We start from the raw sequence: 57671 nt of genomic DNA on the forward strand, positions 1-57671 counted from the left end.
AGCGCGGTGACAATAAGGCCCACCGCCCCGACCGCCGTCATCTTGCTGGAGTTAGCAACAAACTGCTCAATGTAGTTCTGGATGACATCCCCGGTTGCCGGCATAAAGTTAGCAAAGACAAAATGCCGCAGCTGCAGGCTGACATCCGAAAACATCGGAAAGGCGGCGAAAAGCGCAAAGATGACCGCCACCAGCGGCACCAGAGAGAGCAACGACACGTAGGCAAGGTTGCCTGCCAGCGTGGTCATGTTGTCCTCATCGATGCGGTGCCAGAGGAGTTTTAGCCACGCACGCAGCGGCCTGGTATGGTGGCTGGCTTTTTGATGAACGTTTTTTAGCATAACTGCTTCGCAAAGTAGTCGGGGATCGTCTCTTTTCCGGTCACCAGAATTGACGTGATACCTGCCTGGTTAGCTCCCTCTATATTATCGACGTTATCGTCAAAAAAGACGGCATCGGCGGCAGAGAATCCTTCCGCCTGCAGAACGGCCTGATAGATGCGCGCCTCCGGCTTACGCATTCCCATCTCCTGAGAAAGATAGATCTTGTCCGCAGCCGCTTTCACTTCGGGATACTCTTCCGGCCAGAAGGTGGTGTGCAGACGATTGGTGTTGGAAAGCACCACCACCCGATGCCCCTGCTCGCGCAGTTTGTGCATGATGGCAATCACTTCAGGGCGGATACCGACAAAGACCGCCTGCCATCCATGGGAAAATTGCTCGTAACTGAGGGGGAGGGCCATCTCATGGCAGAGCTTTTCGGCAAAAACCTCATCCGAAATCTCGCCGCGCTCATGCTGATGAAAAGCCTCGCCCATCGTAAAACTTTGTTTAAGCGTCGCCAGCGGCACGCGACTGAAATTACTCCAGGCGCCCAGCACGCGATTGAAGTCGATATCGACAATTACGTTTCCTAAATCAAAGATATAGAGCATTTATCTCTCCTTGTTTGCCGTGAAAAGTAACTGTAGCGGGAAAGGAGATGTTTGGCTATGCGCCAGCTTCAGCTTACAGAAAGGAACGGCCCGACGATCACCGTCGGACCGGGAGAGGGTTAACCCGCCTGCTGTTCGTCGTTTGAATTGACTTCAATGACTTCAACTTTGCTTGATTTAAGGTGCGTTTGCAGCGCGGAGCCGGGTAGCTCGTCGGTAAAGAGCGCCGTCGTCTGCGCGACGTTACCAATTTCAACCGCAGCAGAGGCGTGATATTTCGTATGATCGGCCGCCAGTAAGATGTGCCGGGCGTGGGCCATCATGGTTTTCACCACGCTGGCTTCATTAACATCGAACTCCATCATCGCGCCGTCTTGCTCGATCGCGCCGACGCTGGTCACCAGATAATCTGCACGAAAGCCAGAGACGAACGCCGTGGCGGCAGGCCCGATAATGCCTCCATTGTGCGGGCGCAGCGTGCCGCCGGGGACCATCACCTCAAAGCGCGGGTTCTTATAAAGAATGTGCGCCACCCGCAGGCTGTTGGTGATGATGCGCAGATGATTATGGTTGAGCAGCGCCCGGGCAACGTGCTCTACCGTCGTGCCAATGGTAATAAAAATGGTCGAGCCATCGGGAATGTAGTCGGCAATGGCTTCGGCTATCGCCCGCTTCTCTTCGGTCATGGAGACTTCGCGCTGCTCGAAGGCGGTGTTAACTACGCTGGATGCCCTGCCCGCACCGCCATGATGACGCGTGATCAACCCCTGCTGACTCAGCTTGCGAATATCCCGGCGCACCGTTTGCGTGGAGACATCCAGCAGTTGCGCCAGTTCATCAATGTTCATATAGCCACGGTCGGCAATCAGCGTTAGCAGCTGATCGTGACGCGGGTTGCCGGTCAGTTCGGTAAGGCTCATGGGCTGTCCTCTGAAAACCATCACGCCCCGCATTTTATACAAAAAGTGACAAAAAAGAGCGGGTTTGATCACAGTCGGGTATACCAGCCCGCCCGCCAGGCTTCGTGCATTTCAGTGCCGCAACAGCGCTGGCGAAGCGTACCGCTTCCGACGGAGATTGCTTTTGCCCCAGGCTTACCGCCAGCGCACCGTGGAAAACATCCCCCGCCCCGGTGGTATCAACCACCTCTACCTCAAAGCCAGGCTGATGACATAGCGCGCCATTCTCCAGCCAGAAGCAACCGTCTCGCCCCTGGGTGACATACACATGTCCATTTGTGAGCGTTTGTGCTTTTTTCAGCGCCTCTTCGACTTCATCCCGCTGCGTTAAACGCCGCAGTCCCGGCGCAGAGAAGGCTGCGTGATCGCTTAAGGTAATCAGCTCCGCGATATCCTGCGGGGTGACATCCGCATCAAGCAGGGTCGGCACGCCCTGCTGGCGGGCAAGGGTAAACGCCTCTCTGGCCCCCTCATGCCAGCGCACGTCTGCTAATACGACATCCCACTGAGAGAAGTCGATTTCATGCAGCCAGTCTGCCGCGGCAGGGAGATCCGGGCTGGGATAGTTGGCAATAACGCGTTCCCCGCCTGCATCCACCAGCACGGCGGACTGGGACGAGCGGGCACCTTTCACGACGCGCGTATAGCGGGTATTCACCCCCAGGGATTCCAGCTCCGTGAGCAATCTTGTCCCGGTATCATCGTCCCCCACCCGGCCAATAAAATCCACTTCCGCGCCCAGTTTTGCCGCCGCCACCGCCGCGGTTGCTGCCGGGCCGCCGCCCACTTCCGTATAATTTTTTGCGACATATTTCCCACCTTCCTTCGGTAAATCATCGAGATACCAGATGCGATCCAGCACGGTGATGCCGACACAAACGATGCGAGTCATGGTGATTCCTTCTGCGTTTTCTGTTGCGCTCATTTTAATTTCACCAAATGTTTAAAAAGTGACCCATGTCTATTTTTTGACTATAAATTACAAATACGATCAAAAACAGACAACATAAACGCGCAGAAATTGACACGATATGACAGGAGAGAGGCATGTCAGCAATCGCATTTATCGGTTTAGGGCAGATGGGCGCGCCAATGGCGAAGAATCTGTTGAAGCAAGGCCACCAGCTTCAGGTCTTTGATGTGAACCCACAGGCGGTTCAGGCGCTGGTTGCAAGCGGTGCCCAGGCAGCGACTACGCCCGCGCAGGCTGCAACGGACGCCGAATTCGTTATCACCATGCTGCCCAACGGTGACCTGGTGCGCAGCGTACTGTTCGGCGAGCATGGCGTGTGCGAAGGATTATCCCGCGACGCGCTGGTGATCGATATGTCCACCATTCATCCCCTGCAAACCGACGCGCTGATCCGCGACATGGCCGAGCGCGGCTTCAGCCTGATGGATGTGCCCGTCGGGCGCACGTCAGACCATGCCATCGCCGGCATGCTGCTCCTGCTGGCAGGCGGTACGGCGCAGCAGGTTGAGCGCGCCACCCCCGTCTTAATGGCGATGGGCAATGAGCTGATTAACGCCGGCGGGCCGGGCATGGGCATCCGCGTGAAGCTCATCAATAACTACATGAGTATCGCCCTGAACGCCCTCTCCGCCGAGGCGGCCGTGCTGTGCGAAGCCCTCGGCCTCTCCTTTGACGTGGCGCTGAAGGTGATGAGCGGCACCCCTGCGGGCAAAGGCCATTTCACCACCTCCTGGCCGAACAAGGTGCTGAAAGGGGATCTTTCTCCCGCCTTTATGATCGACCTAGCACATAAAGATCTGGGGATCGCCCTGGACGTGGCCAACCAGCTCCACGTCCCGATGCCGCTGGGCGCGGCTTCCCGCGAAGTTTACAACCAGGCACGCGCCGCCGGACGCGGGCGCGAAGACTGGACAGCCATTCTCGAACAGGTTCGCGCATCCGCCGGGCTGAAAAAATCACACTGATACGAAAGGACTGAGGAATGACGATGTACACCCTGAAAGATATCACCCGACCTTCCGGCGGTTTTGCCATGCTGGCCGTCGATCAGCGCGAAGCGATGCGCCTGATGTTTGCCGCGTCAGGCGCGCCGGTGCCGGTAACTGACCAGCACCTCACGGATTTTAAGGTCAATGCCGCGAAAATTCTGTCGCCATACGCCTCTGCGATCCTCGTCGACCAGCAGTTCTGCTATCGCCAGATCGTGGAGCAGCAGGCGGTTGCGAAAAGCTGCGCGATGATTATGGCCGCTGACGAGTTTATTCCGGGGAACGGTATTCCTGTCGACAGCGTGGTGATCGACAAGAACGTCGACGCGCAGGCAGTCAAACGCGATGGCGGCAAGGCGCTGAAGCTGCTGGTGCTGTGGCGCAGCGATGAAGATCCGCAGCAGCGTCTGGAGATGGTGAAGGCGTTCAACACGCTGTGTCACGACAACGGTCTGTTGAGCATTATCGAGCCGGTAGTGCGTCCGCCGCGCCGCGGTGACGCGTTTAACCGCGAGCAGGCGATTATCGACGCGGCCAAAGAGCTGGGAGACAGCGGTGCCGATCTCTACAAAGTGGAGATGCCGCTGTTTGGCAAAGGCACGCAGCAGGCGCTGCTGGCGGCCTCGCAGAAGCTCAACGAACAGATCAACATGCCCTGGGTGATCCTCTCCTCCGGCGTGGACGACAAGCTCTTCCCGCGTGCCGTAAGCGTGGCGATGCAGGCGGGGGCATCGGGCTTTTTAGCCGGTCGCGCCGTCTGGTCATCGGTAATTGGCCTGCCGGACACCGAGCTGATGCTCCGCGATATTTCTGTACCGAAACTACAGCGTCTGGGCGAGATCGTCGACGAAATGATGGCCCGCCGTTAAGAGAGGATCCGAATATGAAATGGTTTAACACCCTGAGCCATAACCGCTGGCTCGAACAAGAGACCGACCGCATTCTCGACTTCGGCAAAAACGCCGCCGTTCCCACCGGCTTTGGCTGGCTGGGCAATAACGGCCAGGTTCGTAGCGATATGGGCACCCATCTGTGGATCACCGCCCGTATGCTGCACGTCTACGCGGTGGCGGCCAACATGGGACGCCCGGGTGCATACGCCCTGGTTGAGCACGGCATCAATGCCCTGAACGGTCCGCTGCGCGACAAACAGCACGGCGGCTGGTACGCCTGCGTTAACGATGAAGGGGTGATGGATGCCTCCAAGCAGGGCTATCAGCACTTCTTCGTGCTGCTCGGCGCAGCGAGTGCCGTTACCACCGGACACCCGCAGGCGCGCAAGCTGCTGGACGACGCCATTGAGGTAATTGAGCGCTACTTCTGGAGCGAACAGGAACAGATGTGCCTGGAATCCTGGGACGAAGCCTTCAGCAAAACGGAAGATTACCGTGGCGGCAACGCCAACATGCACGCCGTGGAAGCCTTCCTGATCGTCTATGACGTCACCCACGATCGCAAATGGCTCGACCGCGCCCTGCGCATCGCCTCGGTGATTATTCACGACGTGGCGCGCAAGGGTGAGTACCGCGTTAACGAGCATTTCGACACCAACTGGAACCCGATCCGCGACTACAACATCGATAATCCCGCCCACCGTTTCCGCGCCTACGGCGGTACGCCGGGACACTGGATTGAGTGGGGCCGTCTGATGCTGCATCTGCGCGCCGCGCTGGAAGCCCGCTTTGAAACCCCGCCAGCGTGGCTGCTGGAAGACGCAAAAGGACTGTTCCACGCCACCATCCGCGATGCCTGGGCGCCGGACGGGGCCGACGGCTTCGTCTACTCCGTCGGCTGGGACGGTAAGCCTATCGTGCGCGAACGCGTGCGCTGGCCGATCGTCGAGGCGATGGGCACGGCCTATGCCCTCTATACCGTGACCGGCGAGGCGCAGTACGAAGCCTGGTATCAGAAATGGTGGGATTACTGCATCAAATACCTGATGGATTACGAGAACGGCTCCTGGTGGCAGGAGCTGGATGCCAATAACGAAGTGACCACTAAGGTCTGGGACGGCAAGCAGGATATTTACCATCTGCTGCACTGCCTGGTGATCCCGCGCTTACCACTGGCGCCAGGGTTAGCCCCAGCCGTTGCCGCCGGCTTACTGGATAGCCAGGCCAAATAATAAAAACGGAGATCTTATGCGTACCCTACACAATATTGATTTGAAAACTCACGATCGCGGTTTCACCCTGCACTGGCAGGATCGCCTGATTTTATCCCATTCGCCCGAGGCCCCCTGCCTGTGGATCGGCGCAGGCGTTGCCGATATTGAGATGTTCCGCGGCAATTTCAGCATTCAGGATAAGCTCAACGAAAAGATTGCCCTGACCGACGCGACCGTCACGCAGCAAAAGGCGGGCTGGGCGATCCGCTTCACCCGTGGCGATGCGGTAAGCGCCACGCTGCTGGTAGATCTTGATACGGAAGGCCGCCTGACGTTAAAGCTCAAAAACGATGCCACCCGCCATAACCGCATCTGGCTGCGGCTGGCGGCACAGCCTGAAGATCATATCTACGGCTGCGGGGAGCAGTTCTCCTACTTCGACCTGCGCGGTAAGCCGTTCCCGCTGTGGACCAGCGAACAGGGGGTGGGCCGCAATAAGCAGACTTACGTGACCTGGCAGGCCGACTGCAAAGAGAACGCGGGCGGGGATTACTACTGGACCTTCTTCCCGCAACCCACCTTTGTGAGCACCCAGAAGTACTACTGCCACGTGAATAACAGCTGCTACATGAACTTCGACTTCAGTGCGCCGGACTTCCACGAGCTGGCGTTCTGGGAAGATAACGCCACGCTGCGCTTCGAATGTGCAGAAACCTATGTCGATCTGCTGGAAAAACTCACCGGCCTGCTGGGGCGTCAGCCGGAGCTGCCGGACTGGGTTTACGACGGGGTGTCGCTGGGTATTCAGGGCGGCACCGACGTATGCCAGCAGAAGCTCGACCTCATGCGCGAAGGCGGCGTGAAGGTGAACGGCATCTGGGCGCAGGACTGGTCCGGCATCCGCATGACCTCCTTTGGCAAACGCGTGATGTGGAACTGGAAGTGGAACAGCGAACTCTATCCGCAGCTTGATGAGCGTATTGCGCAGTGGAAACAGGAAGGGGTGCAGTTCCTCTCCTATATCAACCCCTACGTCGCCAGCGACAAAGATCTCTGTGAAGAGGCGGCAAAACACGGCTATCTGACCAAAGACGCCGACGGCAAGGATTACCACGTCGAGTTCGGCGAGTTCTACGCGGGCGTTATCGACCTGACCAACCCGGAAGCCTACGGCTGGTACAAAGAGGTGATCAAAAAGAACCTGATCGAGCTGGGTTGCGGCGGCTGGATGGCCGATTTTGGGGAATATCTGCCAACCGATACCTTCCTGCACAACGGCGTCAGCGCGGAGATCATGCATAACGCCTGGCCTGCCCTGTGGGCGAAATGTAACTACGAGGCGCTGGAAGAGACCGGCAAGCTCGGCGAGATCCTGTTCTTTATGCGCGCAGGTTACACCGGCAGCCAGAAACACTCGGTGATGATGTGGGCGGGAGATCAGAACGTCGACTGGAGCCTGGACGACGGTCTGGCGTCCGTCGTGCCTGCTGCGCTCTCGCTGGCGATGACCGGCCACGGCCTGCATCACAGCGACATCGGCGGCTATACCACCCTGTTCGAGATGAAACGCAGCAAAGAGCTGCTGCTGCGCTGGTGCGATTTCAGCGCCTTTACGCCGATGATGCGTACCCACGAAGGCAACCGCCCTGGTGACAACTGGCAGTTCGACGGCGACGCTGAAACCATCGCGCACTTCGCGCGCATGACCACCGTCTTCACCACCCTGAAACCGTACATCAAAGCTGCCGTCGCGCAGAATGCGAAAAGCGGCCTGCCGGTGATACGTCCGCTGTTCCTGCACTACGAGGACGACGCGCGCGCCTACACGCTGAAATACCAGTATCTGTTTGGCCGCGATCTGCTGGTGGCGCCCGTGTATGAAGAGGGACGCCATGACTGGTCGTTCTATCTGCCGCAGGACAGCTGGGTGAATGCGTGGACGGGTGAAACCTGCCAGGGCGGTGATGTGACCGTTGAGGCCCCGCTTGGCAAACCGCCGGTCTTCTATCGCCAGCAAAGCGAATGGGCAGATCTGTTTAGCACCTTACGTCATATCTGATAAGGCTCGCCCGCGGGGAGACCTGCGGGCAGACGGAGAACAATAATGAGTCAACATACTTCTGATCCGGCAACCCTGCGCCTGCCGTTTAAAGAAAAACTCGCCTACGGGATGGGCGATCTCGGCTCTAACATCCTGCTGGATATCGGCACGCTCTATCTGCTGAAGTTCTACACCGATGTGCTGGGCCTGCCGGGGACCTACGGCGGGATCATCTTCCTGATTGCCAAGTTCTTTACCGCCTTCACCGACATGGGGACCGGGATCATGCTCGACGCCCGGCGCAAGATCGGCCCGAAAGGAAAATTCCGCCCGTTCGTACTGTATGCCGCCTTCCCGGTGACGCTGCTGGCGATTGCCAACTTCGTCGGCACGCCGTTTGAAATCACCGGCAAAACGGTGATGGCAACGGTGCTGTTCATGCTGTACGGCCTGTTCTTCAGCATGATGAACTGCTCTTACGGCGCGATGGTGCCCGCCATTACCAAAAACCCGGACGAGCGCGCCTCGCTGGCCGCCTGGCGTCAGGGCGGTGCCACACTTGGCCTGCTGCTCTGTACCGTGGGCTTTGTCCCGGTAATGAACCTGATTGAGGGCAATGACCAGCTTGGCTATATCTTTGCCGCCACCCTTTTCTCGCTGTTCGGGCTGTTCTTTATGTGGTGGTGCTATAAGGGCGTGACCGAGCGTTACGTCGAGACGCAGCCTGCTAATCCGGCGCAAAAACCGGGACTGTTGCAGTCGTTTCGCGCCATCGCCGGGAACCGTCCGCTGTTTATTCTCTGCATCGCCAACCTGTGCACGCTGGGTGCCTTTAACGTCAAGCTCGCCATTCAGGTCTACTACACGCAGTACGTGCTGAACGACCCGATCCTGCTGTCGTACATGGGCTTCTTCAGTATGGGCTGTATTTTTATCGGCGTCTTTATGATGCCCGGCGCGGTGCGGCGCTTCGGCAAGAAAAAGGTCTATATCACCGGGCTGATGATTTGGGTGGCGGGCGATCTGCTCAACTACTTCTTCGGCGGCGGCTCCGTGAGCTTTGTGACGTTCTCCTGCCTGGCGTTCTTCGGCTCCGCGTTTGTGAACAGCCTGAACTGGGCGCTGGTGTCCGATACCGTGGAATACGGCGAGTGGCGCACCGGCGTGCGCTCCGAGGGAACGGTCTATACCGGCTTTACCTTCTTCCGTAAGGTTTCCCAGGCGCTGGCGGGCTTCTTCCCGGGGATCATGCTCACGCAGATCGGCTATGTGCCCAACGTGGTGCAATCCGCCGGAACCGTTGAAGGGCTGCGGCAGCTGATATTTATCTACCCCAGCCTGCTGGCGGTCATCACCATTGTGGCGATGGGTTGCTTCTACAACCTCAACGAGAAGATGTATGTGCGCATCGTGGAAGAGATCGAGCTGCGCAAACGTACGGCATAACTGACTTGAGCGAGCGCCCTGCGGGGCGCTATGAGGATCGACCATGACACACACTCCTGATCCGTTAACCCTGAAGTTGAGCCTGCGCGAGAAGTGCGCCTACGGGATGGGCGATTTTGGCTCTAACCTGATGCTGTGTATCGGCACGCTCTATCTGCTGAAGTTTTACACCGACGAACTGGGCATGCCCGCGTTCTATGGCGGCATTATTTTTTTGGTGGCGAAGTTCTTTACCGCCTTTACCGACATGCTGACCGGCGTGCTGCTGGACTCCCGGCGAAATATCGGCGCACGGGGAAAATTCCGGCCCTTTATTCTCTATGCTTCGGTACCGGTCGCGCTGGTTGCCGCGGCGCAGTTTATGGCTAACGACTTTAGCCTGACGGTAAAAACGGCTATCGCCACCGTGCTCTTTATGATGTTCGGCCTCTGCTATAGCCTGATGAACTGCGCCTACGGTGCGATGGTGCCTGCCATCACCAAAAACCCGAACGAGCGCGCGCAGCTTGCGGCGTGGCGCCAGGGCGGCGCAACGGTGGGATTGTTGCTCTGCACCGTCGGTTTTATGCCCATTCAGGCGCTGTTCGTCAGCCAGCCCTCCCTCGGCTATCTGGTTGCCGCTCTGGTGTTTGTCACCGGCGGGCTGCTCTGCATGTGGTGGTGCTACAGCGGCGTGAAAGAGCGTTATGTGGAGGTCACACCCGATCATCATAAACCCGGCATTCTGAAATCGTTCTGCGCAATTTTCCGCAACCCGCCGCTGCTGGTGCTCTGTATCGCCAACCTCTGTACCCTTGCCGCCTTTAACATCAAGCTGGCAATTCAGGTCTATTACACCCAGTACGTACTGAACGATCTGCACCTGCTGTCGTGGATGGGCTTTTTCAGCATGGGCTGCATTCTGGTCGGCGTGTTTCTGGTACCCGGCGCGGTTAAGCGTTTCGGCAAAAAACCGGTTTACCTGGGCGGGCTGACGCTATGGGCGGTAGGCGACGTGCTGAACTTCTTCTGGGGGAGCAACTCCCTGCTGTTTGTGCTCTTTTCCTGTATGGCCTTTTTCGGCACCGCTTTCGTCAACAGTCTGAACTGGGCCCTGGTGCCGGATACCGTTGATTATGGCGAGTGGAAAACCGGCATTCGCGCCGAAGGATCGGTTTATACCGGCTACACCTTCTCGCGCAAAATCTCCGCGGCCCTCGCCGGTTTCTTGCCTGGCATTATGCTGACCCAGATCGGTTACGTGCCCCATGCGGTGCAGAGCGCAAGCACGCTGCTGGGGCTGCGCCAGCTTATTTTTCTCTGGCCCTGCGGCCTGGCGATTATCGCCGCCATCACGATGGGACTCTTTTATAAACTCAACGAAGCGCGCTTCGCCTTTATTATTGAGGAGATTGCCAAACGAAAAAAACCATCAGCGAATACCCCTGAGATAACCACCAACGATAAAGCGTCAGCAGTCACTTTATAACAATAAATCTGGCCATGAATCCCTTCCCATTCCACGGGAGGGGCGGCCTTTCTTTATCTGATACATGGATAAGTTATGAAAAGAATCATTACTGTACTGATCGTGTCGTCTGTCTCCTGCCCGGTATTTGCCGGGGCGTATGTCGAAACACGAGAAGCATACAATACGGCCTCCGAGCTACATGAGGTGATCCTGCGAGCTGGCTATAACTTCGATATGGGCGCGGGGCTGATGTTCACCAACGCTTATAACGTGGGGAGATGGGATGAGCTTAAGCATAGCTATAACGAAATAGAGGGGTGGTATCCGCTCTTTAAACCAACCAACAAACTCACCTTCCAGCCGGGCGGTTTAATTAACGACAGCAGCGCAGGGTCGGGCGGCGCTGTTTATTTAGATACCAACTACAAATTTACGGACGGGTTCAACCTGACGTTCCGCTATCGCTATAACCACAACAATTACGATACGCCGGACTATAACGGGCAGATGGATAAGAACGACACGCACGAGTTTGCCAACTACTGGAATTTTAAAGTGACGGATGCGTTTTTCTACACCTTTGAGCCGCACTTTTTCCAGCGGGTAAATGATTACCACAGTAAGAATGGCAAAGATCACCACTGGGAAATAACGAACAAGTTCAGCTATAAGATCGACAAAAACTGGTTGCCGTACCTCGAACTCCAGTGGCTGGACAGATGGAATGATTACAACCGCGAGCAGTACCGAATCCGTCTGGGCGTACGGTACGCGTTCTAATAAAAAAGCCGCTGATCGCTCAGCGGCTTTTTACCCGCCGGGTGGCGCATGCGCTTACCCGGCCTACAGACTGACTGTATTAATCTTCTTTTGAACCGCGCATTGCACGTTTACGATCGTTTTCAGTCAGGTGACGTTTACGGATACGGATAGACTGTGGTGTTACTTCTACCAGTTCGTCGTCATCGATGAATTCCAGAGCCTGCTCCAGCGTCATCTTAACCGGTGGAACCAGAACCGTTGCTTCGTCAGTACCGGACGCACGCATGTTGGTCAGTTTCTTACCGGTCAGGCAGTTTACCGTCAGGTCGTTAGAACGGCTGTGAATACCGATGATCTGGCCTTCGTAAACTTCTGCACCGTGACCCAGGAACAGCTTACCGCGATCCTGCAGGCTGAACAGGGCGAACGCAACCGCTTTACCCTGACCGTTGGAGATCAGCACGCCGTTGTTACGCTGGCCCACTTCGCCCGGACGAACGTCGTCGTAGTGGCTGAAGGTGGAGTACAGCAGACCGGTACCAGAAGTCATGGTCATGAACTCTGAACGGAAGCCGATCAGACCACGGCTTGGGATCACGTAGTCGAGACGTACGCGGCCTTTGCCATCTGGATTCATGTTTTTCAGGTCGCCTTTACGCTCACCCAGAGCCTGCATTACAGAACCCTGATGCTGCTCTTCAACGTCCAGCGTCACGTTCTCGAATGGCTCTTGTTTACGGCCATCGATTTCACGGAAGATAACTTTCGGACGGGAAACCGCCATTTCGAAACCTTCACGACGCATGTTTTCGATCAGAACAGACAGGTGCAGCTCACCACGACCAGAAACGCGGAATGCATCAGCATCTTCGGTTTCTTCAACGCGCAGCGCAACGTTGTGCACCAGCTCTTTGTTCAGGCGGTCAAGGATCTGACGGGAGGTAACGAACTTACCTTCTTTACCACAGAACGGAGAGGTGTTGACGTTGAAGAACATGGTTACGGTCGGCTCATCAACAGACAGCGCTGGCAGCGCTTCCACATTCTGCGGGTCGCAGATGGTGTCAGAGATGTTCAGCTCGCCCAGACCGGTGATAGCGATGATGTCGCCAGCTTCCGCAATGTCGCTCTCGATACGCTCAAGGCCCAGGTGAGTCAGCACTTTACCGACTTTACCGTTACGGGTTTTACCTTCGCTATCGATGATAGTGACCTGCTGGTTTGGCTTCACTTTACCGCGCTTGATACGACCAATGCCGATTACACCAACGTAGTTGTTGTAGTCCAGCTGAGAGATCTGCATCTGCAGGGTACCGTCGAGATCGACGTTTGGTGCCGGAACATGGTCAACAATCGCCTGGTACAGCGGGGTCATGTCTTCAGCCATGTCTTCGTGGTCCAGACCAGCGATACCGTTCAGCGCAGACGCATAAACGATCGGGAAGTCCAGCTGTTCGTCGGTTGCATCCAGGTTAACGAACAGGTCGAAGACCTGATCAACAACCCAGTCAGGACGCGCGCCAGGACGGTCAACTTTGTTGATTACCACGATTGGCTTCAGGCCATGGGCGAATGCTTTTTTGGTTACGAAGCGCGTCTGCGGCATTGGGCCGTCAAATGCGTCAACCACCAGCAGCACGGAATCCACCATGGACATCACGCGCTCAACTTCACCACCGAAGTCGGCGTGCCCTGGGGTATCAACGATGTTGATACGGTAGTCATTCCATTTGATCGCGGTGTTTTTAGCGAGGATGGTAATCCCACGCTCTTTCTCCAAATCGTTGGAGTCCATCACGCGTTCTTGAGTTTCGGCACGCGCATCGAACGTACCGGATTGCTGCAGCAGCTTATCAACCAGGGTAGTTTTACCATGGTCAACGTGCGCGATGATGGCGATATTACGCAGATTTTCGATCACAACTTTGCCTCAGGCATTAGAAATAGCGCGTTATTGTACACGGATTAATCGCACTACAAAACAGGATCACAAACATCCCCCGCAAACAAGTATCGCAGAGATGCTTTGTGATCGCTTTCACGGAGCGGTAAAAGGGCACTTTAACGTAAATTGCACCAATATGGTGCTCAATGTTCACATTGAAGCACTATAATGGTGCAACAAAACCACCGTGGTGCAGCCCTTTTGCACTACGGTGCGCATGATAGCGCCTTTTTGGGGTGTTTTAAAAGTTGGCACAGATTTCGCTTTATAAAAAATACGGCAACAAAAGGCACCACCGCCTGCCTTATACAGAATTTGAAGACCTCGTTACCACGACGACAATGACCAATCTGGAGAGTTAAGTATGTCCGCTGAACACGTTTTGACGATGCTGAACGAACATGAAGTGAAGTTTGTTGATCTGCGCTTCACCGATACCAAAGGTAAAGAACAGCACGTCACTATTCCTGCTCATCAGGTGAATGCCGAATTCTTTGAAGAAGGCAAAATGTTTGACGGCTCCTCGATTGGTGGCTGGAAAGGTATCAACGAATCCGACATGGTTCTGATGCCTGACGCATCTACTGCCCTCATTGACCCGTTCTTCGAAGAGTCTACCTTGATCATCCGTTGCGATATCCTCGAGCCAGGCACCCTGCAGGGCTACGACCGCGACCCACGCTCTATCGCTAAACGCGCTGAAGAGTACCTGCGCTCCACCGGCATCGCAGACACCGTTCTGTTCGGGCCAGAGCCAGAGTTCTTCCTGTTCGACGACATCCGTTTTGGTGCGACCACTTCCGGTTCCCACGTTGCTATCGATGATATCGAAGGCGCATGGAACTCCTCCACCAAATACGAAGGCGGTAACAAAGGTCACCGTCCAGCCGTTAAAGGCGGTTACTTCCCGGTTCCACCGGTTGACTCTTCTCAGGACATCCGTTCTACCATGTGTTTGATCATGGAAGAGATGGGTCTGGTTGTTGAAGCCCATCACCATGAAGTTGCAACTGCTGGCCAGAACGAAATCGCCACCCGTTTCAACACCATGACCAAGAAAGCGGACGAAATTCAGATCTACAAATACGTTGTTCACAACGTTGCGCACCGCTTCGGTAAAACCGCGACCTTCATGCCAAAACCAATGTTTGGCGACAACGGTTCCGGTATGCACTGCCACATGTCCCTGTCCAAGAACGGAACTAACCTGTTCGCTGGCGACAAGTATGCGGGTCTGTCCGAGCAGGCACTGCACTACATCGGTGGTGTTATCAAACACGCTAAAGCGATCAACGCCCTGGCGAACCCAACCACTAACTCTTACAAGCGTCTGGTCCCAGGCTACGAAGCGCCAGTAATGCTGGCTTACTCTGCCCGTAACCGTTCTGCTTCTATTCGTATTCCGGTGGTAGCTTCTCCGAAAGCACGTCGTATCGAAGTGCGCTTCCCGGACCCGGCTGCTAACCCATACCTGTGCTTCGCAGCACTGCTGATGGCGGGTCTGGACGGTATCAAGAACAAGATCCACCCGGGCGAAGCGATGGACAAAAACCTGTACGACCTGCCGCCAGAAGAAGCGAAAGAGATCCCACAGGTTGCCGGTTCTCTGGAAGAAGCACTGAACGCACTGGACGCAGACCGCGAGTTCCTGACTGCGGGCGGCGTGTTCACTGACGAAGCGATCGATGCTTACATCGCACTGCGTATGGAAGAGAACGACCGCGTTCGCATGACTCCGCACCCGGTTGAATTCGAACTGTACTACAGCGTCTAATCTTCAATCCCTGTCGCGCGGCCTTTTCCGCGCGAGATTGATAGCCGTTTTTTTTGTTGCCGTGGAAACTTTTCAGCCCATCTTCGGATGGGCTTTTTTCACCGCCAACAAGCTGATCTGACGCGTTTTTCGCCGTAAAAACGCTATACTGCACTAAAATAGTGCAAACAACTCCAGGAGACTGCTGAATGGCAACTGGCACGCTGCCCGATGCTGGGCAGATCCTCAATTCTCTTATCAACAGCATTTTACTGGTCGATGACGATCTGGCGGTGCATTACGCCAATCCCGCGGCCCAGCAGTTACTGGCGCAAAGTTCACGCAAACTGTTTGGCGCGCCGCTGCCCGAGCTGTTGAGTTATTTTTCCCTGAATATCGGCCTGATGCAGGAGAGCCTGCAGGCGGGGCAAGGCTTTACCGATAACGAAGTGACGCTGGTGATCGACGGACGCTCGCATATTCTGTCGCTGACCGCACAGCGGCTGCCGGAAGGGCTCATTCTGCTGGAGATGGCGCCGATGGATAACCAGCGTCGCCTGAGTCAGGAGCAGCTCCAGCATGCTCAGCAGATTGCGGCCCGCGATCTGGTGCGCGGCCTCGCCCATGAGATCAAAAATCCGCTCGGCGGCCTGCGCGGTGCGGCACAGCTGCTCACTAAAGCCCTGCCCGACCCGGCGCTGGCGGAATACACCAACGTCATCATTGAACAGGCCGACCGCCTGCGGAACCTGGTGGATCGCCTGCTGGGACCGCAGCAACCCGGGATGCATGTCACCGAAAGCATTCATAAAGTGGCGGAGCGCGTCGTCAAGCTGGTGTCGATGGAGCTGCCGGATAACGTCAGGTTAATTCGGGATTACGATCCCAGCCTGCCGGAACTGCCGCACGATCCCGACCAGATTGAGCAGGTTTTACTGAATATCGTGCGCAACGCCCTGCAGGCATTAGGGGCGGAAGGCGGAGAGATTATTCTGCGTACCCGCACCGCCTTTCAGCTGACGCTGCACGGCACGCGCTACCGTCTGGCGGCCCGCATTGATGTGGAAGATAACGGCCCGGGCATTCCTTCCCATTTACAGGACACGCTGTTTTACCCGATGGTCAGCGGCCGTGAAGGCGGGACCGGGCTTGGCTTATCGATTGCCCGTAATTTGATAGATCAGCATTCCGGCAAAATTGAATTTACCAGTTGGCCGGGTCATACCGAGTTTTCGGTTTACCTGCCAATCAGGAAATAGAGGGTTAGGTTATGCAACGAGGGATAGTCTGGGTAGTTGATGACGATAGCTCCATCCGCTGGGTGCTTGAACGGGCGCTTACCGGAGCAGGTTTAAGCTGTACCGCTTTTGAGAGTGGGGCCGATGTGCTTGATGCACTCACCACCAAAACCCCGGATGTGCTGCTGTCCGATATCCGTATGCCGGGAATGGATGGGCTCGCGCTGTTAAAACAGATTAAGCAGCGTCATCCGATGCTTCCGGTCATCATAATGACCGCCCACTCCGATCTGGATGCTGCCGTCAGCGCCTACCAGCAGGGGGCGTTCGATTATCTGCCAAAACCGTTCGATATTGACGAAGCGGTGGCGCTGGTTGAACGCGCCATTAGCCACTATCAGGAACAGCAGCAGCCGCGCAATGCCCCGGTTTTCGGCCCTACCACCGATATCATTGGTGAAGCCCCGGCGATGCAGGATGTGTTTCGCATCATTGGTCGCCTTTCACGCTCCTCCATCAGCGTGCTGATTAACGGCGAGTCTGGCACCGGGAAAGAGCTGGTCGCGCATGCCCTGCATCGCCACAGCCCGCGCGTCAAAGCCCCGTTTATCGCCCTGAATATGGCGGCGATCCCTAAGGATTTGATTGAGTCCGAGCTGTTCGGCCATGAAAAAGGGGCCTTTACCGGCGCCAACACCATCCGTCAGGGCCGCTTTGAGCAGGCCGACGGCGGGACGCTGTTCCTGGATGAGATCGGCGATATGCCCCTCGACGTTCAGACACGTCTGCTGCGCGTGCTGGCGGACGGCCAGTTTTACCGCGTGGGCGGCTACGCCCCGGTCAAAGTGGATGTGCGTATTATCGCCGCCACTCACCAGAACCTGGAGCTGCGCGTCCAGGAGGGCAAATTCCGTGAAGACCTGTTCCACCGTCTGAACGTCATTCGCGTACACCTGCCGCCGCTGCGTGAGCGCCGGGAAGATATCCCGCGCCTGGCGCGTCATTTCCTGCAGGATGCCGCCCGCGAACTGGGCGTGGAAGCCAAGCTGCTGCACCCGGAAACCGAAGCGGCGTTGACGCGTCTGGCCTGGCCGGGCAACGTGCGCCAGCTGGAAAATACCTGCCGCTGGCTTACGGTCATGGCCGCCGGCCAGGAAGTGTTGATTCAGGATCTGCCGCCCGAGCTTTTCGAAACTCATGTTCCGGAAAGCAGCACCGGCCAGAGCCTGCCCGACAGCTGGGCGACACTGCTGGCGCAATGGGCCGATCGCGCCCTGCGCTCCGGTCATCAGGACCTGCTCTCCGAGGCGCAGCCCGAAATGGAGCGCACGCTGCTGACCACCGCGCTGCGCCATACCCAGGGCCACAAGCAGGAGGCGGCACGCCTGCTCGGCTGGGGGCGCAATACCCTGACGCGTAAGTTAAAAGAACTGGGGATGGAGTGATCGCCTTCCCCCTGTGTAAAGAGAGTTAATTAAGCGCAAAGTGGTGCTATTTTGCGCTTTACTGTACTGATGAGTTGAGTATGATCTTGCCCGGAAAAATGGGGGGGCATCATGCTGGAATCAATCGTGAATTTGTTGACTAGCGGAGCAGTCGAAAGCCATACGCCGCAAACGGCAGTTGCAGCTGTGCTGTGTGCGGCGCTGGTGGGGTTGTTTAGCTAGCACTTCGCTTACCCGGCCTACAAAGCGCGAAATGTAGGCCGGGTAAGGCGAAGCCGCCACCCGGCAATGCGGCTTAAATCACCCGCGAGAACTGCTGCATACGGGCTTTCTGCCGCAGATAGGCATCGAAGCACATACAGATATTACGAATCAACAGGCGCCCTTTCGGCGTAACCTCAATCGCACTCTCCGTCACCTCCACCAGCCCATCTTTCGCCAGCGGCGCCAGCAGCTTCATGTCTTCCACAAAGTAGTCTTTAAAAACGAGATCCCACTGCGCTTCCACCGCGCTGAAGTCGAGACGGAAGTTACAGATCAGCGCCTTGATCACGTCCCGGCGAATACAGTCGTCGCGGGTTAACGCGATGCCGCGCCACAGCGCATTGCCGGTCTCATCCACCTGCTGATAGTAGAGCTTCAGCTCTTTCTGGTTCTGCGCATAGCAGTCGCCAATCATGCTGATGGCCGATACGCCCATCCCCAGCAGATCCGTATCGCCCTGGGTGGTGTAGCCCTGGAAGTTACGATGCAGAACGCCCTCGCGCTGGGCAATCGCCAGCTCGTCATCCGGGCGGGCAAAGTGATCCATGCCGATGAACTGGTAGCCGGTCTGGGTCAACGACGTGATGGTTTCCTGCAGGATATCCAGTTTTTGCTGCGCGGAAGGCAGATCGGCATCTTTGATTTTGCGTTGGGCAGCAAACAGCGTCGGCAGATGCGCATAGTTGAAGACGCTCAGGCGGTCCGGGTTGAGTTCCGCCACGCGCTTTAACGTATAGGCGAAACTGTCTGGCGTCTGCTTCGGCAGGCCATAAATCAGATCGATGTTGGTGGAGGTGAAGCCAATCTCCCGGGCATGGTTTAACAGAGCAAAAATGAACTCTTCATCCTGTTCGCGATTCACCAGCCGCTGGACCTCTTTATTAAAGTCCTGCACGCCCATACTCAGGCGGTTAAACCCTTCGGCACGCAGATGATCGAGCACATCCAGCTCGATTTCCCGCGGGTCTACTTCGATAGAGATTTCAGCATCGCCATTGAAGCGGAAGTTATTCCGCAGCAGGGACATCAGACGGCTGATTTGCGCTTTATTCAGGTAGGTCGGTGTACCGCCGCCCCAGTGGAGCTGGCTGACGTGACGACCGGCAAACTGCGGCGCACGGTGCAGGATCTCCTGCTCAAGCGCATCCAGATACTGATCCGCTTTATGCTGCTGGCGGGTCACAATTTTGTTGCAGCCACAGAAATAGCAGAGCTTGTGGCAGAACGGGATATGAACATACAGAGAGAGCGGGCGGTCAGGGTAACGCGCCACCGCCTGCTGGAATTGGCTATCACCAAAAGCGTCGGAAAACTCCAGCGCAGTGGGATACGAGGTATAACGCGGCCCGGAATAGTTATATTTCTGGATCAGGGCCAGATCCCAGTCGATGGTTGCTACAGACATGCTCACTCCTTCCGTTGGTGTCGCGTTCGTATACGGCGGCCCGTTCTGCCCCCTGTGCGGGCCATGAATCGGGTGCGCAGCCACTTCTGTCGCCGCGACAACCGCCGTAGTTTAACGAATAACCACACCAGATAACATATAACCGGAAGGGTTATTAGCAGGACAATAGAACCTGCCGGGTGCAAATGTTAGTTTCCACCTTTCAACAGGCGCATCATATCTTCCTGTTTCTCTTCTTCTTCCTCTTCGTCTTCATCGTCGTAAGAGAGGCCAAGCTTCTGCATCAGTTCATCGATGCGATCCAGTTTGGCATCCACCCATGACTGCTCTTCGGCATTCAGGGTTTCACCCTCTTCAAGACGTTCCAGCAGCGCGTCCAGGCGCTCATCATTCTCCAGCAAATCCAGCTCAGCCTGCGGTGAAAGCATAGGTTTCTCGCTCTTCGGTTTGTGCTGCCTGGTGACCGGGGCATCGGTCACGCCTAATGGAACCGGTTTTTTACTGCCGATACGCGGGTCTTTCTGCTGCTTGTTATTCGCAGACGCGCCCGAAGTACCGCCACTCGCGCGGCTACCCGCAGCATGACCACGATGTTTTTTCTCGCGTTTGCGATCGCGCGCTTCCTGATTCAGTTCTTCGCGCGTTTTGCGGCGTGCTTTAGCAGGACGTTTAGCGCCTGCAGCGGAGGTCGGTTTTTTCATGGTGTTTTGTCTTTAAGTCGTTTTCTTGAGTATAGAATTGCGGCGAAATCTAGCAGAAAGCAAGCAAAGAAAAAAGGCGACAGAGCAATCTGTCGCCTTTTTTCCTGACTCACAACCCGTTACGGGTCTGACAATCCTTGTTTGCTTACGACTAACCCTGTCTATCCCTTAGCAGGTACCGTCCGTGATAGGTTCCATTTCCTTTTTTAACGCCTCCAAGGCGTTCGTCTTCCTGACTTTCCTGTGTCTTCGCCTCCTGGCGCTCCTGACCCTTGTCCTTAAGTCCGGTTCCTGTCGGCATCCTCGCCGTTGAACGCTACTTTACCGTTTCAGGCTGAACTCACAAGCCACAAACGGCCATTTTCCGCGACTTTCAGACTAAGACTAACCGTTAATAGTTTGATTTTAATCGTTTTGATTTTTTAAAGCGCTGCGATTTTTCTTAAATATCCCATAGTTAAAATGGCAGATCTCTCACAAAGCCCAGGGTTTTTACTTACAGCCGGGTTGCCGATGGGAAAAGCCTTTTCTCTCTGTTCAGGTATAATCCCCCCAACGTTACGAATTTCTGGAGACAACCACGTGACCAACCTGAATTATCACCAGACGCATTTTCTCCTCAGTGCGCCTGATATTCGCCATTTACCCGCCGATACGGGTCTTGAAGTGGCATTTGCTGGCCGGTCCAACGCGGGGAAATCCAGCGCTCTGAATACCCTGACCAATCAGAAAAGCCTGGCGCGTACCTCTAAAACGCCTGGCCGCACCCAGCTGATTAACCTGTTCGAAGTCGCACCGGGCAAGCGCCTGGTTGACCTGCCAGGCTATGGCTATGCAGAAGTTCCGGAAGAGATGAAACTCAAGTGGCAGCGCGCGCTGGGGGAATACCTGGAAAAACGCCTGTGTCTGAAGGGCCTGGTCGTCCTGATGGATATTCGCCATCCGCTTAAAGATCTCGATCAGCAGATGATCCACTGGGCCGTAGAGAGCGGGATCCAGGTATTGGTACTGCTCACCAAAGCCGACAAGCTGGCCAGCGGCGCGCGTAAAGCGCAGGTGAATATGGTGCGTGAAGCCGTGCTGGCGTTTAACGGCGACATCCAGGTAGAGGCGTTTTCTTCGCTGAAGAAGCAAGGCGTGGACAAACTGCGTGAGAAACTGGATATCTGGTACAGCGAGCTGGAACCCGCGTCAGAAGCGGATGAGTAATGATGAGCGCGGCGATGTCCGCGCTTTTTTTTGCGCTGAACTTTTCTTTGCCGCAATAAAAAACGCCCCAGTCATTACTGACTGGGGCGGCTAAAATATTCAGCCAAATCCGATTACGTGAAGTAAAAGGTCTGAAAGATAGAACATCTTACCTCTGTACCCTACGCGAATAACTCTACCCTTTTTTAGACTATAGACAAAGCACTTTTTGTAGTTTTTTTTCATTCTTTACATAGGGAATTCTAATGATCGTCACAAAACGTTCATGGATATGTTGCTTACTTACAGAAAGTGTTCATATCCCAGAAAGAGTTAGTGAGCCTGATCCCAGTTTTCTCCCTGACCGACTTCTACCAGCAACGGCACATCCAGTTTGACGCTGTTCTCCATCAGTTCATGGATCTTTTTCGAGACCGGTTCCAAATCGTCTTTATGCACCTCAAACACCAGTTCATCGTGCACCTGCATGATCATCCGCACCCGCGGCTGCTCTTTCTCCAGCCAGGCATCAACGGCGATCATCGCACGTTTAATGATATCTGCCGCCGTCCCCTGCATCGGGGCGTTGATTGCCGCACGTTCGGCACCGGCACGGCGGGCCGCATTGCTGGATTTGATGTCCGGCAGATAGAGGCGACGCCCTTCCAGGGTTTCGACATAGCCTTTTTCTTTCGCCTGGGCGCGCGTGTTCTCCATATATTGCAGCACGCCCGGGTAGCGCTCGAAATAGAGATCCATATACTTCTGCGACTCTTTGCGCGGAATATTGAGCTGGCGGGAGAGGCCAAAGGCGCTCATGCCGTAGATAAGGCCAAAGTTGATCGCCTTCGCGCTGCGGCGCTGTTCCCCGGTGACGCTCTCCAGCGGCATACCAAACACTTCGGCTGCCGTGGCCCGGTGAATATCCTGCCCTTCCGCAAAGGCGGTCAACAGCCCTTTATCCCGGGAGAGGTGCGCCATGATACGCAGCTCAATCTGTGAATAGTCAGCAGAGACAATGACGTAATCCTCTGGCGCAATAAACGCCTGACGGATACGGCGCCCTTCTTCATTACGCACCGGAATGTTTTGCAGGTTAGGATCGGTTGAGGAGAGTCGCCCGGTAGCCGCTACCGCCTGATGGTAAGAGGTGTGTACGCGGCCCGTTTTTGGGTTGATCATCAACGGCAGCTTATCGGTGTAGGTCGATTTCAGCTTTGCCAGCCCACGATACTGAAGGATCACTTTTGGCAGAGGATAGTCCAGCGCCAGCTCCTCAAGCACCTCTTCAGAGGTGGAAGGCGCCCCGCCCGGCGTTTTTTTCAGTGGCTTGATACCCTGCTTTTCAAACAGGATGGTCTGCAGCTGTTTAGTGGACGAGAGATTAAAGGGCTCGCCGGCGATCTCATGCGCTTTTTGTTCCAGCTCGTGCAGACGCAGGGCGATCTCTTCTGAGTGCTTGTGCAACACAGCCGGATCGATTTTCACGCCGTTGCGCTCGATGCGGGACAGAACCGGCACCAGCGGCATCTCAATATTCTGGAACACGTTCAGCGGCCCGGCGTGTTTTTGCAGCTTCGGCCACATCTTTAAATGCAGTTGCAGCGTGACGTCAGCATCTTCTGCCGCATAGTGTCCCGCTTCTTCCAGGGCGATCTGGTTAAAGGTCAGCTGATTCTTACCCTTACCGGCGATCTGCTCAAAGGTGACGGTTTTATGCTTCAGCCAGCGGTCGGAGAGCGAATCCATATCGTGACGACCGGCGACGCTGTCGAGGATATAGGACTCCAGCATGGTATCGAACGCAATGCCGCGCAGCTCAATACCATAGTTCTGCAGGATACCGCGATCGAACTTCAGGTTTTGCCCCACCTTGAGTGCTTTTTCATCTTCAAGGATCGGCTTAAGGAGTTCGAGCACGCGCTCACGGGCGATCTGTTCAGGCGCGTCCAGATAGTCGTGGGCAACCGGCACATAGGCGGCAACGCCCGGCTCTGTGGCAAAGGAGAGGCCCACCATATTGGCGGAGACATTATCGAGGCTGTCGGTTTCGGTATCGAAAGCGAATACCGGTGCCTGCTGTAGCTTTTCAATCCAGCGTTGCAGCTGCGCTTCATCCAGAATGGTTTCGTAATGCTCAGAAGAGAGCACGCTGGCTTCTTCTTCCGGCTCCTCTTCTGCATCGATCACCAGGGTTTCTTTTGGCTTAGCCGCCGGTTTAGCCCCTTTCGCCTGCAGCCATTTCCCCGCTTCGACATCGGTTATCCAGCGTTTGAACTCGTACTGCTTAAACAGGCCTAGCAGCTCTTCGATGGCTGGTTGCTGCACTTCCAGCTGTTCACAGGTCAGATCCAGTTCGACGTCTGTTTTGATGGTTGCCAGCTGATAGGAGAGGTAGGCCACCTCTTTGTTTTGCTCAAGCTTAGCGGCCATGGTTTTGGCACCGCGGAAGGTCAGCCCGGCGATTTTATCCTGCTCGCTATACAGCGTATCCAGCCCGCCCAGACCTTGCAGCAGCGCCTGGGCCGTCTTTTCGCCCACGCCCGGTACGCCAGGAATGTTATCGGAGGAGTCGCCCATCAGCGCGAGGAAGTCGATGATCAGTTCCGGCGGCACGCCATACTTAGCGACGACCTCTTCCGGCCCAAGAATGGTATTGGTCATGGTGTTAATCAGGGTGATCCCCGGCGTGACCAGCTGAGCCATATCTTTATCGCCGGTGCTGATCAGGACCGGGCGGCCCATTTTCTCAGCTTCACGCGCCAGCGTACCGATAACATCGTCCGCTTCTACGCCCGAGACGGCCATCAAAGGCAGCCCCATCGCTTTTACCATCTTATGCAGAGGCTCAATTTGCGCGCGCAGATCGTCCGGCATCGGCGGACGATGAGATTTGTAATGTTCGAACAGCTCATCCCGGAAAGTTTTGCCTTTCGCATCGAAGACCACGGCGGCATGGCTTGGCTGATACTGCATGATCAGGCTACGCAGCATGTTCAGCACACCATACATTGCGCCCGTAGGCTCTCCCGCACTGTTAGTCAGCGGAGGAAAGGCGTGATATGCCCGATAGAGGTAAGACGAGCCGTCGACGAGAATAAGCGGATTTTCGGGGATCTGAACCATAATGTCCGTGCCTTTAAGTAATTTATGAATAAAGGATGCCACAGAAGGATGAAAACATCAGTTTTTCACGGCCAATACAGCCAAAGATTTTGTGATCCTGAGGATCGCTCGCAAATTAAAACTGTGGATAAGTTTGTGAATATTTTCTGTAACTTGGATTAAATGTGCTTAATAAGGATCGATGAGATAATTATTAACATTAATAATCAATGAGTTGTGATTTGATCACGATCTCATATTTTCGATTGATGACAATTTACTCCATGTGGATATAAGCCACGCAGGATCGGCATAACAGGATTTTTCTCCACAGCGCATACAAATCAGCTTTCCCGCCAAGTTAAAGCGCCATCCTTTAACCGTTTTCTGGTAAAATCAGCGCCCTGCGTCTGTTTATCAGGCGCCATTCATAGCTAACCACCTGAAAAAATTCATCATGTCTAGACTCCTGGCTGCGATCACCCTCTTCTTAAGTATCGCATTAACTATTCTGGTCACCATCGCCTGTTCTGTGCCGATCATCATCGCCGGAATAATTAAACTGCTATTACCGATCCCCGTTGTCTGGCGTGCCGTATCTGCATTCTGTAACGTTATGATGTACTGCTGGTGTGAAGGTCTGGCGGTGCTTCTGCGTCTTAATCCACATCTGAAATGGGATGTTCAGGGTCTGGAAGGGCTTAACAAGAAAAACTGGTATTTGCTTATCTGCAACCACCATAGCTGGGCCGATATCGTGGTGTTATGCGTACTGTTCCGCAAACACATTCCGATGAATAAGTACTTCCTTAAACAGCAGCTCGCCTGGGTACCCTTTATTGGGCTCGCCTGTTGGGCGCTGGATATGCCGTTTATGAAGCGCTATTCCCGTAGTTATCTGATCCGCCACCCTGAACGCCGCGGCAAAGATGTCGAAACGACACGCCGCTCCTGCGAGAAGTTTCGCGCGCACCCCACCACCATCGTCAATTTTGTGGAAGGCTCTCGCTTTACCGAAGAGAAAAAGCAGCAAACCCGCTCACCGTACAGCAACCTGCTGCCGCCAAAAGCGGCGGGGATCGCCATGGCGCTTAACGTACTGGGCCAACAGTTCGATAAATTACTGGACGTGACGCTCTGTTATCCGGAGAACGACAAGACGCCGTTTTACGATATGCTCAGCGGCAAGTTAACCCGGATCGTGGTGCGAATTGATCTGGTGCCTGTGGCGGAAGAGTTACATGGGGACTATGTTAACGATAAGAACTTTAAGCGGCGTTTCCAGCTCTGGCTGAACACGCTGTGGACGGAAAAAGATGCGCTAATCGACAGGATTAAAGCCCAATACAACAACGCCGGTCATTGACCGGCGTTTTCTTTATTACTTCTTCTCAACCAGATACTTCACAGTGTCGGCATACTGCTGCACGAAGATGTCCATGCTGCTGGTATCCATACCCTGCATATTCAGCTGGTACTTACCGTTAACATACATGGCTGGAACGCCACGCAGTTGCAGATCGGCGGCCGCTTTTTCCTGCTGTGCCACGAGAGATTTCACGACAAAGCTGTTCCAGGCTGCATCGTATTCTTCGCCCTTAACGCCTGCATCGACGAATACCTTACGGATATCAGCAGTGGTCTGTACAGACTGGGTTTTCTGCACGGCTTCAAACATCGGTGCAGTGATTTTGTCTTCCACGCCCAGGGCCATAGCGACTGCCCACGCCTGCGTTAAGTCTTTGCCCAGCGGGCCAAGGAACTCAACGTGATACTTGGTCATTTTGGTGCCTTCAGGCAGCTTCTTCTTCACGTTTTCGGAAACATGCAGAACCTGCTCGAACTCATAGCAGTGCGGGCAATAGAATGAGAAGAACTCCAGTACCTGAGGTTCTCCGGCTACAGGTTTGTCGAGGGTAATATACTGTTTACCATCGGTGAACTGTGCAGCCGAAGCGCTAAATGCCAGAATCATACCTGCCAGCGCCAGCCATATTTTTTTCATGATCAACTCTCTCCTGGATGTGTTCGATTAATACATTGGCGTTAATTGCAAAGGGGGTTCCTGCAGAACCTTTACCTGTTCAATAAATGTGGATATCTGGTTACGCCAGTAATCTTCTCCGGTAAGCCACGGGAAGTTTCTGGGGAAAGCGGGGTCGTCCCAACGCCTGATTAACCATGCAAGATAATAAACAAAACGCATGGCGCGTAAAGGTTCGATTAATGCAATTTCGTCTGAATTAAAAGGGGTGAACTCTTCATAGGCTTCGATAATCGTCTCAAGCTGCATTCGCTGCTCAGCCTTATCGCCATTCAGCAGCATCCAGAGATCCTGAATCGCTGGCCCCATTCTCGCATCATCGAGATCGACAAATAATGGCCCGTCGCGCCAGAGGATATTTCCGGCATGGCAATCACCGTGCAGGCGCAGCGTTTTAACGTTGTTATCCCAGCGCGCTGTGACAGCGTTAATTAAATTATCCGTTGCGGCCAGAAATTCAGCTTTCAGCCCTGAGGGGATGAGCGTGGAGGTTTCAAATACCTGACGCGGTTCGAGCAGATATTCCGCAATGCCGATTGTGGGACGCGAAGAAAAGACGCTCTTCTTTCCCGTCTGATGAATGCGCCCTAAATAACGGGCAACCCATTCCATCTGATCGATATTATCGGCTTCAAATTGCCGGCCACCGAGGCTTGGGAAAACGGCAAAATAAAAACCCTGATGCGACAGCAGCGTCTGACCATTGAATTGCAGAGGTGCGGCAACGGGAACGTCATCGGCTACCAGGTCGAGGGCGAACTGATGCTCTTCCTCAATCTGATCGGCTGACCAGCGCTGCGGACGATAAAATTTCACGACGAAGCGCTGACGATCCTCATCCTGAAACTGGTAGACGCGGTTTTCATAGCTGTTTAATGGGGTCAGACCTGAGTCCACCCGGATGCCCTGCTCAAACAGAGCATCCATAATGGTATCCGGGTGTAAGGTCTGGAAAGTAAAGGCCTGGTCGTTCATCCGATCATCCGGAAATTATACGAATGATTGAGGATATCATTTAACGGCGATTTCGGTGGCGCCTCTTACAAGCTTTTACTCTTTAATTACGCCACGTGCGCGCAGCAGGGCTGTTTTGAAATCCTCTTCGTAATCTTTCTGAATACCGGGGATGACAGCATCTTTACCGGAATCGCGCATTTTCAGGTGATAGATCAGGATGTCATCGGAAAGGTCGGCCAGTTCGCCTTCATAACCTGACTCCTGCGCCAGTTTCTGTAAGAATTGCACGAGGTTAAGCTCTGGCTCTTTTTGCCAGGCTGGCTGGAGAAGTTCAATAACTTCATTCAGACGTTTACATTTCATGGTAATACTCCTTTCATTGAGAGTGACACGTTAGCAGGGTCAATCCCACAATAAAAGAGGCGATATTGTTGAGCCAGATAAGCACGATCACGGGTGTGGTGTTAGCCGGCGGCAAGGCATCCCGCATGGGGGGAGTCGATAAGGGCCTGCAGACGTTGAACGGCACACCGTTATGGCAGCACGTGGCACACACGCTGAGTAAACAAGTGAGTACGCTAGCCATCAGTGCTAACAAAAACCTCGCCGTTTACCGGGAAAGTGGACACCCCGTCTATCCCGACTCGCTGGCTGATTACCCGGGGCCGCTGGCGGGCATGCTTTCTGTTATGCAGCAGTGCGATGCCGAGTGGTTTCTGTTTTGCCCCTGCGATACACCGTTTATCCCCGATTGTCTGGCTGAGCGCTTTGTTAAATACAGGGAAACGTCAGCGGTTGTCTGGGCGCATGACGGCGAACGCGATCATCCAACCATTGCGCTAATGCACCGTCAGCTGATGCCGGAATTAAAGAACTACCTGGCGGCGGGAGAGCGTCGGGTGATGGTCTTTATGCGACAGGCCGGTGGACATTCTGTCGATTTTAGCGATATGAAACAGGCGTTTATTAACATCAATACTCTCGAACAGATAGACACTATGCAGAGGCACAAATGATACCTGTTTTAGCGATCGCCGCCTGGAGCGGTACGGGGAAAACCACCCTGTTAAAAGCCATTATCCCGGCGCTCTGCGCCAGAGGTGTACGCCCCGGGCTTATCAAACACACTCATCACAATATGGATGTCGATATTCCTGGTAAGGACAGCTATGAACTGCGCAGAGCTGGCGCGGCACAAACCATTGTTGCCAGCAGTAAACGTTGGGCCTTAATGACCGAGACACCGAACGAGAAGGACCTTGATCTGCCTTACCTTATCAGTCGGATGGATCATTCGACGCTGGATCTGGTCCTGGTAGAGGGTTTTAAGCATGAACCGGTGGCAAAGATCCTGCTGTTTCGCAGTGATACCGGACATGGGATTAATGAATTAACGCTTGATGAACATGTTATCGCGGTGGCCAGTGATATTTCACTGTCGCTTCAGGTACCGGTCCTGGATATCAATAATGCGGAGGAGATCGTCGGGTTCATTCAACAATGGATGAGGTCGTAGTAGGCCGGGTAAGGCGAAGCCGTCACCCGGCTTTTCTGACGCCCAACGCAAAAAGCCCATCCGTGAGGATGGGCTTTTCACTTGTTTGATGCCTGGCAGTTCCCTACTCTCGCATGGGGAGACCCCACACTACCATCGGCGCTACGGCGTTTCACTTCTGAGTTCGGCATGGGGTCAGGTGGGACCACCGCGCTACAGCCGCCAGGCAAATTCTGTAATCTGTATCAGCTGAAAATCTTCTCAAACCCACCGAAACAGCTTCGGCGTTGTAAGGTTAAGCCTCACGGTTCATTAGTACCGGTTAGCTCAACGCATCGCTGCGCTTACACACCCGGCCTATCAACGTCGTCGTCTTCAACGTTCCTTCAGGACCCTTAAAGGGTCAGGGAGAACTCATCTCGGGGCAAGTTTCGTGCTTAGATGCTTTCAGCACTTATCTCTTCCGCATTTAGCTACCGGGCAGTGCCATTGGCATGACAACCCGAACACCAGTGATGCGTCCACTCCGGTCCTCTCGTACTAGGAGCAGCCCCCCTCAATTCTCCAGCGCCCACGGCAGATAGGGACCGAACTGTCTCACGACGTTCTAAACCCAGCTCGCGTACCACTTTAAATGGCGAACAGCCATACCCTTGGGACCTACTTCAGCCCCAGGATGTGATGAGCCGACATCGAGGTGCCAAACACCGCCGTCGATATGAACTCTTGGGCGGTATCAGCCTGTTATCCCCGGAGTACCTTTTATCCGTTGAGCGATGGCCCTTCCATTCAGAACCACCGGATCACTATGACCTGCTTTCGCACCTGCTCGAGCCGTCACTCTCGCAGTCAAGCCAGCTTATGCCATTGCACTAACCTCCTGATGTCCGACCAGGATTAGCTGACCTTCGTGCTCCTCCGTTACTCTTTAGGAGGAGACCGCCCCAGTCAAACTACCCACCAGACACTGTCCGCAACCCGGGTAACGGGTCCACGTTAGAACACCAGCCATTAAAGGGTGGTATTTCAAGGACGGCTCCATGCAGACTGGCGTCCACACTTCAAAGCCTCCCACCTATCCTACACATCAAGGACCAGTGTTCAGTGTCAAGCTATAGTAAAGGTTCACGGGGTCTTTCCGTCTTGCCGCGGGTACACTGCATCTTCACAGCGATTTCAATTTCACTGAGTCTCGGGTGGAGACAGCCTGGCCATCATTACGCCATTCGTGCAGGTCGGAACTTACCCGACAAGGAATTTCGCTACCTTAGGACCGTTATAGTTACGGCCGCCGTTTACCGGGGCTTCGATCAAGAGCTTCGCCTTACAGCTAACCCCATCAATTAACCTTCCGGCACCGGGCAGGCGTCACACCGTATACGTCCACTTTCGTGTTTGCACAGTGCTGTGTTTTTAATAAACAGTTGCAGCCAGCTGGTATCTTCGACTGATTTCAGCTCCACCCGCAGGGGCTTCACCTACATATCAGCGTGCCTTCTCCCGAAGTTACGGCACCATTTTGCCTAGTTCCTTCACCCGAGTTCTCTCAAGCGCCTTGGTATTCTCTACCTGACCACCTGTGTCGGTTTGGGGTACGATTTGATGTTACCTGATGCTTAGAGGCTTTTCCTGGAAGCAGGGCATTTGTTGCTTCAGCACCGTAGTGCCTCGTCATCACACCTCAGCGTTAAAAGGTACCGGATTTACCTGGAACCTCCGCCTACATGCTTAAACCGGGACAACCGTCGCCCGGCCAACATAGCCTTCTCCGTCCCCCCTTCGCAGTAACACCGAGTACAGGAATATTAACCTGTTTCCCATCGACTACGCCTTTCGGCCTCGCCTTAGGGGTCGACTCACCCTGCCCCGATTAACGTTGGACAGGAACCCTTGGTCTTCCGGCGAGCGGGCTTTTCACCCGCTTTATCGTTACTTATGTCAGCATTCGCACTTCTGATACCTCCAGCATGCCTCACAGCACACCTTCGCAGGCTTACAGAACGCTCCCCTACCCAACAACACATAGTGTCGCTGCCGCAGCTTCGGTGCATGGTTTAGCCCCGTTACATCTTCCGCGCAGGCCGACTCGACCAGTGAGCTATTACGCTTTCTTTAAATGATGGCTGCTTCTAAGCCAACATCCTGGCTGTCTGTGCCTTCCCACATCGTTTCCCACTTAACCATGACTTTGGGACCTTAGCTGGCGGTCTGGGTTGTTTCCCTCTTCACGACGGACGTTAGCACCCGCCGTGTGTCTCCCGTGATAACATTCCTCGGTATTCGCAGTTTGCATCGGGTTGGTAAGCCGGGATGGCCCCCTAGCCGAAACAGTGCTCTACCCCCGAGGATGAATTCACGAGGCGCTACCTAAATAGCTTTCGGGGAGAACCAGCTATCTCCCGGTTTGATTGGCCTTTCACCCCCAGCCACAGGTCATCCGCTAATTTTTCAACATTAGTCGGTTCGGTCCTCCAGTTAGTGTTACCCAACCTTCAACCTGCCCATGGCTAGATCACCGGGTTTCGGGTCTATACCCTGCAACTTAACGCCCAGTTAAGACTCGGTTTCCCTCCGGCTCCCCTATACGGTTAACCTTGCTACAGAATATAAGTCGCTGACCCATTATACAAAAGGTACGCAGTCACACCCGAAGGTGCTCCCACTGCTTGTACGTACACGGTTTCAGGTTCTTTTTCACTCCCCTCGCCGGGGTTCTTTTCGCCTTTCCCTCACGGTACTGGTTCACTATCGGTCAGTCAGGAGTATTTAGCCTTGGAGGATGGTCCCCCCATATTCAGACAGGATACCACGTGTCCCGCCCTACTCTTCGAGTTCACAGCATGTGTGCTTTCGTGTACGGGAGTATCACCCTGTACCCTGCGACTTTCCAGACGCTTCCACTAACACACAAGCTGATTCAGACTCCGGGCTGCTCCCCGTTCGCTCGCCGCTACTGGGGGAATCTCGGTTGATTTCTTTTCCTCGGGGTACTTAGATGTTTCAGTTCCCCCGGTTCGCCTCGTTAGCCTATGTATTCAGCTAACGATAGTGTGACGAATCACACTGGGTTTCCCCATTCGGACATCGCCGGGTCAAGGGTTCATATCACCTCGCCGGCGCTTTTCGCAGATTAGCACGTCCTTCATCGCCTCTGACTGCCAGGGCATCCACCGTGTACGCTTAGTCGCTTAACCTCACAACCCGAAGCTGTTTCACTTCGCGTTGTGAAAATTTGAGAGACTCGAACACACCTTCATCTGTTCTTATTACGGAGAACAGACACAGCGTGTCGTTTCAATTTTCAGCTTGATCCAGATTTTTAAAGAGCAAAACTTCGCAGCGCACCTTCGCAGGTACACTCTGAAGTTTTCAGGTTGTGCAGTAAAGATGGTGGAGCTATGCGGGATCGAACCGCAGACCTCCTGCGTGCAAGGCAGGCGCTCTCCCAGCTGAGCTATAGCCCCATCGTGGCAAATCTCTTCAAATTTGCATCGCAAATTTGGTAGGCCTGAGTGGACTTGAACCACCGACCTCACCCTTATCAGGGGTGCGCTCTAACCACCTGAGCTACAAGCCTGCAGAGATTTTTTACTGCTAATTTTCATCAGACAATCTGTGTGAGCACTACAAAGGCAGGTTCTTTAAGGTAAGGAGGTGATCCAACCGCAGGTTCCCCTACGGTTACCTTGTTACGACTTCACCCCAGTCATGAATCACAAAGTGGTAAGCGCCCTCCCGAAGGTTAAGCTACCTACTTCTTTTGCAACCCACTCCCATGGTGTGACGGGCGGTGTGTACAAGGCCCGGGAACGTATTCACCGTAGCATTCTGATCTACGATTACTAGCGATTCCGACTTCATGGAGTCGAGTTGCAGACTCCAATCCGGACTACGACGCACTTTATGAGGTCCGCTTGCTCTCGCGAGGTCGCTTCTCTTTGTATGCGCCATTGTAGCACGTGTGTAGCCCTACTCGTAAGGGCCATGATGACTTGACGTCATCCCCACCTTCCTCCAGTTTATCACTGGCAGTCTCCTTTGAGTTCCCGGCCTAACCGCTGGCAACAAAGGATAAGGGTTGCGCTCGTTGCGGGACTTAACCCAACATTTCACAACACGAGCTGACGACAGCCATGCAGCACCTGTCTCAGAGTTCCCGAAGGCACCAAGGCATCTCTGCCAAGTTCTCTGGATGTCAAGAGTAGGTAAGGTTCTTCGCGTTGCATCGAATTAAACCACATGCTCCACCGCTTGTGCGGGCCCCCGTCAATTCATTTGAGTTTTAACCTTGCGGCCGTACTCCCCAGGCGGTCGACTTAACGCGTTAGCTCCGGAAGCCACGCCTCAAGGGCACAACCTCCAAGTCGACATCGTTTACGGCGTGGACTACCAGGGTATCTAATCCTGTTTGCTCCCCACGCTTTCGCACCTGAGCGTCAGTCTTTGTCCAGGGGGCCGCCTTCGCCACCGGTATTCCTCCAGATCTCTACGCATTTCACCGCTACACCTGGAATTCTACCCCCCTCTACAAGACTCAAGCCTGCCAGTTTCAAATGCAGTTCCCAGGTTGAGCCCGGGGATTTCACATCTGACTTAACAGACCGCCTGCGTGCGCTTTACGCCCAGTAATTCCGATTAACGCTTGCACCCTCCGTATTACCGCGGCTGCTGGCACGGAGTTAGCCGGTGCTTCTTCTGCGAGTAACGTCAATCACTGCGGTTATTAACCACAATGCCTTCCTCCTCGCTGAAAGTACTTTACAACCCGAAGGCCTTCTTCATACACGCGGCATGGCTGCATCAGGCTTGCGCCCATTGTGCAATATTCCCCACTGCTGCCTCCCGTAGGAGTCTGGACCGTGTCTCAGTTCCAGTGTGGCTGGTCATCCTCTCAGACCAGCTAGGGATCGTCGCCTAGGTGAGCCATTACCCCACCTACTAGCTAATCCCATCTGGGCACATCCGATGGCAAGAGGCCCGAAGGTCCCCCTCTTTGGTCTTGCGACGTTATGCGGTATTAGCTACCGTTTCCAGTAGTTATCCCCCTCCATCAGGCAGTTTCCCAGACATTACTCACCCGTCCGCCACTCGTCACCCGAGAGCAAGCTCTCTGTGCTACCGTTCGACTTGCATGTGTTAGGCCTGCCGCCAGCGTTCAATCTGAGCCATGATCAAACTCTTCAATTTAAGTTTGATGCTCGTGAATTAAACTTCGTAATGAATTACGTGTTCACTCAGAGACTTGGTATTCATTTATTGTCCGAAGACATTAAGAATCCATGTCACTTTGAGTGCCCACACAGATTGTCTGATAAATTGTTAAAGAGCAGTGCAACGCAGCTTTCGCTCACCGTTGCGAGGTCCCGTATATTACGTTTTCCTCATTCAGAGTCAAGCGATTATTTTCGCTTTTCTCTGCCGGGTATTCATCGCTGAACCCCGCTGACCCGGCGGCTTGCGTGCCGTTGTTCCGTGTCAGTGGAGGCGCATTATAGGGAGTTCTTCAGCGCTGACAAGCGTAAAATTAAAAAAAACTACCAACCGTGTTTTTTTTCGCCAAAAGCCTCATCTTTTAGCCAGAAACGGCGCTAATTGCTGTTTTCGCCACCACAAGCCGCCTGCAGGTGGCATACTTACTGGCATCAAGATTTAAGGAATATGCTTTATGCCTTTAAGCGCGCAACAGCTGGCGGCACAAAAAAACCTTTCCTATGTGCTGGCAGAAAAACTGGCACAGCGGATCCTGGCAGGTGTTTACACGCCTGGCAGCATCCTGCCGGGTGAACTGGAACTGGGGGAACAGTTTGGCGTGAGCCGAACGGCCGTTCGTGAAGCCGTGAAAACGTTAACCGCGAAAGGGATGGTGCTGCCCCGTCCGCGCATCGGTACGCGCGTGATGCCCCAGGGCAACTGGAACTTCCTCGATCAGGAGCTGCTCTCCTGGTGGATGACGGAAGATAACTTCCAGCAGGTTATTGATCACTTCCTTGTCATGCGCAGTAGCCTGGAGCCGCAAGCCTGCCTGCTGGCCGCAACGATCGGAACGGCAGAGCAAAAAGCGCGGTTAAATACTCTGATGGATGAGATGGTGCATCTGAAAAAGCACTTTAACCGGGAACGCTGGATAGATGTGGATATGGCCTGGCACGAGCATATCTATGAGATGAGCGGTAATCCGTTCCTGACCTCTTTTGCCTCGCTCTTTCACTCTGTCTATCACACCTACTTTACCTCTATTGCCCAGGATGAAGTGGTTAAGCTGGATTTACACCAGGCCATTGTCGATGCCATTCAGGACAGTGACGGGCCACGCGCCATGGCAGCCAGCCAGGCGCTGCTTGCCCCACCAGCACGGTAGCCATAACAACAGGAACTCGAATGACAGTAAAAAAAGCACGCAGTATGGCGGGCCTGCCGTGGATAGCGGCAATGGCCTTCTTTATGCAGGCCCTGGATGCGACCATCCTCAATACTGCCCTTCCCGCAATAGCCCAAAGCCTGAACCGTTCTCCGCTGGCCATGCAGTCGGCCATCATCAGTTATACCCTGACCGTTGCGATGCTGATCCCGGTGAGCGGCTGGCTGGCCGATCGCTTCGGCACCCGCCGTGTCTTTATGCTGGCGGTAACGTTATTTACGCTGGGCTCGCTGGCCTGCGCACTCTCCAGTTCTCTGGGAGAGCTGGTTGTTTTCCGGGTGATCCAGGGGATAGGCGGCGCGATGATGATGCCGGTTGCGCGCCTGGCACTGTTACGGGCCTATCCGCGCAGCGAACTGTTGCCGGTGCTGAACTTCGTTACCATGCCGGGCCTGGTCGGGCCGATCCTCGGCCCGGTGCTGGGTGGCGTGCTGGTCACCTGGGCCAGCTGGCACTGGATATTTCTCATTAATATCCCAATAGGGATCGCCGGGCTTTTCTATGCGCGCAAATTTATGCCGAATTTCACCACCCCACGGCGCAAATTCGATATGGGCGGGTTCTTCCTGTTTGGCCTGAGCCTGGTGCTCTTTTCCAGCGGCATGGAGCTGTTCGGTGAGAAATTGGTAGCAACCTGGCTGGCCGTCACCATCATTTTCAGCGGCATTCTTCTTTTTCTTCTTTATATACGTCATGCGCGTCGCCATCCTACGCCGCTTATTTCGCTGTCGCTGTTTAACACGCGCACCTTCTCGGTGGGTATTGCCGGCAACATCGCTTCACGGCTGGGCACCGGCTGTGTTCCCTTCCTGATGCCGCTGATGCTGCAGGTCGGGTTTGGTTACCCGGCACTGATTGCAGGCTGCATGATGGCGCCTACGGCGGTGGGCTCGATCCTTGCCAAATCCGGCGTGACGCAACTTCTGCGTCGGCTGGGCTACCGCAGGACGCTGGTTGGCGTGACGATATTTATCGGCGTGATGATTGCACAGTTCTCACTGCAGTCGGCGGCGTTGCCGGTATGGATGCTGATCCTGCCGCTGTTTGTGCTGGGGATGGCGATGTCCATCCAGTTCACGTCGATGAACACCATTACCCTTGCCGATCTCAATGACGAGAATGCCAGCGGCGGTAACAGCGTGCTGGCGGTGACGCAGCAGCTGTCGATCAGTCTGGGGGTGGCGGTAAGTGCGGCAGTACTGCGTTTTTATGAAGGGTTCGACAGCACAAATACTGTCGAACAGTTTCACTCCACCTTTATCACCATGGGCGTGCTGACGGTGATTTCGGCGCTGGTCTTTATGCTGCTAAAACCGAAGGATGGTCGTAACCTTATTAAAGATCGGCACAAACCTAAACAGACCCCCGTTCCATCAGAACAGGAGTAAGCTGCAGCCGCTGTTGTTGCAGGGCGGGCTGGGCGATACGGTGGATCAAGACATCAACCGCCAGCTCGCCCAGTTCATCTTTTGGCTGATGAATAGTAGTGAGCGGCGGCGTCATATACTGCGCCAGTTCGATATCGTCATATCCCACCACGGCGATATCGTCCGGGATACGCAGTCCCGCCTGATAAAGCGCCTTGTAAGCCCCTACCGCCATCGCATCATTACCAATAAAGACCGCCTGCGGGCGCTCCTTCTGGGCGAGTAAGGCCTGCATCGCCTCAAACCCGCCGCTAAATTCAAAGTCACCGGTGATTTGATAGCCCTCAGGCACCGGCAAACCAGCACGCGCCATCGCCACCAGGAATCCTTCCAGCCGCAGGCGGGCGGGGGTTTTATCCAGCGGACCGGTAATACAGGCGATGCGGGTGTGGCCTTTATCAATCAGATGCTGCGTCGCCATGTCCCCGCCCAGCAACGAGTTATCCTGGATCAGATCGCTGGTACCGTCGAACGGCGCCCAGTCCATCATCACCGTGGGAACGGAGGGGTAGCGCTGCATAATCTCCGGGGAGGGCTGGTGCGTTTCGGTGCACAGCAATAGCAATCCGTCGACGCGCTTTTGCATCAGCGTCTCCAGATTGCGGTTCATGCGCTGTTCATCGCCTTCGGTATTGCATAACACCAGGCTGTAGCCACGCTCAAAACAGCTGCGCTCAACGCCGCGCACCAGCTCAGAGTAAAAGGGGTTGGTACTGGCCGTAATGAGCATGCCAATGGTGCGCGTCTGGTTGAGTTTCAGACTGCGCGCCAGGGCGGAAGGCGCATAATTGAGGGATTTAACGGCAGCCTCGACCTTCTCCCGAATCGCGTCGCTGACGAAGCGATCGTTATTGATGACGTGGGAGACCGTCGAAGTAGAGACGCCCGCCATGCGGGCGACATCTTTCATTGTGGCCAAGCGTTACCTCTGCTGACTTAAAAATTCATCGATCTCATTACGCCATGGTACAGAAGGCTGTGCACCTGGACGGGTCACCGCAATGGCCGCCGCCGCATGGGCAAAGCGGATTGCGTCATCCAGTTGTTCGCCTTCCAGCAGCGCCGTCACCAGCGCACCATTAAAGGTGTCGCCCGCAGCGATGGTATCGACAGCTTTCACCTTAAAGCCAGGAATGCGACGCCCTTCTCCCTCAACGCTGGCCCATACGCCGCGGCTACCAAGAGTAATGATGACCGTGTGGATGCCTTTGTCGTGCAGGGCTTTCGCCGCGCGAGCTGCATCCTCATCGTTTTCAACGCGAATGCCCGTCAGCTTTTCAGCCTCGGTTTCATTGGGGGTGATGATGTCCACCAGCGCCAGAAGCTCGTCTGATAATACACGGGCTGGCGCGGGATTTAGTACGACAGTGGTATGATTTTCATGAGCAATTTTCGCTGCCGCCAGCACGCTTTCTACCGGGGATTCCAGCTGCATCAGCAGGGCGTCGGCACCGGCGATAAGCGCATGTTGCGCCGCCACTCGCTCAGGTATCAGCGCCGCGTTTGCCCCCGCATGAATACCGATGACATTCTCACCTTCTCCGTTGACAAAAATCAGCGCCACGCCGGTTGATTCACCGTCCACCACGCTCACTGGCGCAATATCGATGTTGTCACTTTCCAGCTGCTGGCGAACGCGCTCCCCGGTATCGTCATCGCCGGTACAGGCGATAAAGGCGATGTTCGCCCCGCTACGTCCGGCGGCGACCGCCTGGTTCGCGCCCTTGCCGCCAAAGGCGACCTGGTAGCGATGACCCGTTACGGTTTCGCCCGGTGTCGGGAAAGCGTCAAGGTTAAGAATGTGATCGGCATTAATACTGCCAAGGACGACGAGCTTACCTGCGGTTTTCATAGTTGAAGTGTCCATCAGAGAGTGCCACCGGGATGCCCCGGTGGCGTATGCCACTCTTTTCTTTATATGTTGTCCCTCAGGCAGCCTGCGACTGCCTGAATCGCATATTACTGCTTGATGACCAGTTTCAGGTCAACAGGGTATTTGGCCTGAACTTTCTCGCCCTTCAGCACTTTGTCAGCAGTCTGTACGCCAGTGGCGCCGATCTGCTCCGGCAGCTGAGCGATGGTCGCAGCCAGTTTGCCATCGTTTACCGCTTTTTCACCATCAGGCGTGCCGTCAAATCCAACCACCATCACATCAGATTTACCCGCAGTCTGCAGCGCACGCAGCGCGCCCAGCGCCATTTCATCGTTCTGTGCGAATACCGCTTTAACGTCCGGGTGTGCAGTCAGCAGGTTCTGCATGACGTTCAGGCCCTTCGTACGGTCGAAATCTGCCGGCTGGCTGGCCAGTACGTTGAATTTGTGGGCAGCAACCGCCTGCTGGAAGCCTTCGCCACGCTCACGCGCTGCGGAAGTCCCGGCGATACCCTGCAGTTCGATAACTTTAGCGCCTTCGCCCGCTTTCTTGGCGATGTAGTCACCGGCAATTTTGCCGCCCAGCACGTTGTCAGAGGCAATGTGGCTCACCACGTCGCCTTTATTCGCCTGACGGTCAAGGGTGATCACTGGGATGTTAGCCTGGTTCGCCATCTTCACTGCGTTACCTACCGCATCGGAATCGGTCGGGTTGATCAGCAGAATTTTGGTGCCGCGAACGGTTAAGTCCTGCACGTTAGCCAGCTCTTTTGCCGGGTTGTTCTGGGAGTCGAGGATCACCAGGTTGTAGCCCAGTTTGTCGGCCTCTTTCTGCGCGCCATCCTTCAGGGAGACGAAGAACGGGTTGTTCAGGGTAGAAACCACCAGCGCGATGGTATCTTTCGCCATGGCGTTTGCACTCACGGTTGCGCTCAGCGCGACAGCAGAAACCAGGGTAGCCAGTTTTTTCATGTTCATATCAAAGATGTCCTGTAGTGTCGTCAGTTACTGTTTTTTGTTGTCTACCAGTACCGCCAGCAAAATCACTACCGCTTTGACGATCATCTGGTAATAGGAAGAAACACCTAACAAATTCAATCCATTATTCAGGAAGCCGAGGATCAGCGCACCGATCAGCGTACCGACGATACGGCCTTTCCCCCCGGCCAGGCTGGTGCCGCCCAGCACGACCGCGGCGATGGCATCCAGCTCATAGCCCGTACCGGCGGTCGGTTGTGCAGACGAGAGACGCGCCACTTCGATAATCCCCGCCAGCGAAGCCAGCAGGCCGCTCAGGGCGTAGACGATAACTTTGACTTTATTGACGCTAATACCGGACAGACGGGTCGCCGCTTCGTTACCCCCCAGGGCATAGATATAGCGGCCCAGGCGGGTGTGATGCAACATGTACCACGCCGCGAGGAAGACCAGGCCCATGATCCAGACCGGCGTCGGGATACCCAGCGGGCGGCCAATACCGAACCAGCCAAACAGATCGGCGTTATCGGTAAAGCCGGTGTTGACCGGACTGCCGTTGGTGTAAACCATGGTCACACCGCGCAGCAGCAGCATCATCACCAGGGTGGCAATAAACGCCTGAACACGACCTTTCGCCACAATAACACCGGTAACAGCCCCAATAGCCGCACCCAGCGCCAGCGCCGCTGCAACGGCCACCAGCGCGTTGACTTCAATCCCTACAATTGAAGCAGCAACCGCGCCGGTGAGCGCCAGCAGGGAACCGACGGACAGATCGATACCCGAGGTCAGGATCACCAGCGTCATGCCCACCGCCATAATGGCGTTCACGGACGTCTGTTGGAGGATGTTGAACAGGTTATTAACGGTAAAAAAGTTCGGGCTCATGGTAGAGACAATCGCGATCAGCACCAGCAGGGCAATCAGCGATTTTTGTTCCATCAACCATGCCTTCGTGAAATAACGGCGTCCAGAAATAGCCTGGGTAGTCATCTTCTTACTCCTGATCCACGCGATTAAGCTTGCCCACAGCGGCAGCCATCAGAATTTCCTGGGTGGCCTGCTCGCGACTGAATTCACCGCCGAGATGCCCTTCATGCATGACGATAATGCGATCGCTCATGCCTAATACCTCTGGCATCTCGGAAGAGACCAGAATGATGCTTAGCCCGTCAGCCTTAAACTGGTTAATGAGCTGGTAAATCTCTTTTTTGGCGCCAACATCCACGCCGCGCGTCGGTTCATCAAGGATCAGTACCTTCGGACGGGTCATCAGACCGCGGGCAATCGCCACTTTCTGCTGATTCCCGCCGGAGAGCAGCCCGATAGCCTGTTCCATCGACGGGGTTTTAACATTAAAGAGGCGGATAAAATCGCTGACCGCCTGCTGCTCGTCTTTATGCTTCAGACCACCGCCGCTGCGGCTGAAGTAGCGTAGCGCGGTTAAGGACATGTTCTCTTTCACCGACATGCCCAGCACCAGGCCATCGCGCTTACGATCTTCGGAGATATAGACGATACCGTTCGCCAGGCCATCCTGCGGAGAACGGGTGACAACTTCATGACTATCAAGGGTGACATAGCCGCTGGTGCGCGGGTTGGCGCCATACAGCACCTTCATCAGCTCGGTACGCCCGGCGCCCATCAGCCCGGCCACGCCGAGGATCTCCCCCTGACGCAGGGTAAAGCTGACATCATGCACCCCAGGGCCACACAGATTGTCGACCTTCAGGCGGATCTCGCCCGGCGCTTTATCGATACGTGGATACTGGTCTTCCAGCTTACGTCCCACCATCATCTCAATTAGCGTATCTTCGTTAAGCGTCGCCACTTCACGCTCGGCAATAAACTGCCCGTCGCGGAAGACGGTGACGTCATCGCAAATCTCGAAGATCTCTTTCATGCGGTGGGAGATATAGACAATGCCGCGCCCCTGCGCTTTCAGCTCGCGGATCACGCGGAACAGGGAGTCAGTTTCGGTATCGGTGAGGGCGTCGGTCGGTTCATCCATCACGATAACGCGGGATTCGAAGCTCAGCACCTTGGCGATTTCGACCATCTGCTGATCGCCGATAGAGAGTTCGCCTACCAGACGATCGCTCTTAAAGCGCAGATTCAGCTTCGCCAGCAGTTTGTCGGCTTCGGCATACATCTGCTTCCAGTCGATTTTGCCAAAGCGGTTAACAAACTCACGCCCCAGGAAGATGTTCTCCGCGATGGAGAGCTGCGGGATGAGGTTCAGCTCCTGGTGGATGATGCCGATCCCGGCTTCCTGAGAGGATTTCGGGCCATTAAAGGTGGTCTCTTTCCCCAGCCACAGCAGCGAACCGGCGTCGCGCTGATAGATACCGGTCAGCACTTTCATCATGGTGGATTTGCCTGCGCCGTTCTCACCCACCAGCGCCATCACGCGTCCGGCGTAAACATTCAGCGCGGCACCGGAGAGGGCTTTGACGCCCGGGAACGATTTATCGATCCCTTTCAGTTGCAGGAGTGCGTCCATGATGGCCTCAGAAGGTGACGCCAGCACAGAGAATGATATTCGCATACGGGGAACACTCCCCGCTGCGAATCACCGCCTGGCTGTCAGCGGTATTTTTCTTGAACTGCTCGTGCGTTATGTAGCTTATTTTTATGGTGTTTCCCTGGCATTGTTGCAGTTGCTTGATATGGCCAAGCAACGTTTCGTGGAGCTGCGGATTATGTTGTTTGATTTCCGTTGCGAGAATGGCTTCCTCAACCTGCATCTCGGTTGTCACCACATCCAGCACCTGCATAAACGTGGGTACGCCCTGCGTTAATGCCAGATCAATACGCGTTGTGCTGTGGGGAATGGGTAAACCCGCATCACAAACCACCAGCGTATCGGTATGCCCGAGACGGGAGATGACCGATGAGACTTCAGAGTTGAGTACCGTGCCTTTCTTCATTTTCTTGCTCCACTAGCGAAACGTTTCGCTGACATCAGTTTTATCTTACCGATGCGCAGAAAACCACCATGACGTAACAGATTTGTGATCGTTGTCGAAACGTTTCGCTAAGTGAAATGGGGAGACAATTATGGCGGTCAGGGAGGAGTTTTGTAGGCCGGGTAAGCGAAGCGCCACCCGGCATTTTCAGGAGGGATTAAATCTCGACTTGCGTCCCCAGCTCAATCACGCGGTTAGGCGGGATCTCGAACTGGTCAGGCGCGCGCAGGGCGTTACGCTGGAGAATAAGATAGAGCTTCCCACGCAGGCGCAGGTACCACGGGCGTTTGCCGATGATCAGCGACTCGTGGGACATAAAGAACGAGGTCTCCATCATCCGGCAGCTTAAACCCTCCAGACCGCAGCGGTGGAACACCTCTTCCACGTTCGGGGTTTCACGCCAGCCGTAGCTGGCCACCACCCGCCAGAAGGTGGGCGACAGCTGCTCTATCTGCACCCGGCGGACGTTATGCACATAGGGCGCATCCTCGGTACGCAGGGTCAACAGGATCACCCGCTCGTGCAGCACTTTGTTGTGCTTGAGGTTGTGCATCAGGGCAAACGGGATCACGTTCAACGCGCGCGACATATAGACCGCTGTGCCGGGTACGCGCACCGGCGGAGATTTCTCCAGCGAGGCAATCATCGCCTCCAGAGAGTTACCGTGTTCATGCATCCGGCGCAGCAGGCGGAAACGCTCGCTCTTCCAGGTGGTCATCACAATGAACATCACCAGACCCAGCGTCAGCGGCAGCCAGCCGCCGGAGACAATCTTGTCGAGGTTCGCGGAGAACAGCGGCACGTCAATACAGAGGAAGCCGACCAGAATCATGCCCACAAGGAATTTATTCCAGTGCCAGTTCCGGTACGCCACCGTGGTAGAGAGGATCGAGGTCAGCACCATCGTACCGGTAACGGCAATACCGTAGGCCGCCGCCAGGTTACTGGAGTGCTCGAAGCTGACGATAACAATTACCACCGCGACATAAAGCAGCCAGTTAACGAAAGGAATGTAGATCTGGCCCGACTCCATTTCGGAAGTATGGATGATACGCATTGGCGACAGATAGCCCAGACGCACTGCCTGGCGGGTCAGGGAGAAGACGCCGGAAATCACCGCCTGAGAAGCAATCACCGTCGCCAGCGTCGCGAGGATCAGCATCGGCACCAGCGCCCAGTCCGGCGCCAGCAGGAAGAACGGGTTTTTAATCGCTTCCGGGTGTTTGAGCAGCAGCGCCCCCTGGCCGAAGTAGTTCAGCACCAGCGACGGCAGCACCACTAAAAACCAGGCCACGCGAATAGGCAACTTACCGAAGTGGCCCATATCGGCATAGAGTGCTTCAACACCGGTAATAGAGAGCACCACCGCGCCCAGCGCGATAAACGACACGGTTTTGTATTCGAGGAAGAAATGCACTGCCCACATCGGATTCAGGGCATGCAGCACTTCCGGGTTAGCAATGATGCTGCGTAACCCCAGCGCCGCCAGGATCAGGAACCAGGAGAGCATAATCGGCGCGAAGAGTTTGCCCACCAGCCCGGTACCGTGTTTCTGAATCACAAACAGCAGGGTCAGAACAAGTATGGCCAGCGGGACAACCCACTCATCAAGATGCGGCGCGATAATCTCCAGCCCCTCTATCGCCGACAGCACCGAGATAGCAGGGGTGATCACCACTTCGCCATAGAAGAAGCTGCCTCCCACCAGACCGATGATGACCAGGAACGAGGTCATTCTGGCGGACGTATTGCGCCCGGCAAGCGACATCAGGGTCAGGATCCCACCTTCACCGGCGTTATCTGCACGCATCACGAAGGAGAGATATTTAACAGAAACCACCAGGATCAGCAGCCAGAAGATCAGGGACAAAAAACCAAACACAGCGTCGCGTTCAACGCCAAATCCAAATTGACCGGACAAACATTCGCGCAGCGTATAAAGCGGGCTGGTGCCGATATCACCGTAGACAACGCCGATCGCCGCGAGCGTAATTGCGGGTAATGATTGCTTATTATCAGTGCTCATAGACTAGTCTTTTCGTTTAAATAACAAATGTGTGCTTAGTCCCTTGGCCCACAAAAAGCGCACAGTATGCACGATTAATCTTAGAATCGTACCCCTAAATGCCACCTCATTAACGTAGCGCAAAGAAAATAGCACCGTGGTTCAGTCTATTACCAGCCCGGAACGAAACGTCTATACTCGCTTCAATTAGCCGGGGGTACGGCGAAAGGATGCAAAAACAATTATGGCTCACACTCATTTATTAGCAGAAAGAATTTCCCGTCTCAGCGGTGCACTGGAGAAAGGGCTTTATGAACGTAGCCACGCCATTCGCCTCTGTTTACTGGCGGCGTTGAGCGGCGAAAGCGTATTTCTGCTGGGGCCGCCCGGCATCGCAAAAAGCCTGATTGCCCGCAGGCTGAAATTCGCTTTTCAGCACGCCAGGGCGTTTGAGTACCTGATGACCCGCTTTTCCACGCCGGAAGAGGTCTTTGGTCCGCTCTCCATCCAGGCGTTAAAAGATGAAGGGCGGTACGAACGGTTAACCACCGGCTATCTGCCGGAAGCGGAAATCGTCTTTCTCGATGAGATCTGGAAAGCCGGCCCGGCGATCCTGAATACCCTGCTTACCGCCATTAACGAACGCCGGTTCCGCAACGGCGCGCATGAGGAGAAAATCCCGATGCGCCTGCTGGTGGCGGCATCCAACGAACTGCCCGAAGCCGACAGCAGCCTCGAAGCCCTGTATGACCGTATGCTGATCCGCCTGTGGCTCGATAAGGTGCAGGACAAAGCGAACTTCCGCTCGCTGCTGACCAGCCAGCAGGATGAAAACGATAACCCGGTGCCTGCCGCATTACAGGTGACGGACGAGGAGTATCAGCAGTGGCAACAGGACATCGGTAAAATCACCCTGCCTGATGCGGTGTTCGATTTGGTCTTTATGCTGCGCCAGCAGCTTGATGCCCTGCCGGGAGCGCCTTACGTCTCCGATCGCCGCTGGAAGAAAGCCATCCGCCTGCTGCAGGCCAGCGCGCTGTTCAGCGGTCGCGATGCGGTGGCGCCAATCGACCTGATCCTGCTGAAGGATTGCCTCTGGCACGACGCCAGCGGCATGAATCTGATGCAGCAGCAGCTGGAAATATTGATGACCGGACACGCGTGGGGACAGCAGGAGATGTTGAACCAGCTGGGAGCCATTACCCAGCGCCGCCTTCAGCTTCAGCAGCAGCAGAGCGACAAAACCGCCCTGCGCGTTATCCGTCAGAGCGGCATGTTCGCCCGTCGCCCACACTACGAATTACCGGCAGAACTGAGTGATACCACCCTGACGCTGCTCCTCCAGCAGCCGCTCAAGCTCCACGATATGCAGGTGATTCACATCACCCTCGAGCGGGAAGCGCTGGCGCAGTGGCTGACCAAAGGCGGCGAGATCCGCGGCAAACTTAACGGCATTGGTTTCGCCCAGCCGCTCAATCTGGAAGTGGACGGCAGCCTGCATCTGGTGATCCGCGACGTCAGTTTGCAGGGATCGCGTCTTGCGCTGCCCGGCACCGCGTCGGAAAGCGTGCCGGAAGAGATCAAACAGCAGCTGGAAGCGCTGGATAACCAGTGGCACCTCCAGCACACCCGCTTCAGCGAGCAGCAAAAATGTCTGTTCATTCATAGCGACTGGCTGGGGCGGATTGAAGCCAGCCTGCAGGATGTAAGCGCGCAGATCAAACAGGCGCGTCAATGCTGACGCTGGATACCCTTAACGTCATGCTTGCCGTCGGCGAGGAGGGCATGATCGAAGAGATCATCCTGACCCTGCTGGCCTCGCCGCAGCTGGCGATCTTTTTCGAAAAATTCCCGCGCCTTAAAACCGCCATCACCGACGATCTTCCTCGCTGGCGGGAAAATCTCCGCAAAAGGCTGAAAGATACCCGCGTCCCGCCGGAACTCACCGAAGAGGTGATGTGCTATCAGCAGAGCCAGTTACTCTCCACGCCCCAGCTGATCGTCCAGCTGCCGCAGATTTTAACCCTGCTGGACAAGGTTCACTCCCCATTCGCTGGCCAGGCGCGGCAGCTGGTGGTGGATAACGCCACCTTTACCCCCGCCCTGCATACCCTCTTTTTACAGCGCTGGCGGCTGAGCCTGGTGGTGCAGGCCACCTCCCTGAATCAGCAGTTACTGGAAGAGGAGCGCGAACAGCTGCTCAGCGAAGTACAGGAGCGGATGACACTGGCCGGGGCGCTGGAGCCGGTACTGGTGGAGAACGAAAATTCCGCCGGTCGCCTCTGGGATATGAGCGCCGGTCAGCTCAAGCGGGGGGATCATCAGCTTATTGTTCGCTACGGCGATTTTCTGGCGCAGCAGCCGGAGCTAATGCAACTGGCGGAACAGCTGGGCCGTTCGCGGGAGGCGAAGTCGGTGCCAAAAAAGGATGCCCCGCTGGAAACCTTCCGCACCCTGGTGCGCGAACCGGCGACGGTGCCGGAGCAGGTGGACGGTCTACAGCAGAGCGATGACATTCTGCGCCTGCTGCCACCAGAGCTGGCGACCCTCGGCATCACAGAACTTGAGTACGAATTTTACCGTCGGCTGGTGGAGAAGCAGCTCCTTACTTACCGTCTGCAAGGCGATGCCTGGCGGGAGAAGGTGAGCCAGCGCCCGGCGGTACATCAGGATTTCGACGAACAGCCCCGCGGGCCATTTATCGTCTGCGTGGATACCTCCGGTTCGATGGGAGGATTCAACGAGCAGTGCGCCAAAGCCTTCTGTCTGGCCCTGATGCGCGTGGCGCTCGCCGACAGAAGACGCTGCTTTATCATGCTGTTTTCCAGCGAGGTGGTGGGCTACGAACTCTCGGGCCAGCACGGTCTGGAGCAGGCGATCCGTTTCTTAAGCCAGCGCTTTCGCGGTGGTACCGATCTCGCCAGCTGTTTTCGCGCCATTATCGAGCGGATGCAGGGCGGCGAGTGGTATGACGCCGACGCGGTGGTGATTTCAGACTTTATTGCCCAGCGGCTGCCGGAAGAGGTGGTAAGTAAGGTGAAGGTACTGCAGCAGGTCCACCAACATCGTTTTCATGCCGTTGCGATGTCCACACATGGAAAACCCGGCATCATGCGCATCTTCGATCATATCTGGCGCTTTGATACCGGGTTGCGTAGCCGCCTGCTGCGGCGCTGGAAACGCTAATTACAGCAGGGCGTCGACGCTGTCACGAACCTGCTGCGGCCATACGCCACACTGCACCTGGCCGATATGGGAGAGCTGCAGCAGTAACATGGTCAGACGAGACTGGCCGATACCGCCGCCGATGGTCTGCGGCATCTCGCCACGCAGCAGCGCCTGGTGCCACTCCAGCTTAAGGCGATCTTCATCACCGGTAATAGCCAGCTGGCGCTTCAGCGCCTCGGCATCCACGCGGATCCCCATGGAAGAAAGTTCAAACGCATCTTCCAGTACCGGGTTCCAGACCAGAATATCGCCGTTCAGACCCGCCAGGCCGCTCTCGCCTTCGCTGCTCCAGTCATCATAATCCGGCGCACGTACATCGTGACGCTGACCATGAGACAGCTTGCCGCCGATCCCGATCAGGAACACGGCCCCTAACTCTTTGGCGATCGCACGTTCACGCCCTTTGGCATCGAGATCCGGGAAGCGGCTCAGCAGCTCCTGGCTGTGGACAAAGTGGATCGTCTCCGGCAGGAACGGGGTCAGGCCAAACTCTTTGCTGACCGCCGCCTCGGTGGCTTTGATCCCGGCATAAATGGCTTCTACCGTCGCTTTCAGCGTACCGGTATGACGTTCGCCATCACCCATGACGCGTTCCCAGTCCCACTGGTCAACGTAAACAGAGTGAATCGCGGTAAGGCGGTCTTCATCGGGGCGAAGGGCTTTCATGTGCGTGTAAAGCCCTTCGCCCGCGCTGAAGTCGTGTTGTCCCAGGGTTTGACGCTTCCACTTCGCAAGGGAATGGACCACTTCGAACTGGGCATCTGGCAGTGTTTTCACTTTCACCTGAACCGCTTTTTCGCAACCAGACAGGTTGTCCTGCGTCCCGTCGCCCACACGGCTTAAGATCGGTGCCTGGACTTCAATAAGACCAAGCTTCTCTTCCAGCTGGCGGGAAAAGTGGGATTTAACGAAACTGATCTGGCGTTGTTGTGCGATGTAAGCGGTTTTCATTATTTATACTCCTGCGTCCTGTTGGCATTGATTAAGCAACAAAAAAGAACCTCTTTCAATAATCCAACAATAAAACTCCCGACTCACTTTTAAATCGATAAAATTACCCGCTAAAATAGAGTGATTCATTAATCTTCATAAGAAAAAGCTATGGAAAATTATCAGATCGACAATCTGGACCGCGGCATTCTCGAGGCGCTGATGGCCAATGCACGTACTGCCTACGCAGAACTGGCAAAACAGTTTGGTGTCAGCCCGGGGACCATTCACGTGCGCGTAGAGAAGATGAAACAGGCGGGGATCATTACCGGCGCCCATATTGATGTCAGTCCGAAACAGCTGGGGTATGACGTCTGCTGCTTTATCGGCATCATCCTCAAGAGCGCCAAAGACTACCCCTCGGCGCTGGCAAAGCTGAATGCGCTGGATGAAGTGACCGAGGCCTATTACACCACCGGCCACTACAGCATCTTTATTAAGGTGATGTGCCGCTCGATCGACGCCCTGCAACAGGTACTTATCAACAAGATCCAAACAATCGATGAAATTCAGTCCACCGAGACGTTGATCTCCCTGCAGAACCCGATCATGCGTACCATCCGCCCGTAACCGGGCAAAATAATTACCACATTTTCCACAGGTAGATCCCAGCTCGTTCACAGCGTACAATGTCCTCCTGTTTATCTGAGCGAGCGATCAATGGCGGACATTACTCTTATTAGCGGCAGCACCCTTGGCGGCGCTGAATATGTCGCGGAACACCTGGCCGAAAAGCTGGAAGACGCGGGCTTTTCTACTGAAACGCTGCATGGACCGTTATTAGAGGATCTCCAGCTCGACGGGATCTGGCTGTTGATCACCTCCACTCATGGTGCGGGGGATCTTCCGGATAACCTTCTTCCTTTATATGAAGAGTTAAAAGAGCAGCAGCCCGACCTGACGAACGTCCGGTTTGGTGCCATTGGTATTGGCAGCCGGGAGTACGACACCTTCTGCGGTGCCGTTGAGAAGGTCGAGACCGAACTGAAGTCCTGCGGGGCACAACAGATCGGTGAAACGCTGAAGATCAACATCCTCGATCATGATATTCCGGAAGATCCAGCCGAACTTTGGCTGGCGGAATGGAAAAATTTACTCAAAACAGATTAAAGATCGTGCGATCGGATGTGGATAACTCTGGTTAAAAGCTTGGATCAACCGGTAGTTATCCAAAGAACAACCCGTGATGACTTTTTGTGCTGTGTATAACATCGCGATCTGATCCCAGCTTATACGTCACAGGATCACCGATCATTCACAGCAAACGATCCTCTCTAAGCACATGATCTTCTTTGGGAGATCCGGCTTATCCACAGAAACCCGCGATCCTAATAAGAGATCACAATAAAACAGATCTCTAAATAAAAAGATCTTCTTTTTAATAGCCAGGATCCCAGTGCTTTCTCGAACGACTAAAGTTGAGTAGAATCCACGGCCCGGGCTTCAATCCATTTTCTTACCGCTTTACGCGAGGCAGACCACCATGTTTTATCAGGATCCTTTTGACGTCATTATCATTGGCGGGGGTCATGCAGGCACCGAGGCCGCAATGGCCGCGGCGCGAATGGGTCAGCAGACCCTGCTTTTGACACACAATATCGACACGCTAGGACAGATGTCCTGTAATCCGGCGATTGGCGGCATTGGGAAAGGACACCTGGTAAAAGAAGTGGATGCACTTGGCGGCCTGATGGCAACCGCGATCGATCATGCGGGTATCCAGTTTAGGATACTAAACGCGAGCAAAGGCCCCGCCGTTCGGGCGACCCGTGCTCAGGCGGACCGCGTGCTCTACCGCCAGGCCGTACGCACCGCGCTGGAGAATCAACCGAACCTGATGATCTTCCAGCAGGCGGTTGAGGATCTGATTGTGGAAAACGATCGTGTCGTTGGCGCTGTGACCCAGATGGGTCTGAAGTTCCGTGCCAAAGCCGTCGTGCTGACCGTCGGGACCTTCCTTGACGGCAAAATTCACATCGGACTGGACAACTACAGCGGTGGCCGTGCTGGCGATCCGCCATCCATTCCCCTTTCACGCCGTCTGCGCGAGCTGCCGCTGCGCGTCAGCCGCCTGAAAACCGGTACGCCACCGCGTATCGACGCCCGCACCATTGATTTCAGCGTGCTGGCCCAACAGCACGGCGATAACCCGATGCCGGTCTTCTCGTTCATGGGCAGCGTGGATCAACATCCGCGCCAGGTGCCGTGCTATGTCACGCACACTAACGAGAAAACCCATGACGTGATCCGCAGTAACCTCGATCGCAGCCCGATGTATGCCGGTGTGATCGAAGGGATCGGCCCGCGCTACTGCCCGTCGATCGAAGACAAGGTGATGCGCTTCGCCGATCGTAACCAGCACCAGATCTTCCTGGAGCCGGAAGGGCTGACCTCCAACGAGATCTACCCGAACGGTATCTCCACCAGCCTGCCTTTCGACGTGCAGATGCAGATCGTCCGTTCCATGCAGGGGATGGAGAATGCGAAGATCGTCCGTCCGGGCTATGCCATTGAGTATGACTTCTTCGATCCGCGTGACCTGAAGCCAACCCTGGAGAGCAAATTTATTCAGGGTCTGTTCTTCGCAGGCCAGATCAACGGCACAACCGGTTACGAAGAGGCTGCCGCTCAGGGGCTGCTGGCTGGTCTGAACGCCGCGCGCTTCTCGGCCGAAAAAGAGGGCTGGGCGCCGGGTCGTTCTCAGGCTTACCTGGGCGTGCTGGTGGACGACCTCTGCACCCTCGGCACCAAAGAGCCGTACCGCATGTTTACCTCCCGCGCGGAATATCGTCTGATGCTGCGTGAAGACAATGCCGACCTGCGCCTGACCGAAATCGGTCGCGAGCTGGGCCTGGTGGATGATGCACGCTGGGCGCGCTTCAACGAGAAGCTGGAGAACATCGAGCGTGAACGTCAGCGCCTGAAGACCACCTGGGTCAACCCAACCGCCGAGTCTGTAGACGAAGTGAATGCTCACCTGTCGGCGCCGCTCTCCCGTGAAGCCAGCGGGGAAGATCTGCTCCGTCGTCCGGAGATGACCTACGAGCAGCTGATCCAGATGACGCCGTTTGCGCCGGGTCTGGAAGACGTGCAGGCCGCTGAGCAGGTCGAAATCCAGGTGAAATACGAAGGCTATATCGCTCGTCAGCAGGATGAGATCGAGAAACAGCAGCGTAACGAGAGTACGATCCTGCCCGCCACACTGGATTACCGTCTGGTTAACGGCCTCTCCAATGAGGTGATCGCCAAGCTGAATGACCATAAGCCGTCATCCATCGGCCAGGCATCGCGAATTTCAGGCGTCACGCCTGCGGCCATCTCCATTCTGCTGGTGTGGCTGAAAAAACAGGGTATGCTGCGCCGTAGCGCTTAATTGTAAGAACTGCCCGGTGGCGCTGCGCTTACCGGGCCTACAGAATTCCGTAGGGCGGGGTCGCGTAGCGCCACCCGCCAGCACCTATCTCAACAGGTATTCACCGTGCTCAACAAACTCACTCGTCTGCTGGAACAAGCCGGTATTTCGCTCACCGATCACCAGAAAAATCAGCTGGTGGGGTATGTCGATATGCTGCACAAATGGAACAAGGCCTATAACCTCACCTCGGTTCGCGATCCGAACGAGATGCTGATTCGTCACATCCTCGACAGCATCGTGGTAGCGCCGCATCTCAAAGGGGAGCGTTTTATCGATGTGGGAACGGGACCGGGTCTGCCGGGCATTCCGCTCTCTATCGTGCGTCCTGAGAGCCATTTCACGCTGCTGGACAGCCTGGGCAAGCGCGTACGCTTCCTGCGTCAGGTTCAGCATGAACTGAAGCTGGAAAATATTCATCCGGTGCAGAGTAGGGTAGAGGCATTTCCCGCCGAACCGCCGTTTGATGGCGTGATCAGTCGGGCCTTTGCCTCCCTCAATGACATGATCGACTGGTGTAAGCACCTGCCTGCGGAAAATGGCCGCTTCTATGCCCTGAAAGGGGTGCTGCCGGAAGAAGAAATCGCGCAGATGCCTGAAGGTTTTGAGATGGAAGAGGCGATTAAATTGCACGTTCCTCAGCTGGAAGGCGAACGTCATCTGGTGATTGTTAAGCCAAAATCTTTTTAAAAATATAATAAAAAATGTGGAATTTGTGCTGTTCTTAGTATGTTAAAAATTACGCGTCAGGCTAAGAAGTAAACAGGGCTAATTTAACCGCTTTTTTACTGTGGATTTTCTTTGGGTTAACCTGGGCGTGTAGTTAACCCAAAAGATAATAAACACCGAAAATATCAGCTTGCTAAAAGTAGGGAAGAGTAATCAGATTTTAATGTTAAATATTTATTAAAAATGTCAATAAAAGGTTTTTGTTGTATACAGGGCTGTTTTGAGAATAGTTGCTGAAATTAATCTTTAATATCAGAAAGATGAAATATAACGTTTTACCGCTTTAATTTATTCGACCTTATCGTAAATGTCTATTTTGTGATCTCGTGCACGCTTTATCGTCAACGTTTCCGCGTTGTTTGCAGTTTTGACGCGCCATTCATTGTTTGGCGAAAAGTTAAGAAATAGCGCCGGGGAAAAATATTTAAACATTTATTCACCTTTTCGCTACTTATTGTTTGAAATCACGGGGACGCACCGTATAATTTGTCCGCTTTTTGCTGCTTGACTCTGAGCCTTAAAGAACGTTTTATACGACACGCGACATACCTCGAAGTGAGCAGGAGTAAAAACGTGATATCAGTGTCGCTCTTGAGTCGAAACGTTGCTCGTAAGCTTCTGTTCATTCAGTTTCTGGCGGTGATAGCAAGTGGATTGCTGTTCTGCCTCAAAGACCCCTTCTGGGGCATCTCTGCGGTAAGCGGAGGTTTGGCAGTGGTTGTGCCAAACATGTTGTTTATGATTTTTGCCTGGCGTCATCAGGCGCATACACCTGCCAAAGGCCGCATGGCCTGGTCCTTCGCCCTCGGCGAAGTGTGTAAGGTGTTGTTGACCTTTGCCCTCCTGGTGGTGGCGCTGGCGGTTTTTAAAGTGGTATTTTTGCCGCTGATAGTGACGTGGGTTTTGGTGCTGGTGGTACAAATTCTGGCGCCAGCTGTAATCAATAACAAAGGGTAAAAGGCATCATGGCTTCAGAAAATATGACGCCGCAGGATTACATAGGTCACCATCTGAACAACCTTCAGATCGACCTGCGTACATTCTCGCTGGTGGATCCGCATAACCCCCCAGCCACCTTCTGGACGATCAATATCGACTCCATGTTCTTCTCGGTGGTACTGGGTCTGTTGTTCCTGGCCATTTTCCGCGGCGTTGCGAAACGTGCGACCAGCGGCGTTCCAGGGAAATTCCAGACGTTCATCGAAATGATCATTGGCTTCGTTCACGGTAGCGTCAAAGACATGTATCACGGTAAGAGCAAGGTGATTGCACCGCTGGCGCTGACCGTCTTTGTCTGGGTCTTCCTGATGAACCTGATGGACCTGCTGCCGATCGACCTGCTGCCGTTTATCGGCGAGCATATCTTCGGTCTGCCTGCGCTGCGTGTGGTGCCGTCTGCTGACGTGAACATCACCCTGTCTATGGCGCTGGGCGTATTCATCCTGATTCTTTTCTACAGCATCAAAATGAAAGGTGTAGGCGGCTTCGTGAAAGAGCTTACCCTGCAGCCGTTCAACCACTGGGCGTTTATTCCGATCAACTTGATTCTGGAAGGCGTTAGCCTGCTGTCCAAACCGATTTCCCTCGGTCTGCGACTGTTCGGCAACATGTATGCGGGTGAGCTGATTTTCATTCTGATCGCGGGTCTTCTGCCGTGGTGGTCACAGTGGGTTCTGAATGTGCCGTGGGCCATTTTCCACATCCTGATCATTACGCTGCAAGCCTTTATCTTCATGGTTCTGACGATCGTCTATCTGTCGATGGCGTCTGAAGAGCACTGATTCTTTACCAACACTACTACGTTTTAACTGAAACAAACTGGAGACTGTCATGGAAAACCTGAATATGGATCTGCTGTACATGGCTGCCGCTGTGATGATGGGTCTGGCGGCTATCGGTGCTGCGATCGGTATCGGCATCCTCGGGGGTAAATTCCTGGAAGGCGCAGCGCGTCAGCCAGATCTGATTCCTCTGCTGCGTACTCAGTTCTTTATCGTTATGGGTCTGGTGGATGCTATCCCGATGATCGCTGTAGGTCTGGGTCTGTACGTGATGTTTGCTGTCGCGTAGTAAGTCGTTTAAACCCTAAGCCACAGTTGTAAATTTAAAGAGGTATTGTGCTGTGAACATGAACGCAACAATCCTCGGCCAGGCCATCGCGTTTGTTATCTTTGTCTGGTTCTGCATGAAGTATGTATGGCCGCCTTTAATGGCTGCCATCGAAAAACGTCAGAAAGAAATTTCTGACGGCCTGGCTTCTGCAGAACGCGCTAAGAAAGATTTGGACCTTGCACAGGCCAACGCGACCGACCAGCTGAAAAAAGCGAAAGCGGAAGCCCAGGTAATCATCGAGCAGGCGAACAAACGTCGTTCTCAGATCCTGGACGAAGCGAAAGCTGAAGCAGAACAGGAACGTACTAAAATCGTGACACAAGCGCAGGCAGAAATTGATGCCGAGCGTAAACGTGCTCGCGAAGAGCTGCGTAAGCAGGTCGCGATTCTGGCTGTTGCTGGCGCCGAGAAGATCATCGAACGTTCCGTGGATGAAGCTGCTAACAGCGACATCGTGGACAAACTTGTCGCTGAACTGTAAGGAGGGAGGGGCTGATGTCTGAATTTGTTACGGTAGCTCGCCCCTACGCCAAAGCAGCTTTTGACTTTGCTATCGAACACCAAAATGTCGATCGCTGGCAGAACATGCTGGCGTTTGCCGCTGAGGTAACGAAAAACGAACATATGGCTGAGATGCTTTCTGGCGCCCTGGCGCCTGAAACGCTCGCCGATTCGTTCATCGCCATTTGCGGTGAGCAGCTGGACGCCAACGGCCAGAACCTGATTCGGGTAATGGCAGAAAATGGTCGTCTTAAAGCGCTCCCGGATGTTCTCGAGCAGTTTGAGCACCTGCGTGCCCTCAGTGAAGCCACTGTTGAAGTTCAAGTAACTTCTGCGACTGAACTGAGTAACGAACAGCTTGCGAAAATCACCGCCGCGATGGAAAAACGTCTGTCACGCAAAGTGAAGCTGAATTGCAATATCGATAAGTCTGTAATGGCAGGCGTAATCATCCGTGCGGGTGATATGGTCATTGATGGCAGCGTACGCGGCCGTCTTGAGCGCCTTGCAGACGTCTTGCAGTCTTAAGGGGACTGGAGCATGCAACTGAATTCCACCGAAATCAGCGAACTGATCAAGCAGCGCATTGCTCAGTTCAGTGTTGTGAGTGAAGCTCACAACGAAGGTACTATTGTTTCTGTAAGCGACGGTGTTATCCGCATCCACGGCCTGGCCGATTGTATGCAGGGTGAAATGATCTCCCTGCCGGGTAACCGTTACGCTATCGCACTGAACCTGGAGCGCGACTCCGTAGGTGCAGTTGTGATGGGGCCTTACGCTGACCTCGCCGAAGGCATGAAGGTTAAGTGTACTGGCCGTATTCTTGAAGTTCCAGTTGGCCGCGGCCTGCTGGGTCGCGTGGTGAACACCCTGGGTGCGCCAATCGACGGTAAAGGTCCAGTTGATAACGATGGCTTCTCGCCAATCGAAGTTATCGCACCGGGCGTAATCGATCGTCAGTCCGTCGACCAGCCGGTGCAGACCGGTTATAAATCCGTTGACGCCATGATCCCAATCGGCCGTGGCCAGCGTGAGCTGATCATCGGTGACCGTCAGACCGGTAAAACCGCGATGGCAATCGATGCGATCATCAACCAGCGCGATTCCGGTATCAAATGTGTGTACGTGGCTATCGGCCAGAAAGCGTCCACCATCTCTAACGTGGTGCGTAAACTGGAAGAGCACGGCGCGCTGTCCAACACCATCGTTGTTGTGGCGACCGCTTCTGAATCTGCTGCACTGCAATACCTGGCACCGTATGCCGGTTGCGCAATGGGCGAATACTTCCGTGACCGCGGTGAAGATGCACTGATCGTATACGATGACCTGTCTAAACAGGCTGTGGCTTACCGTCAGGTTTCCCTGCTGCTCCGTCGTCCACCTGGACGTGAAGCATTCCCGGGCGACGTATTCTATCTGCACTCCCGTCTGCTGGAGCGTGCGTCCCGCGTTAACGCGGAATACGTTGAGAACTTCACCAAAGGTGAAGTGAAAGGCAAAACCGGTTCTCTGACCGCTCTGCCGATCATCGAAACCCAGGCGGGTGACGTTTCTGCGTTCGTTCCGACCAACGTAATCTCCATTACCGATGGTCAGATCTTCCTGGAAACCAACCTGTTTAACTCCGGTATTCGTCCGGCGGTTAACCCGGGTATCTCCGTATCCCGTGTAGGTGGTGCAGCACAGACCAAGATCATCAAGAAACTGTCCGGTGGTATCCGTACCGCACTGGCACAGTATCGTGAACTGGCAGCGTTCTCCCAGTTTGCATCCGATCTTGACGATGCAACCCGTAAACAGCTTGACCACGGTCAGAAAGTGACCGAGCT

General features: G+C 54.9%; 48 protein-coding genes, 2 tRNA genes and 3 rRNA genes (2 of these 53 running past the window's edge). 29 read left to right on the forward strand and 24 right to left on the reverse strand.

What is annotated here, in order from left to right:
- The 4 genes from GNG26_RS22075 to GNG26_RS22090 all read right to left on the reverse strand — a co-directional run.
- Positions 1-341: the 5' end (the start) of a virulence factor BrkB family protein gene (locus GNG26_RS22075; RefSeq protein ID WP_114316354.1), read on the reverse strand. Its footprint begins 541 nt before the window's first position; only the first 341 of its 882 coding nucleotides appear in the window; it begins with the start codon at positions 339-341; its stop codon lies beyond the left edge, outside the window.
- Positions 335-934, reverse strand: coding sequence for a glucose-1-phosphatase (yihX, locus tag GNG26_RS22080; RefSeq protein WP_103825284.1), 600 nt, complete (start codon positions 932-934; stop codon positions 335-337). Before yihX ends, GNG26_RS22075 begins: the two co-directional genes overlap by 7 nt.
- A 119-nt stretch (positions 935-1053) precedes the next feature.
- Positions 1054-1854 (reverse strand): DeoR/GlpR family DNA-binding transcription regulator, encoded by an 801-nt coding sequence (locus GNG26_RS22085; protein WP_103825285.1) that lies wholly within the window; start codon positions 1852-1854, stop codon positions 1054-1056.
- Positions 1855-1888: 34 nt separating this feature from the next.
- Positions 1889-2785 (reverse strand): sugar kinase, encoded by an 897-nt coding sequence (locus tag GNG26_RS22090; protein WP_156240093.1) that lies wholly within the window; start codon positions 2783-2785, stop codon positions 1889-1891.
- 155 nt (positions 2786-2940) lie between these two features.
- Between GNG26_RS22090 and yihU the strand changes: the two genes are divergently transcribed.
- The 7 genes from yihU to ompL all read left to right on the forward strand — a co-directional run bounded on the left by yihU (position 2941) and on the right by ompL (position 11679).
- Entirely contained in the window at positions 2941-3831 is an 891-nt protein-coding gene (gene yihU, locus GNG26_RS22095; RefSeq protein ID WP_156240094.1) for a sulfolactaldehyde 3-reductase, read from the forward strand.
- 17 nt (positions 3832-3848) lie between these two features.
- Positions 3849-4724 carry a sulfofructosephosphate aldolase gene (gene yihT, locus GNG26_RS22100; RefSeq protein WP_156240095.1) on the forward strand — a complete coding sequence of 292 codons (876 nt, stop codon included), beginning with the start codon at positions 3849-3851 and terminating at the stop codon, positions 4722-4724.
- A gap of 14 nt (positions 4725-4738) precedes the next feature.
- A complete protein-coding gene (gene yihS / locus GNG26_RS22105; RefSeq protein ID WP_156240096.1) occupies positions 4739-5980 on the forward strand; it encodes a sulfoquinovose isomerase in 1242 nt (413 codons plus the stop codon).
- Between the two features lie 16 nt (positions 5981-5996).
- The gene (locus GNG26_RS22110) at positions 5997-8021 is read left to right on the forward strand and encodes an alpha-glucosidase (protein ID WP_156240097.1); all 2025 of its coding nucleotides are present in this window, start codon (positions 5997-5999) and stop codon (positions 8019-8021) included.
- A gap of 45 nt (positions 8022-8066) precedes the next feature.
- Complete coding sequence (locus tag GNG26_RS22115; RefSeq protein WP_156240098.1) at positions 8067-9449, forward strand: MFS transporter; 1383 nt, start codon at positions 8067-8069, stop codon at positions 9447-9449.
- Between the two features lie 43 nt (positions 9450-9492).
- Positions 9493-10917, forward strand: coding sequence for an MFS transporter (locus GNG26_RS22120; protein ID WP_156240099.1), 1425 nt, complete (start codon positions 9493-9495; stop codon positions 10915-10917).
- 75 nt (positions 10918-10992) lie between these two features.
- A complete protein-coding gene (ompL, locus tag GNG26_RS22125; protein ID WP_156240100.1) occupies positions 10993-11679 on the forward strand; it encodes a porin OmpL in 687 nt (228 codons plus the stop codon).
- A gap of 79 nt (positions 11680-11758) precedes the next feature.
- Here the strand turns inward: ompL and typA are convergent, their stop codons facing one another.
- Positions 11759-13582 carry a ribosome-dependent GTPase TypA gene (typA, locus tag GNG26_RS22130; RefSeq protein WP_103177576.1) on the reverse strand — a complete coding sequence of 608 codons (1824 nt, stop codon included), beginning with the start codon at positions 13580-13582 and terminating at the stop codon, positions 11759-11761.
- Positions 13583-13970: 388 nt separating this feature from the next.
- On the opposite strand from typA, the gene glnA reads away from it, so the two are divergent.
- The 4 genes from glnA to GNG26_RS22150 all read left to right on the forward strand — a co-directional run bounded on the left by glnA (position 13971) and on the right by GNG26_RS22150 (position 18264).
- Positions 13971-15380, forward strand: a complete 1410-nt coding sequence (glnA, locus tag GNG26_RS22135; protein WP_103825293.1) for a glutamate--ammonia ligase — start codon at positions 13971-13973, stop codon at positions 15378-15380.
- A gap of 188 nt (positions 15381-15568) precedes the next feature.
- Positions 15569-16618: a nitrogen regulation protein NR(II) gene (glnL, locus tag GNG26_RS22140; RefSeq protein WP_103177578.1), complete on the forward strand. Its 1050-nt coding sequence runs from the start codon at positions 15569-15571 to the stop codon at positions 16616-16618.
- Positions 16619-16629: 11 nt separating this feature from the next.
- Positions 16630-18042 (forward strand): nitrogen regulation protein NR(I), encoded by a 1413-nt coding sequence (gene glnG, locus GNG26_RS22145; RefSeq protein ID WP_103177579.1) that lies wholly within the window; start codon positions 16630-16632, stop codon positions 18040-18042.
- Between the two features lie 111 nt (positions 18043-18153).
- Complete coding sequence (locus GNG26_RS22150) at positions 18154-18264, forward strand: YshB family small membrane protein (protein ID WP_103825295.1); 111 nt, start codon at positions 18154-18156, stop codon at positions 18262-18264.
- Positions 18265-18337: 73 nt separating this feature from the next.
- Here GNG26_RS22150 and hemN read toward each other — a convergent pair whose 3' ends face one another.
- Together hemN and yihI are read right to left on the reverse strand one after the other, a co-directional pair.
- Positions 18338-19711 carry an oxygen-independent coproporphyrinogen III oxidase gene (gene hemN / locus GNG26_RS22155; protein WP_114388327.1) on the reverse strand — a complete coding sequence of 458 codons (1374 nt, stop codon included), beginning with the start codon at positions 19709-19711 and terminating at the stop codon, positions 18338-18340.
- Between the two features lie 188 nt (positions 19712-19899).
- A complete protein-coding gene (gene yihI, locus GNG26_RS22160) occupies positions 19900-20412 on the reverse strand; it encodes a Der GTPase-activating protein YihI (RefSeq protein ID WP_103177582.1) in 513 nt (170 codons plus the stop codon).
- A 582-nt stretch (positions 20413-20994) separates the two neighbouring features.
- Between yihI and yihA the strand changes: the two genes are divergently transcribed.
- Positions 20995-21621 (forward strand): ribosome biogenesis GTP-binding protein YihA/YsxC, encoded by a 627-nt coding sequence (gene yihA / locus GNG26_RS22165; RefSeq protein WP_103177583.1) that lies wholly within the window; start codon positions 20995-20997, stop codon positions 21619-21621.
- Between the two features lie 312 nt (positions 21622-21933).
- On the opposite strand, the gene polA is transcribed toward yihA, so the two are convergent.
- The gene (gene polA, locus GNG26_RS22170) at positions 21934-24726 is read right to left on the reverse strand and encodes a DNA polymerase I (protein WP_156240101.1); all 2793 of its coding nucleotides are present in this window, start codon (positions 24724-24726) and stop codon (positions 21934-21936) included.
- Between the two features lie 436 nt (positions 24727-25162).
- Here polA and GNG26_RS22175 point away from each other — a divergent pair, with 436 nt between their 5' ends.
- Entirely contained in the window at positions 25163-26071 is a 909-nt protein-coding gene (locus tag GNG26_RS22175; protein WP_103825299.1) for an acyltransferase, read from the forward strand.
- Between the two features lie 15 nt (positions 26072-26086).
- On the opposite strand, the gene dsbA is transcribed toward GNG26_RS22175, so the two are convergent.
- The 3 genes from dsbA to GNG26_RS22190 form a co-directional block, all read right to left on the reverse strand.
- On the reverse strand, positions 26087-26710 hold the full coding sequence (dsbA, locus tag GNG26_RS22180; protein WP_103177586.1) for a thiol:disulfide interchange protein DsbA: 624 nt from the start codon (positions 26708-26710) through the stop codon (positions 26087-26089).
- 27 nt (positions 26711-26737) lie between these two features.
- Positions 26738-27724, reverse strand: a complete 987-nt coding sequence (locus tag GNG26_RS22185; RefSeq protein WP_103825300.1) for a serine/threonine protein kinase — start codon at positions 27722-27724, stop codon at positions 26738-26740.
- A gap of 75 nt (positions 27725-27799) precedes the next feature.
- Complete coding sequence (locus tag GNG26_RS22190; protein WP_039032193.1) at positions 27800-28069, reverse strand: YihD family protein; 270 nt, start codon at positions 28067-28069, stop codon at positions 27800-27802.
- A gap of 68 nt (positions 28070-28137) precedes the next feature.
- Between GNG26_RS22190 and mobA the strand changes: the two genes are divergently transcribed.
- Both mobA and mobB read left to right on the forward strand, forming a co-directional pair.
- On the forward strand, positions 28138-28722 hold the full coding sequence (mobA, locus tag GNG26_RS22195; protein WP_156240102.1) for a molybdenum cofactor guanylyltransferase MobA: 585 nt from the start codon (positions 28138-28140) through the stop codon (positions 28720-28722).
- The gene (mobB, locus tag GNG26_RS22200; RefSeq protein WP_156240103.1) at positions 28719-29222 is read left to right on the forward strand and encodes a molybdopterin-guanine dinucleotide biosynthesis protein MobB; all 504 of its coding nucleotides are present in this window, start codon (positions 28719-28721) and stop codon (positions 29220-29222) included. The genes mobA and mobB overlap by 4 nt, the downstream gene beginning before the upstream one ends.
- 90 nt (positions 29223-29312) lie before the next feature.
- On the opposite strand, the gene rrf is transcribed toward mobB, so the two are convergent.
- From rrf to GNG26_RS22225, 5 genes are all read right to left on the reverse strand, one after another.
- A 5S ribosomal RNA gene (gene rrf, locus GNG26_RS22205) occupies positions 29313-29428 on the reverse strand.
- Between the two features lie 64 nt (positions 29429-29492).
- Positions 29493-32395, reverse strand: a 23S ribosomal RNA gene (locus GNG26_RS22210).
- A 194-nt stretch (positions 32396-32589) separates the two neighbouring features.
- Positions 32590-32665, reverse strand: a tRNA-Ala gene (locus GNG26_RS22215).
- 36 nt (positions 32666-32701) lie between these two features.
- Positions 32702-32778 (reverse strand) — tRNA-Ile (locus GNG26_RS22220).
- Positions 32779-32848: 70 nt separating this feature from the next.
- A 16S ribosomal RNA gene (locus GNG26_RS22225) occupies positions 32849-34388 on the reverse strand.
- Together the 16S, 23S and 5S rRNA genes with 2 tRNA genes alongside form the textbook arrangement of a ribosomal RNA operon.
- 478 nt (positions 34389-34866) lie before the next feature.
- Between GNG26_RS22225 and GNG26_RS22230 the strand changes: the two genes are divergently transcribed.
- Both GNG26_RS22230 and mdtD read left to right on the forward strand, forming a co-directional pair.
- Positions 34867-35559 carry a FadR/GntR family transcriptional regulator gene (locus tag GNG26_RS22230; RefSeq protein WP_156240104.1) on the forward strand — a complete coding sequence of 231 codons (693 nt, stop codon included), beginning with the start codon at positions 34867-34869 and terminating at the stop codon, positions 35557-35559.
- Positions 35560-35579: 20 nt separating this feature from the next.
- On the forward strand, positions 35580-37007 hold the full coding sequence (mdtD, locus tag GNG26_RS22235) for a multidrug transporter subunit MdtD (RefSeq protein ID WP_156240105.1): 1428 nt from the start codon (positions 35580-35582) through the stop codon (positions 37005-37007).
- Here the strand turns inward: mdtD and rbsR are convergent.
- From rbsR to kup, 7 genes are all read right to left on the reverse strand, one after another.
- Positions 36973-37965, reverse strand: a complete 993-nt coding sequence (rbsR, locus tag GNG26_RS22240; RefSeq protein WP_103177593.1) for a ribose operon transcriptional repressor RbsR — start codon at positions 37963-37965, stop codon at positions 36973-36975. The genes mdtD and rbsR overlap by 35 nt on opposite strands.
- Before the next feature lie 3 nt (positions 37966-37968).
- Entirely contained in the window at positions 37969-38898 is a 930-nt protein-coding gene (rbsK, locus tag GNG26_RS22245) for a ribokinase (RefSeq protein ID WP_156240230.1), read from the reverse strand.
- Between the two features lie 107 nt (positions 38899-39005).
- Positions 39006-39896: a ribose ABC transporter substrate-binding protein RbsB gene (gene rbsB / locus GNG26_RS22250; RefSeq protein WP_114316334.1), complete on the reverse strand. Its 891-nt coding sequence runs from the start codon at positions 39894-39896 to the stop codon at positions 39006-39008.
- Between the two features lie 27 nt (positions 39897-39923).
- Positions 39924-40889, reverse strand: coding sequence for a ribose ABC transporter permease (rbsC, locus tag GNG26_RS22255; RefSeq protein ID WP_156240106.1), 966 nt, complete (start codon positions 40887-40889; stop codon positions 39924-39926).
- A 4-nt stretch (positions 40890-40893) separates the two neighbouring features.
- Positions 40894-42399 (reverse strand): ribose ABC transporter ATP-binding protein RbsA, encoded by a 1506-nt coding sequence (rbsA, locus tag GNG26_RS22260; protein WP_156240107.1) that lies wholly within the window; start codon positions 42397-42399, stop codon positions 40894-40896.
- Positions 42400-42406: 7 nt separating this feature from the next.
- Positions 42407-42826 (reverse strand): D-ribose pyranase, encoded by a 420-nt coding sequence (gene rbsD / locus GNG26_RS22265; RefSeq protein WP_103824225.1) that lies wholly within the window; start codon positions 42824-42826, stop codon positions 42407-42409.
- Positions 42827-43022: 196 nt separating this feature from the next.
- Positions 43023-44891, reverse strand: coding sequence for a low affinity potassium transporter Kup (gene kup, locus GNG26_RS22270; protein WP_103177598.1), 1869 nt, complete (start codon positions 44889-44891; stop codon positions 43023-43025).
- Positions 44892-45114: 223 nt separating this feature from the next.
- Here kup and ravA point away from each other — a divergent pair, with 223 nt between their 5' ends.
- Together ravA and viaA are read left to right on the forward strand one after the other, a co-directional pair.
- Positions 45115-46611 (forward strand): ATPase RavA, encoded by a 1497-nt coding sequence (gene ravA / locus GNG26_RS22275; protein ID WP_156240108.1) that lies wholly within the window; start codon positions 45115-45117, stop codon positions 46609-46611.
- A complete protein-coding gene (gene viaA / locus GNG26_RS22280) occupies positions 46605-48056 on the forward strand; it encodes an ATPase RavA stimulator ViaA (protein WP_103824227.1) in 1452 nt (483 codons plus the stop codon). The genes ravA and viaA overlap by 7 nt, the downstream gene beginning before the upstream one ends.
- On the opposite strand, the gene asnA is transcribed toward viaA, so the two are convergent.
- Positions 48057-49049, reverse strand: a complete 993-nt coding sequence (asnA, locus tag GNG26_RS22285) for an aspartate--ammonia ligase (RefSeq protein WP_103824228.1) — start codon at positions 49047-49049, stop codon at positions 48057-48059.
- Between the two features lie 150 nt (positions 49050-49199).
- Between asnA and asnC the strand changes: the two genes are divergently transcribed.
- From asnC to atpA, 10 genes are all read left to right on the forward strand, one after another.
- Positions 49200-49658 carry a transcriptional regulator AsnC gene (gene asnC / locus GNG26_RS22290; RefSeq protein WP_032615488.1) on the forward strand — a complete coding sequence of 153 codons (459 nt, stop codon included), beginning with the start codon at positions 49200-49202 and terminating at the stop codon, positions 49656-49658.
- A 90-nt stretch (positions 49659-49748) separates the two neighbouring features.
- On the forward strand, positions 49749-50198 hold the full coding sequence (gene mioC / locus GNG26_RS22295; protein WP_103177602.1) for an FMN-binding protein MioC: 450 nt from the start codon (positions 49749-49751) through the stop codon (positions 50196-50198).
- A 373-nt stretch (positions 50199-50571) separates the two neighbouring features.
- Positions 50572-52461, forward strand: a complete 1890-nt coding sequence (mnmG, locus tag GNG26_RS22300; RefSeq protein ID WP_156240109.1) for a tRNA uridine-5-carboxymethylaminomethyl(34) synthesis enzyme MnmG — start codon at positions 50572-50574, stop codon at positions 52459-52461.
- A gap of 105 nt (positions 52462-52566) precedes the next feature.
- Positions 52567-53190 carry a 16S rRNA (guanine(527)-N(7))-methyltransferase RsmG gene (rsmG, locus tag GNG26_RS22305; protein WP_103824231.1) on the forward strand — a complete coding sequence of 208 codons (624 nt, stop codon included), beginning with the start codon at positions 52567-52569 and terminating at the stop codon, positions 53188-53190.
- 615 nt (positions 53191-53805) lie between these two features.
- Entirely contained in the window at positions 53806-54186 is a 381-nt protein-coding gene (gene atpI / locus GNG26_RS22310; RefSeq protein ID WP_103824374.1) for a F0F1 ATP synthase subunit I, read from the forward strand.
- Positions 54187-54194: 8 nt separating this feature from the next.
- Positions 54195-55010, forward strand: a complete 816-nt coding sequence (gene atpB / locus GNG26_RS22315; protein WP_040077702.1) for a F0F1 ATP synthase subunit A — start codon at positions 54195-54197, stop codon at positions 55008-55010.
- A gap of 49 nt (positions 55011-55059) precedes the next feature.
- Positions 55060-55299, forward strand: a complete 240-nt coding sequence (gene atpE / locus GNG26_RS22320) for a F0F1 ATP synthase subunit C (protein WP_000429386.1) — start codon at positions 55060-55062, stop codon at positions 55297-55299.
- 52 nt (positions 55300-55351) lie between these two features.
- A complete protein-coding gene (atpF, locus tag GNG26_RS22325) occupies positions 55352-55822 on the forward strand; it encodes a F0F1 ATP synthase subunit B (RefSeq protein ID WP_032615498.1) in 471 nt (156 codons plus the stop codon).
- A gap of 14 nt (positions 55823-55836) precedes the next feature.
- Positions 55837-56370 (forward strand): F0F1 ATP synthase subunit delta, encoded by a 534-nt coding sequence (gene atpH / locus GNG26_RS22330; protein WP_103824232.1) that lies wholly within the window; start codon positions 55837-55839, stop codon positions 56368-56370.
- A 12-nt stretch (positions 56371-56382) separates the two neighbouring features.
- Positions 56383-57671, forward strand: the 5' portion of a protein-coding gene (gene atpA / locus GNG26_RS22335) for a F0F1 ATP synthase subunit alpha (RefSeq protein ID WP_103824233.1). Its footprint extends 253 nt past the window's final position; only the first 1289 of its 1542 coding nucleotides appear in the window; it begins with the start codon at positions 56383-56385; its stop codon lies beyond the right edge, outside the window.

Origin of the sequence: Leclercia sp. J807, assembly GCF_009734465.1 — a bacterium.
In the GTDB taxonomy this organism is placed as follows: Bacteria; Pseudomonadota; Gammaproteobacteria; order Enterobacterales; family Enterobacteriaceae; genus Enterobacter.

Bases quoted from the DNA above. Each gene is read 5' to 3' on its own strand.
- yihX (WP_103825284.1), bottom strand. From the start codon at position 934: ATGCTCTATATCTTTGATTTAGGAAACGTAATTGTCGATATCGACTTC.
- GNG26_RS22085 (WP_103825285.1), bottom strand. From the start codon at position 1,854: ATGAGCCTTACCGAACTGACCGGCAACCCGCGTCACGATCAGCTGCTA.
- GNG26_RS22090 (WP_156240093.1), bottom strand. From the start codon at position 2,785: ATGACTCGCATCGTTTGTGTCGGCATCACCGTGCTGGATCGCATCTGG.
- yihU (WP_156240094.1), top strand. From the start codon at position 2,941: ATGTCAGCAATCGCATTTATCGGTTTAGGGCAGATGGGCGCGCCAATG.
- yihT (WP_156240095.1), top strand. From the start codon at position 3,849: ATGACGATGTACACCCTGAAAGATATCACCCGACCTTCCGGCGGTTTT.
- yihS (WP_156240096.1), top strand. From the start codon at position 4,739: ATGAAATGGTTTAACACCCTGAGCCATAACCGCTGGCTCGAACAAGAG.
- GNG26_RS22110 (WP_156240097.1), top strand. From the start codon at position 5,997: ATGCGTACCCTACACAATATTGATTTGAAAACTCACGATCGCGGTTTC.
- GNG26_RS22115 (WP_156240098.1), top strand. From the start codon at position 8,067: ATGAGTCAACATACTTCTGATCCGGCAACCCTGCGCCTGCCGTTTAAA.
- GNG26_RS22120 (WP_156240099.1), top strand. From the start codon at position 9,493: ATGACACACACTCCTGATCCGTTAACCCTGAAGTTGAGCCTGCGCGAG.
- ompL (WP_156240100.1), top strand. From the start codon at position 10,993: ATGAAAAGAATCATTACTGTACTGATCGTGTCGTCTGTCTCCTGCCCG.
- glnA (WP_103825293.1), top strand. From the start codon at position 13,971: ATGTCCGCTGAACACGTTTTGACGATGCTGAACGAACATGAAGTGAAG.
- glnL (WP_103177578.1), top strand. From the start codon at position 15,569: ATGGCAACTGGCACGCTGCCCGATGCTGGGCAGATCCTCAATTCTCTT.
- glnG (WP_103177579.1), top strand. From the start codon at position 16,630: ATGCAACGAGGGATAGTCTGGGTAGTTGATGACGATAGCTCCATCCGC.
- GNG26_RS22150 (WP_103825295.1), top strand. From the start codon at position 18,154: ATGCTGGAATCAATCGTGAATTTGTTGACTAGCGGAGCAGTCGAAAGC.
- hemN (WP_114388327.1), bottom strand. From the start codon at position 19,711: ATGTCTGTAGCAACCATCGACTGGGATCTGGCCCTGATCCAGAAATAT.
- yihI (WP_103177582.1), bottom strand. From the start codon at position 20,412: ATGAAAAAACCGACCTCCGCTGCAGGCGCTAAACGTCCTGCTAAAGCA.
- polA (WP_156240101.1), bottom strand. From the start codon at position 24,726: ATGGTTCAGATCCCCGAAAATCCGCTTATTCTCGTCGACGGCTCGTCT.
- GNG26_RS22175 (WP_103825299.1), top strand. From the start codon at position 25,163: ATGTCTAGACTCCTGGCTGCGATCACCCTCTTCTTAAGTATCGCATTA.
- dsbA (WP_103177586.1), bottom strand. From the start codon at position 26,710: ATGAAAAAAATATGGCTGGCGCTGGCAGGTATGATTCTGGCATTTAGC.
- GNG26_RS22185 (WP_103825300.1), bottom strand. From the start codon at position 27,724: ATGAACGACCAGGCCTTTACTTTCCAGACCTTACACCCGGATACCATT.
- GNG26_RS22190 (WP_039032193.1), bottom strand. From the start codon at position 28,069: ATGAAATGTAAACGTCTGAATGAAGTTATTGAACTTCTCCAGCCAGCC.
- mobB (WP_156240103.1), top strand. From the start codon at position 28,719: ATGATACCTGTTTTAGCGATCGCCGCCTGGAGCGGTACGGGGAAAACC.
- GNG26_RS22230 (WP_156240104.1), top strand. From the start codon at position 34,867: ATGCCTTTAAGCGCGCAACAGCTGGCGGCACAAAAAAACCTTTCCTAT.
- mdtD (WP_156240105.1), top strand. From the start codon at position 35,580: ATGACAGTAAAAAAAGCACGCAGTATGGCGGGCCTGCCGTGGATAGCG.
- rbsK (WP_156240230.1), bottom strand. From the start codon at position 38,898: ATGAAAACCGCAGGTAAGCTCGTCGTCCTTGGCAGTATTAATGCCGAT.
- rbsB (WP_114316334.1), bottom strand. From the start codon at position 39,896: ATGAACATGAAAAAACTGGCTACCCTGGTTTCTGCTGTCGCGCTGAGC.
- rbsC (WP_156240106.1), bottom strand. From the start codon at position 40,889: ATGACTACCCAGGCTATTTCTGGACGCCGTTATTTCACGAAGGCATGG.
- rbsA (WP_156240107.1), bottom strand. From the start codon at position 42,399: ATGGACGCACTCCTGCAACTGAAAGGGATCGATAAATCGTTCCCGGGC.
- rbsD (WP_103824225.1), bottom strand. From the start codon at position 42,826: ATGAAGAAAGGCACGGTACTCAACTCTGAAGTCTCATCGGTCATCTCC.
- kup (WP_103177598.1), bottom strand. From the start codon at position 44,891: ATGAGCACTGATAATAAGCAATCATTACCCGCAATTACGCTCGCGGCG.
- ravA (WP_156240108.1), top strand. From the start codon at position 45,115: ATGGCTCACACTCATTTATTAGCAGAAAGAATTTCCCGTCTCAGCGGT.
- viaA (WP_103824227.1), top strand. From the start codon at position 46,605: ATGCTGACGCTGGATACCCTTAACGTCATGCTTGCCGTCGGCGAGGAG.
- asnA (WP_103824228.1), bottom strand. From the start codon at position 49,049: ATGAAAACCGCTTACATCGCACAACAACGCCAGATCAGTTTCGTTAAA.
- asnC (WP_032615488.1), top strand. From the start codon at position 49,200: ATGGAAAATTATCAGATCGACAATCTGGACCGCGGCATTCTCGAGGCG.
- mioC (WP_103177602.1), top strand. From the start codon at position 49,749: ATGGCGGACATTACTCTTATTAGCGGCAGCACCCTTGGCGGCGCTGAA.
- mnmG (WP_156240109.1), top strand. From the start codon at position 50,572: ATGTTTTATCAGGATCCTTTTGACGTCATTATCATTGGCGGGGGTCAT.
- atpB (WP_040077702.1), top strand. From the start codon at position 54,195: ATGGCTTCAGAAAATATGACGCCGCAGGATTACATAGGTCACCATCTG.
- atpE (WP_000429386.1), top strand. From the start codon at position 55,060: ATGGAAAACCTGAATATGGATCTGCTGTACATGGCTGCCGCTGTGATG.
- atpH (WP_103824232.1), top strand. From the start codon at position 55,837: ATGTCTGAATTTGTTACGGTAGCTCGCCCCTACGCCAAAGCAGCTTTT.